The following is a 57,671-nucleotide window of genomic DNA, read 5'->3' on the forward strand; positions in this document are numbered from 1 at the left end:
CTGTTGATTGTTATATTGTTAAAATGTGATCTGACAACAAAATGTCATAAAGCGTTGAAATATATTATTAATACTTTGATTTTTGATTCGTAGATATGGAGATCGAGTTATAAGAAGAGGATAAATGATTATGTGGTAAATATGAATGCTGGAAAGTATCCAATACTAGAGTAACTATAATTATAGAAGAATATTGGAGGTGTTCAATCTTCATTAACACAAGTGAGTATATAATGTTTCACGTGAAACATTATTATTAAAATATAGAGATTAATTATTTATTCTATACTATTATTTGCCAGCCATCAGTTTTCGACTGTTTTTTTGATCTAAGTATTTGTTGACTACCGCTTTTATTTTACTATTCAATTGTATTATTAATATTTAATTATACTATTACTATCCATCTGTTTTACTTTACTTTTTGATTAGACTATTTACTAATTGTTATTTTTTACTGCTAATTGATTATATAAGAATATAACAGTTGCTGAAAACAACAATGATATAAGGAAATAAAAGAATAAAGTTATAGATATTATAAGAAAGCAATTAGAATTAATGTCAAATATAATACCTATTAATAATTATATATTTAATGATATACACAAATATTTAGAAATGTATATGTTAATATATCCGGTAATAAAGTAAATGTATTGTAAATAAAAACTTTTACACTGGAACTTCAAAGATGGAATTCAGTAACAGATAAAAATATAACTAAAAATCAAATGTTTCACGTGAAACATTTATAGAAAACATAAAATCTAGTTTTTGCATCAAACATTTTGTAGATAACTCTAGAGAAAAGTGATATACTAAAATCATGCTGAAAGAAAGGTGATTACAGATGGGAAGAATTATAGCAATTGCCAATCAAAAGGGTGGGGTTGGTAAAACTACAACTGCAATTAATCTATCTGCCTGTCTTGCTGAAAAAGGACAGAAGGTTCTCGCTATTGACATGGATCCTCAGGGAAATATGTCCAGCGGACTTGGCTTGGACAAGAATTCTGTTGAAAAGACTATCTATGATATGATAATAGGTGAGGCAGAAGTTGAAGAGGTATTGCAGAGAGAAACTATTGAGAATCTTGATATACTTCCTGCGAATGTAGACTTGTCAGCGGCGGAGATAGAATTAATTGGGGTTGAAGAAAAAGAGTATATTGTAAGAAACTCTATTCAGAAAATTAGAGACAATTATGATTATGTTGTTATAGATTGTCCGCCATCTCTGAGTATGCTTACGATTAATGCTATGACTACGGCTGATTCGGTATTAGTTCCGATACAATGTGAATATTACGCCCTGGAGGGATTAAGTCAGTTGATACATACTGTTGAATTGGTAAAGGAGAGACTGAATCCTACATTAGAGATTGAAGGTGTTGTATTCACTATGTACGATGCGAGAACTAATCTATCATTGCAGGTTGTAGAAAATGTCAAAGATAATTTGCAGCAGAATATCTATAAAACTATTATTCCGAGAAATATTCGTCTTGCCGAGGCACCAAGTTATGGTATGCCGATTAATCAGTATGATGCGAAATCAGCAGGAGCAGATAGTTATATGAGACTTGCAGACGAAGTAATAAGCAGAGGAGAAGAATAGTAAGGAGGATGTCATGGCAGTAAAGAAAAAAGGACTTGGAAAAGGATTAGATAGTCTTATACCTGATAACAGGAATGTAAAACCTGCTGAAACAGAAGCATCATCAAAAAAAGAAGTAGAACCAGAAGTGAAATCGGGTGAACAGATGATGAAGATTAATATGGTAGAGCCTAACAGAGATCAGCCGCGTAAAAAGTTTGAAGAAGATGCCCTGTATGAATTAGCAGATTCTATCAAACAATATGGTGTATTACAGCCATTACTGGTCAGAAAAAGAAAAGACTATTATGAGATCATAGCCGGAGAGAGAAGATGGAGAGCGGCTAAGATAGCCGGAGTAAAAGAAGTTCCGGTTATTGTTAAGGATTATACTGAGCAAGAAATAGTAGAAATCGGGTTGATTGAAAATATTCAGAGAGAAAATCTGAATCCGATTGAAGAAGCTATGGCTTATAAGAGACTCCTACAGGAATTCAATTTAAAGCAAGATGAAGTTGCTGAAAGAGTATCTAAGAGCAGGACAGCCGTTACTAACTCTATGCGTCTTCTGAAATTGGATGAGAGAGTTCAGCAGATGATTATAGATGATATGATATCAACTGGTCATGCAAGAGCATTGTTAGCGATAGATGACAAAGAACAGCAGTATATATTGGCTAATAAGATATTTGATGATAAGATGAGTGTCCGTGAGATTGAGAAACTCATCAAAGAGATTAAGACTCCAAAGAAGCCAAAAGAAAAGAAAATCATAGAGAATGCATTTATCTATAATGATCTTGAAGAGAAGATGAAAGAAGTAATGGGAACAAAAGTAAAGATTGCTTCAAAAGGAAAGGGAAAAGGGAAGATAGAGATAGAATACTATTCGGATAAAGAATTAGAACATATGTTCGAAATGATAATGAGTATAAGAAGGGAAGATTAATATATGGAAAGCAAGATACTAACAGCACTTGGAATCGATCCGGCATTCATACTTATATTCTTATTGGTTCTGATTGTCGTACTCTTTGTGTTATATGTGAATGTTACTCTGAAGTATAATAGACTAAAAAGCAGTTATGCTACGTTTATGAAGGGAAAAGATGGAAAGACTCTAGAAGAGAGCATGAAAGAAAGGTTTGCAGAAGTCGAGTCAATCCTTAAAATCACCAAACAGAACCGTATCGATATCAAAGAAATCAATAAGAAGATGGAAAGTGATTACCGAAAGGTTGGAATTGTAAAGTATGATGCTTTCAATGAGATGGGTGGCAAATTAAGTTTCGCTCTGGCGATGCTGGATGGAAATAACAGTGGCTGGGTACTTAATGCAATGCACAGCAGAGAAGGCTGTTACACTTATGTGAAGGAAATCGTAAAAGGTGAGAGTTATGTCGAATTAGCTGAAGAGGAAGCAGAAGCACTTGATAAAGCAATCTTCGAGGCTTATGAGATGGATATGAAAGATATTAAGAAATAATATACCAAATATGAGGAGGATACTGATATGTTAGATATTAAATTCGTAAGAATGAATCCAGATGTAGTAAAGGAGAATATTAAGAAAAAATTCCAGGATGAGAAATTACCTCTGGTAGATGAAGTATTAGAATTAGATCAGAAGAATAGAGATATTAAACAGGAAGTAGAAGCGCTCCGCGCGGACCGCAATAAGATTTCAAAGCAGATCGGCGCTTGCATGGCACAGGGTAAGAAAGAAGAAGCGGAAGAATTAAAGAAAAAAGTTCAGGAGAATGCTGACAGAGTAGAGACATTATCTGCAGAAGAAAAAGAAGTAGAAGCAAAGATTAAGAAAATTATGATGACTATTCCGAATATCATCGATCCATCTGTACCGATTGGAAAAGATGACAGTGAGAATGTTGAGATTCAGAAATACGGTGAGCCGGTTGTTCCTGAGTTCGAAATTCCATATCATACAGAGATTATGGAGAGTTTCAACGGAATCGACCTTGAGAGTGCAGGAAGAGTTGCAGGTAATGGCTTCTATTATCTGATGGGGGATATTGCAAGACTTCATTCTGCGGTATTATCCTATGCGCGTGATTTCATGATCGGTCGTGGATTCACATACTGTATCCCTCCATTCATGATCAGAAGCAATGTCGTAACAGGAGTTATGAGTTTTGCAGAAATGGATGCCATGATGTATAAGATTGAGGGCGAAGATCTGTATCTGATCGGAACCAGTGAGCATTCTATGATTGGTAAATTCATTGATACAATGCTGACAGAGGATCAGTTGCCACAGACATTAACCAGTTATTCTCCGTGCTTCCGTAAGGAAAAAGGAGCTCACGGAATCGAAGAACGTGGTGTATACAGAATCCATCAGTTCGAAAAACAGGAAATGATCGTTGTATGCAAGCCGGAAGAAAGCATGAAATGGTATGACAATCTGTGGCAGAATACGGTAGACCTTTTCCGTTCTATGGATATCCCTGTACGTACTTTGGAATGTTGTTCTGGCGATCTGGCAGACCTGAAAGTAAAATCTTGTGACGTAGAAGCATGGTCTCCAAGACAGAAGAAATACTTTGAAGTTGGAAGCTGCTCTAACCTTGGCGATGCACAGGCAAGAAGACTTGGCATCCGTGTAAAAGGAGCAGATGGAAAATATTTCGCTCATACGCTGAACAATACGGTAGCAGCACCTCCGAGAATGTTAATCGCATTCCTGGAGAATAATCTGCAGGCAGACGGAACAGTTAAGATTCCGGAAGTATTGCAGCCATACATGGGCGGAGCAAAAGAACTTACACCTAAGAAATAAGTATTATTATAGTTATAAGGACAATAATATGCATCAATACCTGAAAGCCATTGGATTTGGCGACATTAGCAGCAAAAGAGAACTGAACGAGATCCTGACACAGGTAGAAGATTCCTTTACCCAGCACGATCTGATTTTCCAGGATGATGAGATGGATTTCTGCGAATACCAGAAAGAATTCGGGGCTGGGCTGGGAATTGCATTGTGTGGAGATATGGATATCGATGAGTCCTTCGAAAGACAATATTACTATCCCTATTTCATTGGAACCGGAATTACTTCTTATGCGGATGTCTATATCGAAAGAAGAATGGATAAAGAATCTTATGTAGGGGTCTGTGAAGAGATGAAGGTTGGAATTAATCTGATCTTCCACTTGCAGAATGTTGTTGAATATCTCAAGGAAAGACAGATGACAAAGCATTCTATCAAGTATTCGTCTGTGACTCTCTCCGGACTCTGTAATGGCGGGACGATACTTCTTCCGGTACTTAAGGATAAAGAGCAGGAAAGAAAGCAGCAGGAAGAAGTGCACAATCGTATGATGCTTATGAGTGCTGCCAGAACCGGAGATCCGGTTGCAATTGAAAGCCTGACTATGGATGATATCGATACATATTCGAAGGTATCTAGACGATTGATCACGGAAGATGTCTTTAGTATCGTAGATACTTATATTATGCCGTATGGAATAGAGTGTGATCATTATTCCATTATGGGAGAGATACTGGAATTGCAGCGGATCGTGAATGAATATACTTTGGAAGAAGTGTATGTGATGAAACTGGAAGTGAACGGTCTGTCATTCGATATCTGTGTGCCTGTAAAGGGAGTTATGGGTGATCCGGCGGTTGGAAGACGATTCAAGGGAAATATGTGGATGCAGGGCAGGATTAATTTTTAGAATAGGCTTTGACAAGTGGTATATATATGAAGTATAATAGGAAGGCACTGGGGTGCATTGGTCTGGTGCCTTCTGAATGATGGAAGTATTGAATATGGTGAGTTCCCTTAGTTAAATGGATATAACAAGCGCCTCCTAAGCGCTAGATGGTTCGAGTCTAAATTAGGAATACAAGTTCATATTTTTTGCATAAGTCCCAGTAGCTCAGTTGGATAGAGCACACGCCTCCTAAGCGTGGGGTCGGAGGTTCAAGTCCTCTCTGGGACGCCAGAAAGCACCGCTGCAAGCCCTTTTTTCGGGGGTTTGCAGCGTTTTTTGTTCTCATTTCTCCCGACAGCCGGTTCTCCGGCGCCGGGAGATTTTTATGCGCTGCAAAATGTATATTTGCTAAAAGGAATCGAACGGTTTTCACAAATTTGCTAAGAAAAAATGGGAGTTTGCTAATTTGAGTTTTCCGTCTTTTCCGAACTACTTGCTGGCTGGTTGTGCCTGTTGCGCGATCAGTGCAGCCAGGGCGCTTGCCAGCTCCGGCGACTTTTGAAACTATTCTACCAGACCTGCAAGATCGATGGGCGCCGGTTCCGGCTCCTTTGGTTCCTCTGGAGGGCGCATCCTGCGCAAATCGGGATTAGAGTAAAAGGCACTCTCAAACTTCTGGGCGTTGACCTTTCTGTCCTCGTCCAGAATGTGAGCGTAGATGCTGGTAATCATATCAATCTCCGCATGGCCCGTGTCACCCTGGGTGGCCTTCAGATCGCCGTGGTTCAATTTCAACTTGTAGGTGGTGCTGGAATGACGGAGGGAATGGAAAACTACTCTGGGCAATCCTGCTTCTTCACGGAGTTTGGAAAACTCTTTCAGAGTGATACGGTCCTCACAGGGGCGGCCATTGGGCAGCGCCACAACAAGATTGAAGTCCTGATATTCGTCCCCCAGAAAGCCTCTCAGTTCGTCCTGGGCCTTCTTCCACTCCCGCAGAATGTGGGCAAGCATTTTCGGCAGCCACACCTTGCGGATACTGGAATCAGTCTTTGGCTTTTTCAGGATCAGTGATACGCCATCCTCATTTCCGCTTCATTCAACTTCATTTATCTGCTCCTTTCTGAAATTTATCTTTTTCAATTGTCAAACAATGTCGATATTTTGATTTTATCGAGTATAATCGGTAAATCAAAAGAAACTGACTTGAAAATCAAATATACTTGTGATATCATATTGACAGTCTCAGAAAGGAGGCTGGTCAATATGATTAAACGAGAAACCTACATGAGCCGTATCCGGCCATTTATCGGAAACGATCTGGTCAAGGTCTTAACCGGAATCCGCCGCAGCGGGAAATCCGTCATGCTGGACCTGATCAAAGAAGAACTGCGCGCCTCCGGTGTAGACAGCACGCAGTTCATTTCCATCAATTTTGAAAACATGAGCAACGCTCATCTTTGTACGGCGGCCCAACTGCATGATGAGATCATTCACAGAGCCTCGGAGATCCATGGTAAGGTTTATCTCTTTTTCGATGAAATCCAGGAGGTGGACGCCTGGGAGAAGTGTATCAACTCCTTCCGCGTGGAACTGGATTGCGATATTTACATCACCGGCTCAAATGCCAAGCTGCTTTCCGGCGAGCTGGCGACCTATTTGGCCGGGCGGTATGTGGAGTTCGTGATTTATCCTTTCTCCTTTGCGGAGTTCATCGAGCTGTACCGAACTGTGTTCCCGGACACCAGTGTGGAAAAATGCTTCACAAAATATCTGACTATCGGCGGGATGCCCTATCTGTCTAACCTCTGGTATGACGAAGCGGCCAGCCGCCAGTATTTGCAGGACCTTTACAACTCCGTGGAGCTGAAAGACATTGTAAAGCGCAATCGAATCCGGGATGTGGACATGCTGGAGCGGATCATTGCCTATATCACCTCCAACATTGGCACCACTTTTTCCTCCACCGCCATTTCCAAGTACCTGAAAAGTGAAGGCCGCTCTGTCTCTCCGGATACGGTGCTGAACTATATCAAAGCCTGTACTGATGCTTTCCTGTTCTATCAAGTGAAGCGTCAGGACTTACAGGGTAAGAAAATCCTCACCGTCAATGAGAAATACTATGTGGCCGATCACGGGGTACGGGAAGCTGTTTTTGGCGGGAACATGCGGGATATCAACCTTGTGCTGGAAAACATTGTCTATATGGAGCTGCTGCGCCGGGGCTATACCGTCACCGTTGGCAAAGCAGGCGAGAAGGAGATCGACTTTGTCTGCGAGAAGCAGCGGGAAAAGCTCTATGTCCAGGTCTGCTATCTGCTGGCCTCCGAAGAAACGTCCAGGCGGGAATTTGGCGCCTATGATGGCGTCCGTGATAACTTCCCGAAGTACGTCGTCTCTCTGGATGAGTTTGACATGAGCCGAGACGGGATCAAGCACCGCAATATCCGGGATTTCCTGCTGTCGGAAGAATGGAACTGAATGAGAACATGAAAAAACGCCACAGGTTTTATGCCTGTGGCGTTGCCATCATATTTACAATTCCATATTTTCCAGCCATTCGTCGAAAGACTTCTTTGAAATGCGAATGGAATAGCCGATACGAACAGTTTTGAACTTTTCTTTCTTCACAAGTTTATATGCAGAAGTCCGTCCTATGCCAAGGATGGCCGCAATTTGTTCAACTGTATATGTCCGCGCTTCGGGCAGTGAACGCTTCGCTTGTTTTTCCATAGTGACCTTACGGCATCAAGTTCGAGTATTTTATGATAGTTTGCGAATGAAATGTCATTGGAAGTCACATATGAGCCGCGTGCGAAACGGTACGCCATACTCCTAAGCGCTAGTTGTGAGTTCGATTCTCGCAGGGGACGGTTGCAAACAAAGCGGTAATGATTAGCAGAAAATGCTATGTCATGAACCGCTTTTTTGTTTTCAATGAGATGAAAAAAGCAGGTCGGGAATGAATTTTCAACTAATTTGAAGTGATTTTCGTTAGCTGGCGGCTAATCAAAAATACTGTTTTTCAAACAGGGAAAAATAGAATATTTCATTAGCTACAGCTAATGGTAATCGAGATGCTCGTTTGGATCAGATTCAATAAAAAAGAATCTAATCTGAACGGGCATTTTTGTTTGGATTACAGGAAAAGGAGGAGTTCAATGGCAGAAAAAGAAGCAGCCAATCAGTTTGATGATGAAAAGGTAATTGAAATTGAGATTGAAAGGCTCAGATCTTTTAAAGATCATCCATTCAAGGTTGAAGATGATAAGGATATGCATCTTCTGAAAGACAGCATAAAGAAATATGGCGTTTTAAATCCGCTGATTGTCAGACCTGTACCAGATGGTGTATACGAAATCATTTCAGGTCACAGAAGAAAATATGCGGCACAGCAACTTGGATATCGAAAAGTGCCTGTGATCATTCGGGTTATGAACGATGAAGAAGCCATTATAAAAATGGTGGATTCCAATCTTCAAAGGGAACGGATCAGTTACAGTGAGAAAACTTTTGCTTACAAAATGAAAAATGATGCTATGAAAAGGACTGCCGGAAGACCGCGTAGCCAAATCGACCACAATTTAAAAGTAAAAAGAATAGTGGAAATCATAGCAGAAGAAACGGGTGAAAGTCCAAAGCAGGTACAAAGATATATTACTCTCACGAATCTGATTCCGGAACTTTTACAACAGCTGGATGATGAGCTTATTTCATTCAATCCGGCAGTTGAACTGGCAGCATTAAAGGAAAATGAACAAAAACATTTAATCGAAGCCATGGATTATGCTCAATCAGTGCCATCTCTTTCTCAGGCACAAAGAATAAAGAAATTGAGTAAAGATGGAAAACTGACTCTGGAGAAGATGCAAGATATCCTAAGTGAAATAAAAAAAGGGGAAATATCCAGAGTCACATTTACAAATGAACAGCTTCACAGATACTTTCCAAACAACTATACACCGGAAATGATGAAGCGTGAAATCGTAGCAATCTTAAAAATATGGATGGAACAATACTGGGATAAATAAGAAACGGAGGAATGAAGAATGTGTAAAGTAATCGCTGTTACAAATCAGAAAGGCGGTGTCGGAAAGACCACGACAACCGTAAATTTAGGAATTGGTCTCGCAAAAGAAAAAAGTGCCGATGATTGATGCGAATCCGCAGGGGAGCCTGACTGCCAGTCTCGGATATGTGGAACCGGATGATCTTGGTAATACTCTGGCAACCATCATGCTGGCAGTGATCAATGAGGAAGAGATACAGACGAATGATGGGATTCTTCATCATGAAGAGAATAAGGATCTGTTACCAGCAAACATTGAACTATCAGCTCTGGAAGTAACACTGGGAGATGGAGAAAAGTATATAGATTTATTAATCTTCTATGCTCCGATTCGGGGAGAGGAAGGTTAAAGAAAAGAGGAAACTATGCAGACAAGGCAGGAGGCAATACAATATTGCCATTCATTTCAAGATGTATATGAAGATTATCCTTTTCATGATGATAATTGGTGTGTTATGTGTCATAAAGAGAATAAGAAGACATCTATTATCCTGGATGGCTCTGTTCCAGATCAAGATATCCGGCGTATGATTGGGGAAAGTTATGATCTGACGAAAGGGAAGAAAAAATGAGGATTATAAAGGTCTGTTCTTTGCGAACGGGATTTCTTATTTTATAATAAATTAATCTGAATTACCAGTTTTTAGTGTGTATACCATACACAAAGGTATCTAAAGGTAAAAAATAAGATATATAGCCATAAAAAGGGTAAAAAAGGTTTTAAATAGTAAAATATGTGGTATAATAGTCATAGAAAGTTTTAGGAGGTGGAAGTATGCAGCTGAAAGCAGAAAATGTATTTAAACCAGGTGCATTTCCGGAATATACATATGTATCTCGTAATTATGAAAATACAGGAATTTCATACGAATTAAGATTAAAACAAGCTTTAAGAACAGCAGGATGCTTAACTTCGATAATAGGTCCTTCTAAAATGGGAAAGACTATATTATGTGAACAAGTTATAGGCCTAGATAATATTGTTGAAATATCGGGGGCAGATTTTAATGAGAATGTAGATTTTTGGGCAACTATAGCAGCAAAGGTTGGATTACCATATATGGGTGAAATAACTACAGAAAGGTCTGCTACGGAAGGAAATAACAAAGAGAGCGATAGTAAAAGCGAAAAATATGTTCTGTCTAAAGATAAAGTAATACAGTATTACATTGAAAACGAAAAGGTTTTAGTTATAGATGATTTCCACTATGCATCACCGGAAATGCAAATGAAAATGGCACAACAGTTGAAAGATGCAATAAGACGAGAATTAAAAGTAGTTGTAGTTTCCTTACCACATAGAGCGGATGATGCTATTAGACAGAATGCAGATTTATCAGGCAGGTTGAGCTTGATTAATATAGAAACATGGAAGGAAGAGGATCTGAAAAAGATTGCATTAAAAGGCTTTGATAAATTGAATATTAAAATAGAGAATTCTATTGCGGAGAAATTGGCTGTTGAGTGTCTTACATCGCCGCAATTGATGCAATATATATGCCTGAGTATTTGTACACTATTAGAAGATGAAGAAAAACAGGAAATAAATGATGATATATTGCAAAGGGCTTACAAATTCACCACGATGAACTTTAATTATGCTGATGTAGTAAGTGTGATGTCAAAGGGACCAAATCCACGAGGCCAGCAAAGGAAACATTATCAAACTATTGATGGCAAGGAACTGGATTTATATGGTCTGATTGTTGAATCTTTAGCAAAAAATCCTCCATTGATGGAAATAGATTTTGATACTTTCTATAATAGAATCATTCAGCTTATTAAAACTACCGATACAAAATTAGACAAACAAACCGTTAAAAATCATTTGAATAGTTTGCAAGGAATTTTAGAAGGAAAAGAAGAAATTTATCGTGCAATCGAATGGAAGGATGGAACTATTTATGTCCTTGATCCATTATTTTTATTTTATCTAAGATGGGGGAGAATGAATGGATAACATATTGGGTGCTTTTATAGAAAAAATTAGTTGTGTTGCCACAGAAAAAGAGTATAACGAAGTTGTCCAGGAATTGAATCAGACACTATACACGGAAGGATATTCAGAAGAAATTTGCCAGGAAGTTAAGTGTAAACAAAAATATATAAAAAATAGGTTCTCGGATGAAGCGAACAAGGAAAAAATGCTTACAGCAAAAGAAAATCTATTAGATTATCTCTACATGATTTCAAGAAAAGAAAAAAAGAATGTTAATATCGAGTATTTAGAAAAATATCTGAAAAATTTTTATATGTTTTTAGAGGCATTAACAGAAAGAGAACCCGATAAACGCGCAACATTGACGAAAGATAAATTACAGCAAATCAAAATTGGAAACGAATATGATTTGCAGCATCTTTTGTATGCTGTTTTAAAGCCGGTATATCCGGATATTCGCAAAGAAGTAGCTGAAGATTCAGGAGTTGGAATGATTAGAAGTGATTTAAAAATTCCGGGTCTAAATTTGGTTTTGGAAACAAAATGTACGGGAGAAAAAACGAGATTGAAAAAACTAACCGAAGAAATTGAGGCAGATATTGTTCATTATTCGGAGGACTATATTTTATTCTACGTATATGATAAAGAAAAAATCATAAAAGATAAGCAAAATTATGAAAGTCAATTTAATCGTGTGTTTGATGGAAAAAATATAAAGATTATTATTCAACAACCGATAAGTATTTAAAACATGAAATTTTATAGAAATAGCTCGTTCGGTTGGAACGAGTTTTTTCTATTTCGCCAGAAAATTACTCTGTATATCCATCGGCATATGATAAGCCTGCCCGCGTTTCATCAGGCTGTACAGTTTGAAGTTCATTAACTCTGGACTGGCATTTAGGCTGCTACAGAATCCAAAGTAATTTAGGTCTTCATTTTTGACATTTTAGCCACATCGTCATCTCCAAGGAGAAGATCGGTGGAAAACAGATTGGCTTTGTATTCTGCCCAGTCTTTCATATTGTAAAGTACATCATCCTTCATTGAAGCCATTTTCAACTTTGACCGATGTTAGGACGATGTGTCCCAGTTCGTGTGCGGCAACGATACGCTGCTCTTCTTCTGAAAGGAAACTGCTGATCATGACATAAATCGTCTGGCAGTTCATGAAGCAGTAGCCTTTTAATTTCTTGTAATTTGATGTTTCCCCGACTACAACGTTCATGCAGTTGAGAAGTTCAAAAGGGTCTCTGGTCTTAAATCGACTGACCAGCTCCTCCACTTTTGTGTAAATATAGCTGTTTCCCAAATATATCACCTCAAAAGATAAGTTGCCTCAAATACGGCAATGTATTATGGATATACAGACCGTGTGCCGGGAATCTGGCATATAGCAGTGGATAACAAATCGGCAAGGAATAAATTCAAGATGGATTTTCCAATTATAAAGCCACACTTCATTGATGCAAACAGATTGGATATTGGTGTAAGTGAAGGAAATATTGACGGAATTACCGTAAAGATATATGACCGGGAACGTGTGGTCTGTGATTGTCTTAGACATATTAATACTATGGATGGAGAAGTGTTTAACACAGTGATTCAAAGATATGTGAAGGACAAAGATAAAGATGCTGCTAAACTGATGGAGTATGCTGTGAAACTTGGTGTGGAAAAAAAGGCAAGAAGGGTGGTTGGAGTATGGCTGTAAAAGAGATAAAGGATATGGGCGCATCAGTGCTTGCCAGATTAAAAAAGCAAGCAAAGGAAACAGGAATCAATTATCAGACTTGTCTCCAGCTTTTTGCACAAGAGGAGTTTCTTCGTAAACTTGAAATGTCACAGTATGCGGAAAATCTTGTTTTGGGACTGCATCGATATTTCCGAAAAAGCGATTGAGGAGAACCGGGCGTATCTATTCATAAATAAGGAATCTCAGCGTGTGAGCAAGGCGGCCTTAAAGGAACTGGATGCAGAACTGCTTGCAAAGGTTCTTTCAAATCCAGAAATGGCAGCACTTCTTACGTCACTGGCGAAGAGGATGAAATAATGAAAAATAGTGAAAAAATAGTGTAATTTTAGTGGAAAAATAATTCATGAATCGATATAATATATATTGATGAAATGGAGGTGGACAATTTGATAAAGGTTACACTAACGAATGAAATTTTAAAAAGGATATCGGAGATTGATGAAAATCGTTTTTCTCTTAGCACGATAGAATTGCCGCCTGTTACAAAGAATAGACTTAGAAAAAACTCTAAGAAAAAAAGTTCATATGCTTCTAATAAGATTGAGGGAAATCCTTTGACTGAAAAACAGGCGAATGAAGCCATTGACAGTGATCCTCACAAACATTTTTTGAAGCCAGAACAGGAAGTTCGCAATTACTTTCTGGCCTTAAATCTTCTGGAAGAGAAGTTGAAAAAGAAAGAACTCTTTTCAAAAAAGATGATTCTTGAAGTGCAGGCAATTGTTGAAAAAGGTGCCGGGGAAGAAAAGATAGGATTAAGAGGTCCTATGCCGCCAGGAATGTTATTTGCAGTATATGATTCCGAAACGGGAGCACCAGAATATATTCCACCAGAGTATATAGATATTCCGGAGTTACTGGATGAACTTGTTGAATATGTAAATACCACAGATGATCATCCGTTAATCATTGCTGCCGTAGTCCATTATCAACTGGTTACCATTCATCCTTTTGAAGATGGAAATGGAAGAACTGCCAGACTAATGTCAGGCTATATTCTTGATTATTATGGATACGGTTTTAATGGAATTGGTTCTCTGGAAGAATATTTTGCCTATGATCCAGATGAGTATTATGCATCGTTGCAAATGGGATTACCTGCATTGTATTATTCAGGAAGGGAAAATCCTCCGCATCCGGAAATCTGGATCAATTATTTTTTGAAAATGATGGGATTGTATTCTAAAAAAGTATATGAGTTATCGAAAGCGTCAGAGAAAGATGAATTAGAAGGAAGCCTGTCTTATCTAAATACAAAAGAAAAAGAATTTTTAGTGTTTCTGTTAAAAAAACGATTATACGAGTTTACACCAATTGAAGTAAGTAAGTTGATTGGTGTAACAAACAAGACGGTTATTAATAGATGTGCGAAGCTTGCAAATAATGGTTTTTTGATTCCTATCATTGTCAAAACAAGAGTTCGTTCCTATCGGTTAAGCGATTTTTCAAGAACAAATGAAAAAAGGATTTTGAAAAAATTGTCGTAGTCGAAACCCCATAGACAAATCGACAATAACGTTGCATAGTAATAATAGAATCTGGTCAATTGAATATTGTTTATCATTCCTGCTTGTAAGTGGATGGTAGCCGGAATATGATATCTGTTAATAACAACAGAGCTTTCCCCGGATGTTAGCAGTTGCAAAGAATCTGCTAATTTTCAGGGCTTATCTGGACTTAACAGAAAGGATATTCAGATTACAAGAATTTGATTCGAAAGTGAAAAAAGTCCTTGATAATAAAGGGCAAAACATATCAGTTCTTGACAGGGATTAACAGAACCACAGAGCTCTCCTAAGAAGGAGCCGCGGCTGAACCCTGAGGGAAAACAGAAAAAAGAACTTGGAGTTCGAATCGATTCTGGAAGAGACAAAATTAACAACGAAGCTTTCCCCATTCAGGCGGATGCTCTACTGTTAATAAAATGAATAATCTGATGATATCCAGCTAGTCAAAATTAGCTGAAAATCATAAAACGGTTACCGAACCAAAGTGCTGAAAACCCAGTGTTTAAGCCAAAAATCGGTAATGTCCTCTTAGTTTAACGGATAAAACAAGCGCCTCCTAAGCGCTAGCTGTGGGTTCGATTCCCGCAGGGGACGGTTGCAAACAAAGCGGTAATGATTAGCAGAAAATGCTATGTCATGAACCGCTTTTTTGTTTTCAATGAGATGAAAAAAAGCAGGACGGGAATGAATTTCCAGCTAATTTGAAGTGATTTTCGTTAGCTGACAGCTAATCCAAAATACTGTTTTGCAAACAGGAAAAAATACGATTCCTGCTAACATCGGGGTTCGGTCTTATTAAAACCTCAGATTGGGGATGTAAAACAGTGTAAAAAGGAGTAAAATCCTTTATGGAATAAACACTCTGCTAATTTTGGTTAGCTGAAACAATAGATTATTTCATTAGCTACAGCTAAGTCAAAGAAACCTCCACTGGAGCTTCCTTTGACATGCTAAGGCATGGCAAGCGAGATGCTCGTTTGGATCAGATTCAATAAAAAAGAATCTAATCTGAACGGGCTTTTTAGTACCATAAAAGTGTAGTAGTTAGAGAGTAATTAACTCTGACATCTGCACTTATTTTATTATAATAGGGAAAGCAGTTGGTATGGCATGGGCTTTTTTGGATTTTTAACATCCGTCAATAAAACCGTCAACCAACCCCTTATTATAAATATTCGCTTAGGCAGGTTGATACTCTATGAGAGCTTTCGTGTAACGAACTAAACTGAATCGTAATAAGTGTGAATGGTTTTACTGATTGCTAATAAAAATGTACCAAGGTAGTAGGAGGTTATTATGATCAGTGTAGGAATTGATGTGGCAAAAGGGAAAAGTACGGTATGCATACTGAAACCTTATGGGGAAATTGTCAGCAAGCCGTTCGACATCTCCCATGTAGAAAAGGATTTGGGGGAACTCGCGGCTATGCTTCTAAGGTTTGACGATGAAGTAAAGGTTGTTATGGAGGCAACTGGCATCTATCATCTTCCAGTCCTTACCTATTTACAGGAAAAAGGACTGTTTGTAGCTGTTATTAATCCATACTTGATGAAGGTATACCGTAGCGGAGATCTTAGAAAAGCAAAGACAGACAAAATCGATTCCAGGATTATTGCTAATTATGGCATTGAACACTGGTTTACAATGGCAGAGTTCAAAGCATCGGATGATGTGTATGGGGAACTGAAGATGCTGGGACAGCAATACAGACACTATATGAAACTGCATATCATGTCTCTGCATGAATTGACGCATTTGCTGGATTATACAATGCCTGGAATCAAGGGTATGCTTGCAAGTTGGAATGAAGGAAACCGAAAGGATAAACTGAGTGATTTTGTTGAAAGGTTTTGGCACTATGATACTATCACATGTCTTAGTGAAACAGAATTTATAAAGCAGTACATGTCCTGGGCAAAAGAAAAGAAATACCATCAGAGCCAGGACAAGGCGCAAGCCATATATGCCCTGGCCCGTGAAGGCATTCCTACCTTATCTTCAGAAACCCCATCCGTCAAAATGCTGGTAACTGAAGCGGTCCGAGTGCTCAAAGAAGTTGATGCAACTCTAAGCATAATCTTATCACGAATGCAGGAATTAGCAAAGAGCCTGCCGGAATATTCCATTGTGAGGGGGATGGGAGGCGTGGGAGAAGTTCTGGCACCAAAGCTAATTGCAGAAATTGGTGATGTTAGAAGGTTCCATAGCGGAAAGGCTTTAATAGCATATGCGGGAATTGATATTCCGCCTTATGAATCAGGGCAATTTGTTGGTTCTAATCGAAAGATAACTAAACGTGGATTGGCGGCTCTGCGTAAAGTCGGCTATGAAACCATGAGATGTATAAAAACGCACCCAAGACCAGATGATCCAGTTTACCAGTATATAGTCAAAAAAGAAGCTGAAGGCAAGGCAAAAAAAGCTGCTAAAATAGCAGGGCTGAATAAGTTTCTCAGAATATATTACGCACGAGTTAAAGAAATCTATACGGATATAAAATAAATATCAAAATGAAAGACTGCAAAAAGGCTGCCTAAATGACAGTCTATTTGTTGTACCTAATTTTATGAAAGAAAAATATTTTAAAAACCTGCAAAAAACTATTGACTTTTCTTAGCAGGTTTTGTTGCCAAGCATGCGATAAAAACAGTCCAGTGGACTGTTTTGCAAACAGGGAAAAATATGATTCCTGCTAACATCGGGGTTCGGTCTTGTTATAACTTTGGATTGGGGATGTAAAACAACGTAAAAATGGTGGATTCCAATTTTCAAAGGGAACGGATCAGGAAAGAAGCAGAAATTAAAAGATATAGTATATTGTGAATGCCGATTGTAATGAAAGGCAATGAAATCCCCATTATAAGAATTGATGCGAGAAATAACAATCACAAGTCTGATGACGGGGGAAAATAGCCCTGCACAAAAGGATAGTTTGAAGAATGGAAATAAGTTTTTTCTTGAATTTATTCAAACTACACTTTTGTGTGGGGTGTACTAATTTGGAATATGATAGACTGTTGTAAATGAGAATACTAAAGGAATGGAGGATGGATATGAGGGTTCCGTTAATAAGAACATTGGATGCAAATGAAAATGCATCAGGATATAAGTTATTTCCTTCAACAGATGGTTTGGCAAAAATAAAAATGGAGGAAGATGATGGAACAGAAATTAAAGAGTTTTCGGTTGACCGAGTAGAATGTCGTAGTTTTGGTGCAAAGTCTGAAATAGATTTCTGCATGGATGGTGTTGGAACAAAAAGCTGGACAGTGTCGGTGACAAAAAAGAGAATCATTGTATGGAACGCGGCATCTAAAGGATTGTTTGGAAAACCAAAAGAAAAGAGTGGAAAAGCTACAGGCGGACATCTTTTGTTTGAATCACTTGGATGGCTTAGTACATTTTGCGGACCACAAGGGAAAAAAATTCTTTTGTGTGTTTGTCTGCGGAAGGATCAGTGTAAAAGTGCGTTGGCGATTAGTGGAGATGAAGCAAGTATGAAGAAATTACTTATAGCACTTCACGGAATGGCAGATACATGGATAACAGAACATAATATGAAACTGAGACAGGAAGGAGCAGATGAAAAACAGAACAAGGCATTGGAGGCGTGGGAAAATTTTGTTGACAACGCCTGGAGCAATGCTACAGAAGAAGAGTCAGTAATGCTACCGGTAAAAAGTATGAAATTTGTGGCAAATAGTCAAATGGATGAGAGGAGATAAAAATAATGGCACGTATTAAAACAGATTCAACGGAGTTAGTTACAGATAAAAGTTTACAGCAGATTGCAAATGGAATTAGAGAGGCTGCATCAGTATTGAATGCACAGGTAGATGAACTGAATGATGATCCACTTGGAAAGTTTGGAGACAAGTGTGATATTGAGGTTGTATTATCAGGAAACGTTGGATTGTTCTCCGGATTAAAACATTTTAGACCGGGCGGGGCAAATAATATTTGGGGAGTTCAGGTGTTTGTTTCAGATTTAGGAGATAAACGTCATATCGAATTGATTGCTTTAGGAGAAGGTGTGTTTGCCGGCGGGTTATTTAGTAATGGTGCCGGTATCTTGAATTTGGGAGTAAGTAAGGATAAACGTGACAAAATCATTTCTTATCTGATTTAAAAATTGGAGAGAAGGGGAAAAAGAAATGCTGGATTTTTATCATGAAATTGCTGGTCTGGAATCCGAAATGACATTAAATGAATTAAAGCAGGAGCTTTTGAAACAGGAAAAAGTGTGGACGAAGCGTCAGGTAAATACGCCGGAAAAAGCTACAAAAATGCTTTCTATTATATTTGATGCAAAAAAAGCTTTTGAAACAGAATCGTCACGAAAGAAATATGATCGTGAACTGGAATTGAGTAAGAAGGAAAAGACAATTGACCCAGATGAGCAGCGAAAAGCAAGACTGAAAGAATGGACAGATAAGGCGAGAACTTTTTATGAAGATCATCAGTTTGAGCTTGCAGGTAATGCTTATGAAAAAGCAAGGGTATCGGAAAGTCCGGATGGAGAAAATGCAGATTTTTATAACCTGGGATATAATATTTTTTGTGAATTAGGGAATTTTTATAAAGCACTGGAGTGTACAGATAAAGAAGTGATTGCGGAGCCGGATAATTGTCGCTCTTATTTTGATAGGGAATATGTGCTGAGGCAGATGGCAATTCAGGAAGCACAGAACAGCCGGGTGGTTGGCAGTGCAAATCCGTATTATGACAAAGCACTAAATGCGAACCAGAAGTTATGTGATATGGCTCAGAAATATGGCATGACGGAACTTTATGCAAATGCCCTTGGACAAAGGGCAAGCATTCTCTATTCGTGTGGAGAGTATACGGAAGATAATTGTGAAGAAGTTCAGGAATATGCAAACAAATCTATTAGTTTGGGAGCGACAAATGGCGTTGCAAATGAAGTATTGGAGGCAATGAAGCCGGAACTGGAAGAATATAAAGAACGTAACAACTACATAAGGCAGTTAGAAGAGCAGACGGCAAATTATAAAAAGCGTCAACAGGAAGTAAGAGGATCTTCTAAAATGGGAGTGCTTGTTTTTGTTGTATCTGTGGTACTGGCATATTTGACCAGCGGTGTTGTATTTCCAATCTCTACGCTGATAGCAGCAGCCGGAATTGCCTATGGATGTTATAAATCTGCACAGGGAAGAAGTTCACTTGTATTGGTTTGTAGTGTAATTTGGTTATTCGCTTACAGCATAATGCGATCTACAAAACTTTATACGGTACTGGGATATGGAGCGGCTAGCGCGGCTGTAGTTCAGAAAAAATTTATATGTAATATTGTGTTCCTGATTGTGATTGCTGTGGCGGCCAATATTGTTGGAAAAATGAAAAAAAAATAATCTGTAAAGCCGACAGTAATTTTGATGTCGGCTTTTTTTGAAAGGGAGAAACTGTGGAAAATTTGTTGGAGATATGTGAGAAATTGTATATAGGAAATCCGCCGACAGTAATGGCTGATTTTATAGGGAAAGGAAATATTTGGATCAGCAATACATATGAGGATGGAGTGACGGATCTGGCAAAGATTGTCCTATATAAGGCAATTATGGAGACAGCGCCAGGACAGTTATCTATTATAGGGTATGATAGTGACTTGTCCGGAATATTTGCGCCGTTTTCCTCACTTTCTTCTGGCGGACAAAAAATCATGGAATTTATTCAGGATGAAGATGAATTAAAAGAACGATTTTTCTATCTGCGGCAACAGATTCAGTCGGTACAAAATGCAGTTCAGGGAAGAGCTGAGTCCCTTACTGAATTCAGAAGAATGGCAAATCGCCCGATAGAAGGCTATACGTTGGTTGTATTGGCGATGGACATGGGAACGATTGACTCGAAAATTTTGTCTTCGATGGCTACTCTTATGAGAAGCGGACCGGAATGGGGGTGTTCATTTCTTATAATTTCGACAACTTATCTCTGTATTCAGGGAGCAGATGGAAAAGAAACAGAATTTCATGTTGAATCCATTGCACCGAATATTTCAATTCTAGAAAACAATCAGGAACGAGTGAGGCTGTTGAATACGGATCAGTCTGCCATACCAGAAGTTTTAAAAGCAGAAACGATTATTCGAGATTGTGATTTGTTTATGGATAGGGTCAGAAATGTGGCGCTTCCTACTATAAAGTTTGAAGAATTACATGATTTTCATTCTGTGTGGAACAAAAGTTCAGTAGATGGACTACAGTTTTCGATAGGAAAATGGGGCATTAATGATGTACATATTATCATAGGAGATGAGATTAATCAAAGGCATAATGCGATTATAACAGGTGCAGTCGGGCAGGGAAAATCAAATCTGATTTCTGTGATTATACATAGTTTATGTCTTCAGTATTCACCACGGGAATTGCGCTTGTATCTTTTGGATTTTAAAGAAGGAGTTACGTTTAAGTCATTCTCCAATATCGGAAAGGAGGAGTATCTGCCACATGCAGAAGCACTTGGTCTGGAAAGCGATGTGAATTTTGGGTTGGCAGTTCTGCATGCTCTTTATCAGGAATATCAACGAAGAATGAAGATTCTAAAAGAAAAAGAGTATAAAAGTATTCGTGAACTCCGAAAGAAGGAACCGCAGACGAAAATGCCAAGAATCGTAGTTATTATTGATGAATTTCAGATGATGTTTGGCGATGATATTCAAACAGGAGAAAAGATTGTAGAAATATTAGAAAAATCGGTAAGACTTTTCCGGGCAGCGGGGATTCATTTTATTTTGGCATCGCAGACACTTGGCGGAAATCTTGTTTTGGCACAGAAAAGGGATGCAATTTTCGGACAGGTTCCAATTAGGATCGCATTAAAAAACACCTTATCCGAGTCTATGCAGACGTTGGCTGTAAACAATCCCGCAGCAGCATTTCTGCGTCCGAGAGAAGCCATTGTGAACTTGGATTATGGAGAAGTTTCACAGAATAAAAAATGTGTAGTGGCATTTGCTGATGAATCGGTTTTGACTCCGCTGCGATATCAGTGGTGGGAAAAAGCCAAAGGAGAATATCGAGCGCCTTACGTATTTGAAGGAGAAAAGAGAATTATGATTTCTGATAGCATTTCGAATGTGATAAAGAAAAAATGTGAGAATTCGACTCCTTCGGCATTTTTCGGTGAACGAATTTCTATCAGAGGAGAAGCAATCGGAATTCCGATGCTCATGGAACCAGGAAGAAATATTGCAGTAATTGGAGCTCCGGACGGAGAATGTAATCAGGCAGTCGGTATGATGGAGAGCATGGCAATTTCATTGGCGGTTCAACATACAAAGGGAGATGCAAGATTTTTGTTCTGCAATTTTACAAATACAAAAATTATTTTCTCAAAACAATATCCACATTTTTCAAAATTGATGGAGCAATGTGGATATTATCTGGAAGATATTCCGTGTAGACAGTTTGAAGAGACACTACGAAATTTGATGGAGGAAAAAACGGAAAATGAGACTGTTTATATGTTTGGAATAGGAATGGATAAATGGGGTTATGAACCAGATCCATATGGACAGGGAACAGTTTTAAAAGAGTTTGTAGAGAAGGGACCATCTGAAGGACTTCATTTTTTTGGATGGTGGGTGAAAGCATCTTCTTATACAGCACAGGTTGCTGGATTTGGAAACTCGGATGCATTTAATACCAAGATTTTTCTAAGGGTAGATGAGAGAGCGGTACAGTCTTTGACTTCACCTTTTGTACGATGGAAATCTCAGAACAACCGAGGGCTTTTATCAGATTCTGTTGAACTGGAGGAAGAGCTGGTATTTATTCCTTACGCACCTGTTACATCAGATGATGTGCTGAAAATAAAGGCGTACTTATATGAAGCAAATTAGAAAATAAAAAGAATTACGGGAGGTAACTATGTCACAAATTCAGCAGCTTGCTGCAGCAATAAACGTATCTGTTAGACAGATAGACGAACAGATAGCGAAGCTTGGAAACTATCAATCTAAATTGGAGGAAATGGCTCAGCGTGTGGATTCTGCATTGGGAAATGAAGATTCTGGAGGACGGGAGATGTTGAATCAGATTTCCATGACAAAACAACAATTGGATGAAACGATAAATCAGCTTCGGGTCGCAGGGGAAAAACTCCGTCAGATTCGTTTGGTTTAACTGAAACATGTATAGTAAGGAGAAGATAAAAAAATGTCAGTAGAAGAAATTATAAAGGAAGTAGTAACTATTAAAAATGTATCAAACGAGCTTTCGGGTATGACGGCTTCAAGTGCACAGACACTGCTTCAGAATAATAACCAGGTCATGGCTTTGGTTAAGGGGAGCAGAACCGGACAAGATGCTGTTTCAGCAGTTTCTGTAGCAGCGAGATCCCTCCAAAATGCAGCAGCTGTCATTAAGATACTGGGAACAAAGTGTGACAATTGTATTGCTGATTTGTCAAAATAACAGTGAAACAGATGGAAAGAAACAATAAAAATAAAATCAGGTTGAAAAATAGTCTACATTATGAGCTGGAAAGTAATATTTCTAATCTCAGCCGAGAAATAACAGAAATTCAGAATACAATTGTACTACTTGATGAGTTGATTGCAGGAGAGAGTTCTTTTGAAAGAGGACATATCACAGATAATTGTATCCACGCATCAGAATGTCTGGAAAGAGCAATACGGATGCTGCGGAAAGGTCAGGAATATGTTCGTCAATTGGATACAGGAGATGATGAAAGATGAACAGTATAGAACAGATTGTTCGCCAACTGACAGGAATAGATTCAAGATCAGACGGACATATTAGCAGGATGGAAAGAGAGAGAAGTTATATTCTGGAAAATATGGATAAGATTCAGAGTGTATTCGGAAATCAGCCGGCAGGACAGGAACTTGTGAAACAGTTATATGGAGTAATTAATGAGGTGGTCATGGCTGACAGTGCGATGAATGAATTGAAATCAGAGATTCGCCGGCTGTGCTGCAGATTTCAAAGATAGGAGTAATTATGTTGGAGAAAGTATATGGAATTGACTTAGGTACTACGAACTCCGCAATTGCAATTTTTGAGCGGGGAGAAGCGAAGATATTGAAGAATATGGATGATGACGAGGTGACACCTTCTGTTGTAGTATTTACAGGTGTGTCATCAGATGGAAAGGATGAATTCCTCGTAGGTGAACAGGCAAAGAATATGGCAGCAGCATGCCCGGAGCAGGTGGTTCAGTTTGTGAAGAGGAATATGGGGAACCATGGTGAGATATATAATTTTACAGCACCAAGTGGTAAAGATTATACGCCAGAGATGATTTCTTCGTTGATTTTAAGAAAAATATGTAAAGATGCGGAGCAGTATGATGGAGAGAATCTGGTGAAAGATGTAGTGATTACGGTTCCGGCGTATTTTGATGATGCGAAACGAATTGCTACAAAGCAAGCAGGTGAAATCGCAGGTCTTCATGTGTTGAGAGTGATAAATGAACCTACGGCAGCAGCAATAGCATTTGGGCTGGATCATTCCTATCAGGGAAGAATTCTGGTATATGATCTTGGCGGCGGAACATTTGACGTAACAGTGATGGATGTAAAAGACGGATTTTTTGATGTGATTGCGACAGGCGGAGATCCGCAGCTAGGAGGCATTAATTTTGACCAGAAATTAGTAGAATTGATTCGTGAACAGCTGGAAGAAAAAGGATGCACTGTGGATGACGAAGATGATGCAATTATGGCTGACATACGCGAAAAAGCAGAAAAAACAAAAATCCAGCTTTCAGGAGTAGAACATTCCAGACCGTTTTTTACTATTCAGGGAAAGACCTATCGTTTGGATATTTCCAGAGAGAGTTTTGAAGCAGCATCCAAACCGTTGATAGAACGTACCCAATTCATATTAGATGATGTAATGTGCGAAAAAGGAGTTATCTGGGAAGAAATTGACCAAGTACTTATGGTAGGAGGTTCGACAAAAATGCCCATGGTAAAAAGGTGGTTGGAACAGATATCTGGTAAAGAAGTGGCGTATAAAGTAGATCCGGATACGGCAGTTGCCAAAGGAGCGGCAATATTTGCAAGCACGCTAAAGGAAGAAAGTGGCTCTAAATCATCGGTGATTCCGATGGGGCTGAAGAGCGGAGAAGATAAGGAAGAAGGAATCGCAAAACTGGTAATTTCGGATGTTACATCCCAGTCGTTGGGAGCGGTATCATGGGATACCGTGTTAAAAAAAGAGGTAAATACGGTCATTATTCCGAACAATACAAAGATTCCGGCAAAATGCTCGCAGGAATTTATGACATTGGAAGATAACCAGACTTCACTTAAATTACAGGTGACAGAAGGGAATGATTCCGAATTGGAATATGTGAAAATTATCGGTGAAAGTCTTTTGCGGATCCCACCATATCCAGCGGGCTCTGGTGTAAAAGTTATTTACGCTTATGACCCGGATCAGACTGTTTTTATTGAAGTTATTGATATGGTTACCAATAAAAGTCTGGGTACTTTTGAAGTCGAGAGAACATCGAATCTTTCAAATGAAGAAATGGTTCACGCAACGGACATTGTCTGTAAAACAAATGTGGAATAGAAAATGGAAGGTGGATATATGTCTGAACAAGAATATGAAAAAATCCTATGTGAAATGAAAGAAGAATTAGTGGGAATGAAGGATTTGTTTGTACGCAGGCTTTATGAGGATAAGCAAAAAACAGAATTAATCCGGATTTTAACGGAGCAGATTCATTTTACGGTGTTGGAACCATTTATTTCAGATCTGATTTTGGTGTTAGATCGTCTGGAAAGTTCAGAAGATGAATTTTCCTGTTCTGTGCATGATGAGATATATGATATTCTCCACCGAAGAGGAGTAGAAGAAATAGATACGAGAAAAGAATTTGATCCTTCTGTAATTAAAATTGTGCGTGTGGAAGAAAAAAATGGAGTCGATAAAATGGAGATTGAAAAGGTTATTCGTAAAGGATATCGAACTGTGGGAAAAGTATTACGGTCTGCAGAAGTGGCAGTTTTAGTTCCAGCACGGGAAATAGACAGTTCTAAACAGGAGAAACTGTAATTTGCATAAGTTGTAGCATGATGATGGAATACTAGCATTTCAATCTATTTCCCAAAGGAGAGTCATCATTATAAATAAAAATGCTATAATGAACGGAGAACTTTTTATATCTGGAGGGAGTTTATGAATGAACAGAACTGTAGAATTTTAAATTTAATAGGTGCCACTATATTATTGTTAGCGGTTTCTGCATATCGTCAGCTTAGTATAAGATATTTACAGGGAGATTTTGTACGACCATATATTGTTTATGCAGTATATATATTTCTTCTTTTGAACTGGCAGTATTTTATCAGCACAAAGATTACACAGAAGATGATGAGTTTCCATCTTACTGCACAAAATATTGTCTGTATCTTTTATATCACTGTTCGCTTTGTACAGGATGCATTTCTCTATGTAGACGTTCAGCTAATGCGTTTTACTGGATACTTCATTCATATATTAGTGGTACTGGGGCCTTTGTTTGGCTTGTATGGTGCATTTTATCTTGGCAAATCTGAGGATTATCGTATTAACAGGAAATGGTATATGTTGTTGATTCCTGCTTTTGGTTTGATTGCGATGGCTCTGACAAACGAATACCACCATTTTTTATTTTATGTAGTACCGGAAGAACCGCAGCCGAACCTATATTTTCATCCATACATCGGAACATATCTTACATATTTATGGGGATTGGGGATAGTTTGTTATCAAGTGTATGTAATCTATAAACGTAACGAAGCAATTAAAACGGACCCGCTCTATAAAAAGCTGATTCCGTTTTATGAACCAATATTACTTCTTGTGTTTAGTATTCCGTATGCAGCGACTGCTTACGTAATACGGTTTGAAATCGTCGAATTATCAGCCGGACTTATTTTTATAGCAGTCTTATGTTGGAATTTATACATATTCATTGGGCTTATACCGGTGAATACTTGTTATGGTAAGGTGTTTCGAAAATCAACAGTGGCAATGCAGATTCTTTCGTCGGATGGTACGCCGATTGTTATTTCTGAAAATGCATCCAATATTACACCGCAAGTGTTGGAAATTTTAAAACGGAAGAAACGCATCCTTACCAGTGAGGATATAGAAATGAATATTCATAATATTTCAAATGGCTACATGATTTGGCAGAATGATTTGTCTGAAATAAATCAGGTTTTTCGTAAGTTACAGAATTTAAATATAGAACTAGAACAAAAACAAGATCTGTTGGCTCAGGAAATTCGCATTAAATCTAATGAAGCAAACATTCAGGTTAGAAATGATATCTATGATCAGCTTACCACTGAATTGTCCAAACAGCTTTGCTTATTAGAAAAATTGTTGCCAGAGGAAGAACACCCGGGAAAATGGGATAAAATTAGTTTGATAGGGACATATATTAAGCGGTTTTGCAATTTGCAGCTTACTTATCAGGAGAATCAGATGATTCCAAACAATGACTTACGAATTAGTTTGGAAGACATGGCAAAATGTATGAGAAATATCGGCCTAGATGTAAGACTTATCTTTTGTCCGACAAAGCAATTGGAGCCGCAATGTATTTTGTACGCTATGAAGAGGTTAGAAGAAATATTAGAAGAATCTGATTTTCGATTATCGGCAATTTCTATCTGTGTAAGTGACGACGTTTATTTTGAGAAGAAGGAGTAATGCTGTGATTATGAAAAAGCAAACGGTTAAAATGATTAAGCAGGCAATTGATTCTTATCCCGGAGGAATTTGTTTTGCAACATTAGACGGACGGGTGATTCTCGTGAATGAGAAAATGAATGAACTTGTGAACGAACTCCTCGGTCATACGATTTTGAATGCAAAAGTCACATGGGAGAAATTGGAACAGTGCACAGATTCGCCTACAAGTAAGAGATTAAATAAGCCGTGGTTCACACAATCTTTGGATGAAACGACAGACAATGATCATCGCCGTATATTTTTTCAATTTGCAGACAAAAGTGTTTGGCGTTTTGAATGGCAGCTTATTGATAAAAATACTGTTCAGATAGAAGCGGCAGAGATTACCAGGCTTTACCAATTAAGTGAAGAACTGCATGAAAATAATGTACGTCTGCATGAAATGCAGGAACGTCAAAAATCTTTATTAGATAATATAGTACAGATTAATCAGAACAAAGAAATTTTAGCGATTAAAATGCGTATTCATGACGAGTTTGGAAATTGCCTGCTTGCGACCCAAAAAGCAATTAGTGAACAAAATTTGCCTGAAAACGTAGAAGAGCTTAGAGAAAACTGGAGTAACACAATCCGCAATTTTTCGAATATTCCTATGATATGGTCTGTTCCAGACGCGGCGCTTCAATCTGAACTCTTACAAGTTGCTGAACTTATAGGATGTAAGGTGAATTTTATTGGAGACCAGCCTGCTGAACGATTGGCACTTAGGCTGGTTTATGCATCTGTGCGTGAAGCTTTGACAAATGCAGTACGTCATGCAGATGCTACGGAACTTACGGTGCAGATAGATAAATCCGTATCTGGTTATCATATAGAAATATCTAGTAATGGAGCTGCTGTGAATTCTGAAATCAAAGAGGGAAATGGTCTTAGTGGATTAAGGAGACGTTTAGAGCAAGAAGGAGCTATACTTAAAATTCTATACAATCCGGGAGTTACACTTGTTGTAGATGTTCCAACAGATGTTATCAAACCACAGAAAGGAGAAAATAAATGATTCAAGTCTTAATTGTGGAAGATTCTCAGATATTCCGTAAAGTTATAGAGAATCAGATTGCTCGGTCAGAACAATATGCACTATATGCTTCCATAGAAAATGCTGCGAATGCGGAGATTGCATGTTTGCGAGGTAAAGTTGATCTTATTCTTATGGATGTATGTACTGCCGATGATGAATCGGGTTTGAAAGCGGCAGCGAAAATCAAGCAATATAATTCAAAAATCAAAATTATTATTATGACATCTATGCCGGAGCACTCTTTCATTCAAAAAGCAAAAAAATATGGTTGCGACGGATTTTGGTATAAAGAATATGAGGATAATTCTCTCATAGAAATTTGTGATCGCGTTCTAAATGGTGAAAAAGTATATCCTGAAAATACGCCAATCATACGAATCGGCTGTGCAGACAATCGTGAATTTACAAATCGTGAATTTCAGATTATTAGAGAACTTACCAAGGGCAGAAAATATGAAGACATAGCGGTAGAACTTGATATTTCTCTAAATACAGTTAAGTATCATATTAAAAATATTTTACTGAAAACAGGTTTTCAAAATACTTTGCAGGTAGTCGCCGAAGTTGTGGAAAGGCGTCTGATTCTTCCTAAGTATTAAAAGGTGAGATACATCGTGTAGATGAAAAACAGATTCCTTGTAACAGGATTAATTGTTTCTGTATGTATTCAGATTATACGCCGCTTACTTTAGATGAGTGGATTGAATTTGACAGAAAACGAAGAGCCGGGAATACGAGGTAGATATTATATCAAAAGATCATTTTATTGTCCCTCGAGATGTCCCTCAGATGTCACCTAAGATGGATCAAATACTCAGATTGTAAATCTGATCCGGAAGAATAGTAAAATGAGTATGGCTATAATGGATATTGGAAATCCATTGAATAAAACCGTAATCTTTTTATCCTGGAGTGATTTTTTTTTTTAGATATGATATACTGAATTATCAGATGTAAGAAGATATGTAAAGAATATTTGAAAAGGTATTAAGAAGAATGGAGAGACGGAATGCTTACAATAATTTATGGCGATACTTCGAACAGCATTTATAATACAAGCGTTTATTTTAAAAACACATATGAACCTGAATGGCTTGAAACAGATCTTGCTAAAAAAATGATTATGGATGTTGATCATTCCGAAGTTTTGAGTGGGGAATGTATTAACAGTCCGGTTCTTGGACAAATTCCACCGGAACGTTTATCGGGTGGAGTGAAAACATTATTATTGATGTTAAACGAACCGGACAAAATATTTAATGCGTCTACCTGTGGAGATAATTGCGCAAAATGGATACTGGAGATTGGTAAACAGCAGGATCTTACAATCAATTTACGCCATATGATGAGTTTTGGAAAAGATACTAAATTTGATATCCAGATAAAAAATGGGGGAGAATTCGTTCATACTATGCGGGAATTAATTCCATTTGCAAGTAAATACTTGAATGAGATGCAATAGGGGTAGCGGATATGAAAGGTTCACATAGAGTAATTATAGAAGCGAAAAGAGTAAAATATGATTTTACCCTGACAAGAAATATCACGATTTTAACAGGAGATAGTGCTTCTGGGAAAACGGTGTTAATTGATTACATTCGTGATTATAGAAGGTATGGTTCTGAAAGTGGCGTAATGGTTTCCTGTGACCGTGAATGCCGAACACTCGATAATGAAGACTGGGAAATGCAGCTAAAAAGAATAACAAACAGTATTATTTTTATTGATGAAGGAAATAGATTTGTCACTTCAAAAGAGTTTGCAAAGCTTGCGCTTGAGTCAGACAATTATTTTGTTCTTGCAACGCGGGAAAAAATGCCTATGCTCCCATATAGTGTACAGGAAATCTACGGATTCCGCGAATCTGGGAAATATCATGAAGCAAAGCAGAAATATAATGAAATGTATCACCTTTATGGTGAGATTTCAGCGCAGAGTTCTATAGAGCCTGAATTAGTAATTACCGAGGACTCAAATTCCGGATATGATTTTTTCGCAAAATTGTCCGAACAGAAAAATGTCAATTGTATTTCTGCAAATGGGAAATCTAATATCATCAAATGCTTGCAGGACAGTGAAAAAACGCAAGGTACACGTTTGATTATAGTGGATGGAGCAGCATTTGGTTCTGAAATGAAAGAGGTATATGAATATTTGAACACAGTTGGTAATGTTGTGCTTTATGCACCAAAATCATTTGAATGGTTATTGCTTTCGTCCAATACTATTCCAAATGCAAATGTTACAGAGATTCTGCAGGAACCGGAGAATTACATAGACAGCAAAAAATATGCAAGTTGGGAAAGATTCTTTACAGCTTTGCTAATAGACATGACCAAAGGTGATCCGGTCTGGTCATATTCTAAGAAAAAAATATCGAGTGTTTATGTATCTTCAAAAGTGATAACTGCTGTGAAAAAAATGATGAAATTAGTTATATGGGATTAGTGTAAAATTGCACAATCCTGTAGTCGACCCCCATAGACAAATCGACAATAACGTTGTATAGTAATAATAGAAATCTGGTCAATTGAATATGTTTATCATTCCTGCTTGTAAGGGGATGGTAGCCGGAACATGATATCTGTTAGTAACAACAGAGCTTTCCCCGGATGTTAGCAGTTGCAAAGAATCTGCTAATTTTCAGGGCTTATCTGGACTTAACAGAAAGGATATTCAGATTACCAGAATTTGATTTGAAAGTGAAAAAAGTCCTTGATAATAAAGGGCTAAACATATCAGTTCTTGACAGGGATTAACAGAACCACAGAGCTCTCCTAAGCGCTAGTTGTGAGTTCGATTCTCGCAGGTAACGTTGGAAAAAGCGGTTGTGACTAGTAGAGAATGCTAGGTCATGAACCGCTTTTTGTTTTCAATGAGATGAAACAAAGCAGGTGAAGCATCCGGCTGATTTCAAAGGACATGCAGAGGAAATCATTGAGAAAAGCAATATAGTTCTAAATATGTGCTTTATCATATAATTGTTGGATTTCAGCAGGAAATTTGTTGGGCATCATTTCGTTGATTTTATCCTCATTTCCATCAGCCATTGCTTTTTCGTAATACCAGCATTTGAACTTTAGCATGGCAAGAGTTTTTTCAAGAGCATTTATTTCTTCTTCTACAGCTTTTTTGCGTAATTCAAAAAGTTCTTTTCTGTTTGCATAGGTTGAACTTCCTTCCGATACCCATTTGAAAAACTGCTTTATTTCTTTGATTTCCAGTCCGGACTTTTTCAGGCATTCTATGACTCGGATTGCTTCAAGTTCCGCATCACTGAATTGTCTGATATTGCCCTTACGCTCCAGATTAGGAAAAAGACCTTCTTTGTCATAGTATCTTAAGGTTGAAATGGGAAGATGAAACATATCTGCGACTTGTCCTATTGTATACATGCATTTATCCTTTCAAAAAATTAAAAATTGATATTGACCTAAAGTTAGGTTTAGGTACTACAATACAATTATTATAAAGTATAGTGCTTTTGATTACAAGAAAATAATTGAGATTATGAAAGGATTTATCATGATGAAAACAGAAGAACTTCAGTTGGTATCAGAATGGGATAAGACATTTCCAAAGAGTGAAAAAGTAGACCATAAAAAAGTGACATTTATCAATAGATATGGCATTACTCTTGCAGCAGATATGTATATACCAAAGAATGTAAAAAACAAACTGCCTGCGATTGCGGTCAGCGGACCATTTGGAGCGGTAAAGGAGCAGTGTTCCGGTCTCTATGCACAGACCATGGCAGAACGGGGATATCTTACCATTGCCTTTGATCCATCCTATACAGGTGAAAGTGGTGGAATTCCCAGATATATGGCTTCACCGGATATCAATACGGAGGATTTTATGGCAGCAGTGGATTTCCTTTCCGTGCAGGATTGTGTGGATACTGAGAAAATCGGTATCATCGGTATTTGTGGATGGGGCGGGATGGCCCTGAATGCAGCTGCCCTCGATACAAGAGTGAAAGCCACTGTGGTGTCTACCATGTATGACATGAGCAGGGTAAATGCAAATGGCTATTTTGATTCTGAAAACAGCGAGGAATCCAGATTTAAGAAAAAGCAGGCTTTGAATGTTCTTAGAACCAAAGAGTATAAAATGGGCGAGTATTCCAGGGGAGGCGGATGTATGCCGTTGCCGGTTCCTGAAGATGTGCCATTTTTCGTAAAGGATTACAGTGAGTATTATAAGGGCAGATGTTATCATGCAAGAAGTCTTAATTCCAATGAAGGCTGGAATAGTATCGGATGCCAGTCTTTCATGAATCAGCCAATTTTAAGATACAGCAATGAAATAAGAAGCGCTGTGCTTATCATGCATGGTGAAAAGGCACACAGTTTTTATTTTGGAAAGGATGCTTATGATGCCATGATTCAGGATAGTCAATACACAGAAAATAAGGAACTGTTAGTGATTCCCGGTGCGGTCCATACAGATCTTTATGATAATCTGGATGTGATTCCTTTTCATAAAATGGACGACTTTTTCAAACAGAATATGTAACGGAGGGGTAAAAACATGAAGAAGAAATTAGTGGCATTTTTTAGTGCAAGTGGAGTGACAAAAAAGGCAGCGGAAAGAATAGCAGAAATAGCAAATGCTGATTTATTTGAAATAAGACCAATGGTACGTTATACAGAGGCCGATCTCAATTGGATGGATAAGACATCCAGAAGTTCAGTTGAGATGAATAATCCAATGTCAAGACCTGAAATAGCAGTCAAGGTGGACGATATATCACAATATGACACAGTGATCATAGGATTTCCTAAAATGGAGCAAGGTTTTAACTGTGTATAGCGTCTACCAAGTAACAATACAACTGAATATAGCCACACAATATACAAAGCATAGGAAAAAATGTGTATGCAGTAAGTGGGAAATATATAATGACTGGCAAGGAGAAATGGGACTCCCTATGCCAGTTTTTTGTTGAGGAGAACGTATTACATAGAGGTTTGGTTGTTGCTAAGACAAAACTTCTGGTAAATGAACATTGATTATAGTATAATATTGAGAAACACATTGATAGTTATTAAAGCTGTAGTAAATGGATAGAGGTAATAGAAATGAAATATAATATAATACAGGATTAGCACAATGACCAGCAATTTTTGTAAGTTCAACTTGCTATGATTTAAAGCAAATCAGGCAAAATATAAGGGACTTTATTGAAGATGATCTGGGTTATGAAGCTATACTATCAGAACATATTAAATGTTTTGCCAATTTGGAAAAAGAATAGTACAGCTGATTTTTCTGAGATAGTTGATTCGCCTAGAATATTTGATTTTGTTGATACTTTAAGAAACAAGGATAGTAATTGGATTCATGAATTCAATAGCGGTAAAGACATCATTAATTGTCTAAAAAAGCAATGGGCTTATTTGGTTAATGATTGTCTGTGCTTAAGACAGCACTTTCATAGGGAAGGGATATCACCTAAAGTATTACAATATTCAGGTCGTGTATTTGAAATAGCTGTTGAAAAGCCAGATTTTTGGGAATATCTTTTATTTGCAGCGGCGTTAAAAGATAATTTAGGTAGATTAGACGACTTAAGATATGATATGAAATATGGAATTTCATTTAGAAATGCAGTTCTGTATGATGAACCAAAGGAAATTATTGATTTTGTTCAAATCAAATGTAGTGAGTTTGTAAATAGAACAAGCTGGCGTGATGAGTATTTGAAATGGATCTGCGGTTTCGCAAATGCTCAGGGTGGCAAGATATATATTGGAACTGATGACAACGGCACCGTCATTGGTGTACAAGACAGTAAAAAGTTGTTGGAAAATATTCCAAATAAAGTTCGGGATATTCTTGGTATCATTGTGGATGTTAATTTGCTTACACAAGAGGACAAGGATTATATTGAAATCTGTGTCAATCCGAGCAGTTATCCGGTCAATTACAAAGGAGAATATCATTATCGGAGTGGCAGTACAAAGCAGCTTTTAAGAGGAGCAGCTTTGACAGAGTTTCTATTGTCTAAAACAGGATATAAATGGGATGCAGTTCCGGTGGATGGTGTTACGGTTGACGATCTGGACAAAGAGAGTTTCGACATTTTCCGGCGTGAGGCTCTGCGAAGCGGTCGTATGACAGAAGAAGATCTGAATATGAGTAATGAACAGCTTTTGGACAGTCTTGGTCTTTTTGAGCAAGGCAGGCTGAAACGTGCGGCAATTCTTCTGTTTCATCGCAACCCGGAAAAATGGGTCACAGGTGCATATATCAAAATCGGATATTTTGGAGAAGGCTCCGACCTGCGTTATCAGGACGAAATTCATGGTTCATTATTTATACAGGCAGACAGGGTTATAGAATTGATTTACTTGAAGTACATGAAAGCGATGATATCTTATGACAATGTTACCAGAATTGAAACATATCCGCTTCCGAAAGCGGCTGTCAGGGAGGCGGTATATAATGCGATTATTCATTCTAATTATGCAGCATTAGTTCCGATACAGATACGGATTCATGAAGATGCAGTGTATATCAGTAATGACTGCGTATTTCCGGTAGGCTGGACAGTAGAAACATTGATGGAGCGCCATCGTTCGCAACCCTATAATCCCAATATTGCCAATGGATTTTTCCGGGCAGGATATGTGGAAACATGGGGACGTGGGATAGAAAAGATATGTGAAGCTTGCAAAAAGCATGGAGTTCCTTTGCCGGAATATAAAATTCATTTAGAAGATATTATGGTAAAATTTACACCTTTATTGAGCTCTAAAGTGTCAAAAGAACAAAATGGCACTTTAAGTGGCACTTTAGATGGCACTTTGGAAGAAAAGATATTATTGACGATAAAGAAAAATCCTCATGCAACGCAACAACAAATTGCGCTGGAGATTGATTGTTCTGAACGAAAAGTAAAACGCCTTATGAAAGCAATGCAGGAAGAGGGCATTATTGAACGTATCGGTGGTCGGAAATTAGGACAATGGATTGAAAAATAAAGGTTACTTTGACAAGACATATGAAGAGAAAGATTCCGCTTAAACAGAAAGTCTATCTGCCGGAATATTTTAAAGGTAATGTGGCTCAATCATTTCAAAAAGAGTCTGACCAGAGAATATTGTACTGGGATTTTGATAAAGATCTTGATGAAAAGATAAAGATACAGATAGAAATACTTCTGAATGAAATCGTAAGAACAATAAAAAACAGAGAAGATAGACGAAACAGGTACTTGCTTCCGTTAAAGTGCCTGTTTTGCCGGAAAGTATTATTTCTGGAGTCTACGGAAATTGATTGGGAAGCCAATGTTTGGTTTGTTGAGCGGTTGAATATTTTGCCTGAGAGATATAGCCGCAGTAATACGATTGATAGTTTTTCCTTTTTGGCTATTGAGTGTGCTGAAAATCGGCAAGGCTTGCAGAAATACTTAAAATATCTTTTGACGGCTACTTCTTTGAATTTGGGAACCATTCGTATTCATCATACTTATATTAGGGATTTCCTGAAATTTTTAGAAGAATCTCAGAAAAACATGATGGATATTGATTCGGCTACCATAAAACAATATTTTAATCGATTGGCTATGCAAAATATTAAAGCCCAAAGTTATAACAACAAACTACAGGTTATTTCGGCATTTCTACGCTACCTGCAATCTGGTGGTATACTGCTCCGACAATCATTAAAACTTTTTTGTAATCTTATGATTTTTCTGGCAAAAAGATTGCAATATTTGCTACATCCGGAGGAAGTGGACTTGGAAAAACAGTCAGTGATTTAAAACCGTGTGTAGCAGAAAGTGCAAGTTTTGTAGCAGAAAAGTTAATGAATCGCATTACAGATACAGAAATTCAAAACTATGTTGACAGGTGGAAATTTTTAATGTAACTTTTGAACCAGGATGTAGAAATAACTGGCATATCCATCACGCAAAGCAAGGAGGCGGTCAGATTCTTGTATGCGTTGCAGGAAGAGGTTATTATCAGGAAGAGGGCAAGGATGCAATTGAAATGAAGTCGGGAGATTGCATTAATATCCCTATTAATGTTAAGCATTGGCACGGTGCAGCACCAGAAAGTTGGTTTAGCCACCTTGCAATTGAAGTACCTGGAGTAGAAGGAACGAATGAATGGTTAGAACCTGTGAATGATGATGTATATGGTAAATTGAAATAAAACAGCATAATGATTGCATTGCAGCATAGAAGAACTTCAATGATAGTAAGGATAAAATACGTTTTTCCTCCTCCAGTGCCGCCGGCAATCAGCATATGGGGGTAGCCGTCCTTTAACTCTTTTGACATCAACTCACAGTACAAGCCTGTTTCCAGCCTCTTTTCCAAGTGTAAAAGTTGCTCTTGATATTTCCCCAACGTGATTTCTATACGGATATATAAAGGTCCATGTCCCATACGGTAATACAGTTTAGGAAAGTAAGTGATTTTCTCTTTTTTGGTAGTGGATGGAAAGTCTTTAATATATGATATCTGTTAGTAACAACAGAACTCTCCTAAGCGCTAGTTGTGAGTTTGATTCTCGCAGGGAACGTGCTTCGTGCTAACATCAGGGTTCGTCGAAAGTTAGTAAGCGTACTATCAAAAATAAAAAGGTAAAATAGAATATATGGTATATCAGATAAAATATAAGAATACATTTTCACAAACGAACACAACTCCGCAGCACAGAGCAGCGATACCGATCATATTGACTCCTTTCCATGCCGCGATGACCCCTACGATTAGTGCCGCAATTCCTGCAAGCGGTATCTGAGGGGCAGTGATAATGGCCGGGAAGGTCATGACAGCAAGCGTTACATACGGCACATAGTAGAGAAATGACCGTATGAAAGGATTCTTGATCTTCCGGCGGATCAAAGTCAAAGGAAGCACACGGATCAGTGTGGATACAATTCCAGCTGTCAGTATATAGAAATAGATATTATGCGTCATATTCAGGAACCTCCTCGTCAGAGAGTGTGTTGGTATCGTCGTCTTTGTCTTGGATTGGAAAAAGCGCGGCCGCAATCCCTGCTATGAGTACCGTCAGAAGACTGATCTTCATGCTGTCTGATACGTGATCAAAAAGTGGAATTTCAGACACAATAAAACTGATCACGAAACTTGCAGAGACTACGCCGCCGATTACCTTATTGTTTTTTGCGGCAGGGATGATAATTGCTACGAACATGCCGTATAATGCAACGCTCAGAGCGCTGACCGCAGAGACAGGCAGGATATTCCCCGCTGTAATTCCAAGGGCTGTGCCAAGCGCCCATCCTGGGATGGAGATGCTCATAGCGCCATAAGTATAATAGGGATCCAGAGAACCGGCTCTTGCGATGCTGATTCCGAAGATTTCGTCCGTGATTCCGAATCCGACCCAGAAGCGGTGGAAAAGGGAAGCGTTTGGAGCAAATCGCTGGCTCAATGAACAACTCATCAATAGATATCTTATATTAGTAATTAAAATGACAAAAGCCATTTCAAGATAAGAAGCATTTGCCATTATAACAGTAAATTCGGCATATTCCCCTGCGGAAGCGTGGTTTACCACGCTGGATATGAAGCCTTGAACGGGAGTCAGTCCAGCCTTTCTTGCTACAATTCCCAAAGAAAAAGCTACCGCAAAGTAGCCAAGTGCAATTGGCAAGCCATCGTGTAGTCCATTTACAAAACCATTTTTATGTCGATTCATCTTTTTCACCTCGTTATTAGTATAGTCTGTCAAGGAAAGAGATTCAAGTATCTGAGAAGTGATATTGAAGTTGAATTTTAAGTAATATTGAAGTATCATGGGATAAGATTGATTACTATGTTGCCTATAATGATGGAAAAAGAATAGAAACGGAGACGGTGAGAAATAAATGCCATTAAAAATTGTGCGTAATGATATCACAAAAATGTACGCTGACGCCATAGTAAATACTGCAAATGCCCATCCTACAGTAGGAACAGGCTGTGACCATGCTATTTATCATGCTGCAGGGTATGACGAATTATTAAAATACAGAAGTGAAAAGATAGGATACGTTCCGGAAGGGGATGCATTCATTACTCCGGGATTTCGATTGAACTGTGATTATATTATTCATGCGGTAAGTCCGTTATTTGTTGATGGCAGCAGTGATGAAGAGACAAAACTGCGTTCCTGTTATAAAAAGAGTCTGCAGATTGCGTTGGAGCATCATGTAAAAACCATAGCATTTCCGTTGATTTCCACCGGTGGATTCGGATACCCCAAAGAGGAAGGATTCCGAATTGCAGTGGATGAAATCAATGTTTTTATTATGAAACACGAGATGCTGGTATATCTGGTTGTATTTGACAGCACAGCAACTCGTCTCGGTAACAATCTTTATCCTGATTTGGAATCTTATATTGACCGGAATTATGTGGAGGAGAAGCGAAGGGAAGAATATTTTCAAATGTCTTATCCATCCAAAGTTCCTGAGCCTATTTCTGATCGGAAAAGTTTAAGGAGAAAAGGTACCAAGCGTGCAAATCGCCGCAGACTCATTGAAACTACGGAAAGAGATATCCAATCAGAAATGATACCTGCGCCGGGAATTCAGATGGATCAGGCAAAAGATCAGGCGGATTTTGATTTCTATGGGAAACACGAAAGTGCCCTGGAAGAGAGAATGAAACATATTTCCGATACATTCTCAGAGTATCTGATCTATCTGATCGACTCCCGGGGTATGACTTATCCGGATGTATACAAAAGAGCCATCGTCGATAAGAAAGTATTTTCCAAAATCAAGAATAACCCGGATGCGCATCCAAAGAAGATTACGGCTATGTGCCTCTGCGTAGGAGCGAAGTTAAACATGGATCAGACAAGGGATCTGCTTGCGAGAGCAGGTTATGCATTATCACCATGTGACAAAACGGATATTATTTTCTCATATTTTATTGAAAATCAGATCTATGACATGATTGAACTGGACATTCAGTTGGAAGAACATGGGCTTCCATGCTTAATTTCATAAGTGATTAAGGTCGTCTGCCGGGCGACCTTATTTTTTTGACGATGTTGTATGATTGAATCAGAAATAAAAAAGAAAACGGAGGGCATACAACATGAGAAAAGGATTAACAGAATTAGTATTTATTTTAGACAGAAGTGGAAGCATGAGCGGATTAGAAGCAGATACGATCGGAGGTTTTAACTCTCTGGTAGGCAAACAGAAAAAGGAAGATGGAGAAGCGTTAATCTCAGCAGTTTTATTCGATGATCAGACAGAAGTTCTATATGACAGAGTTTCATTGAATCGTATCGAGCCAATGAATGATAAACAGTATTATGTTCGTGGTTGTACGGCTCTTTTAGATGCACTGGGCGGAGCGATTCATCATATTGGAAATGTACATAAATACGCCAGGGAAGAGGATCGCCCGGAGAAAACCATTTTCATTATTACGACAGATGGTATGGAAAATGCGAGTCGTAGATATACTTATGAGAAAGTGAAAAACTTGGTAGAGCGTCAGAGGAATAAGTATGGATGGGAATTTTTATTCCTTGGTGCCAATATGGATGCGATCTCTGTGGCGGGAAGATTCGGTGTTCAGGCGAACCGGGCAGTTAATTATGAGTGTGACAGCGAAGGAACGCAGCTTAACTATGAGGTGTTATCCAAAGCAGTTTCAAGAGTGAGAGCATGTGCTGCTCCTACAGCAGCTATGGCATTTGATGAATGTGAGGACTGGGCTGATGAAATAAATGCAGATTATCAGAGAAGACATAGAAGACATAGATAAAAACCGAGTTATTTACCATATGTAAATAAGGTGATATAATAATGTTGCTGAGAAACTGGTAATCTATCAAGGATTAGGGATTAGCGTGCGGAAAGGAAGAGAGTTATGAAAGTATATGGAACACAGATATGCATTGATTGCAGAAATTACAAAGCAATTCAGGAAAGTCGTGGTTTTGAGGCGGAATATATTGAGATTACGGAAGATACTGGAAAATTAAGAGAATTTCTTAATATGAGAGATCATGATCCGGTTTTTGAACCAGTAAAAGAATGCGGAGGAATTGGGATTCCGCTGTTTGTAATGGAGGATGGAAGAAAGACGTTGGATATTAATGAAGCGTTTTTATGGATTGGGGAAGGTCCGGTAAGGGAAGAAGAGATTGTGGAGAAAAGGGAGTTGTTATAAATACTTGGTCGAGGTTTTCTTCGCAATATTATTTAGAAGAGTTAAGAAATTGAAAAAAGCGAATTTAGGGCATAGTCTTGTTAGAATCGAAATGTATGACGAATTTGTTATCTGAAATTTACGTGCAAAATCCGTGCGAAATTTGTCGAGAAGATCAAGGCTGTGCCTTATTGATTTGCCAGATACCCTATGCTATACTTCCTTCAAAGCATATTTTCTATATGCAGAATTTGATTTATATTTCTGCATCTCAAAGCCATACCGGCTGTCAGAATATCAATATTTATTCCGGAAAATCCATGCTTGAACAATCAATTGAAGCAGGTATTTGATTTTATCCGTTGCTCGGAAGATATGGAGCAATTAAAAGAATTGGTAGAAAAGGATCCGGCATATCAGAGTATGGAGGAAGACGCATTTAATGTGGTTGTGCAATATACGGCAGCACAGGAACTCGTACATGTGAAAGAATATTATCAGGAAGGGGAGAAGGTGGATATGTGTAAGGCGCTTACGGATTTGATCGCACAAGGAAAGGCAGAGGGATTAGAAGAAGGAAAGTTGGAAGGCTTAAAGGAAGGGAAGTTAGAGGGCCGGGTGGAAGAATTAATTGTAACTTGTAAGGAGTTTGGTGTATCCTATGAGGATACGCAAGCACGAATCAGGGATAGGCTTGCAATGTCTGAGGAGAATGTAAAAGCATATATGGACAGATATTGGGATCAATGACAAAATCATAAAAGATTATGACTTTGTCATTGATAGAATGCACTATTTATTTTCCAAGATGCCAGATATCATCATTATACTCTGCAATCGTACGGTCAGATGAGAAGAATCCAGCCTTGCTGATGTTAATCAATGCCCGCCGTGTCCAATCTGCAGGATTCATCGCATAGTCAGCGACAGCCTGGTTCTTGCGGACAATATAAGCGTTAAAGTCAGGCAATGTCTGGAACCAGTCTTTGTGGATCAGTTCATTCTTCAGACGGCTAAGATGTTCCTCCTGACCATGAGCAAGCATAGACTCACTTGTAAGGAAATCAATCGCCCTGCGGATATTCGCATCAATCTCGTACCATTCGTGAGCGTAGTAATCCCCTCTTTCGTATCTGCGGATTACCTGTGCACTGCTCTGACCGAAGATATAGATATTATCGTTACCTACTGCTTCGGCAATCTCTACGTTCGCACCATCCATAGTACCTAGCGTAAGAGCACCGTTCAGCATGAATTTCATATTGCCTGTACCGGAGGCTTCTTTTGAAGCGAGGCTGATCTGTTCTGAGAGATCACAGGCAGGAATCATCTTCTCTGCTGCGGTAACGTTATAATTCTCAATAAATACAATCTGCATCCACTTAGATACTTCCGGGTCATCAGCAATGACTTCTGACAGAGTAAGGAGTGCATGGATGATATCCTTGGCTATGGTATAGGCTGGCGCTGCTTTAGCTCCGAAGATGGCAGTGATCGGTGCCGTTGGTGTATGTCCTGATTTGATTTCAAAATACTGATGAATCAGGTATAAGAGATTCAACTGCTGGCGTTTGTACTCATGCAGACGTTTAGACTGTATGGTGAACATGCTGTCTGGATTGACGGTAATGTTCTGCGTATGTTTTAGCCAGTCAGCCAGCGCGATTTTGTTCTCATGCTTAATATCAGAAAGTTTTTTTAACACTTTTTTGTCATTGATATAAGCGGACAGTTTTTCAAGTTCTGAAGCGTCCTTCTTGAAACCAGGACCGATGAGATCTTCGATGAATCGTGTCAGGTTCGGATTGCATTTCAAAAGCCATCTACGGAATGTGATACCGTTGGTTTTGTTGTTGAATTTCTCTGGGTACAACTGATAGAAGTTGTGCAATTCACTATCCTTCAGAATCTCGGTGTGAAGGGCTGCAACACCGTTCGTACTGTGTGTAAAGTGGATGTCCATATGTGCCATATGGACCACTTGGTTATCATCAATAATAGCAGTAGATGAATCATCTGTGTTGGAACGGACGAGGGCATCCAGTTTCTCGATGACAGGCATTAATTGAGGCACTACCTGATCGAGATAATGTTTTGGCCATTTCTCCAATGCTTCTGCTAAGATGGTATGATTCGTGTATGCACAGACTTTCGTGACAATCTTAGCAGCCTCATCAAAATCAATGCCTTCTTTGCACAGAAGACGGATGAGTTCCGGGATCACCATTGATGGATGGGTATCGTTGATCTGGATAGCGGCATAATCATACAGATCGTGAAGGTCGCTTCCACGTTCTATACATTCTTCAAGAATCATCTGTGCGCCTGCGCTGACCATCAGATACTGCTGATAGATTCGTAAGAGGCGTCCGTTGTCATCGCTGTCATCCGGATAGAGGAACAGAGTCAGGTTCTTCTCAATGTCCGTTTTGTCAAAGGAAATGCCTTCTCCGATGACAGATGGATCAATGGTATCCAGATCAAAAAGATTCAGATAATTTGTGCGTCCTTTGTAGCCAGTGACTGCGATCTGATAAAGTCTTGCAGTATAGTCATTTCCGGCAAGGGATACGGTATAAGTCTTATCCGTCTTCTTCGCCCAGTCATGACCGCCAAGCCAGAAATCTGGTGTCTCGCTCTGTAGATGGTTGGTAAAGTTCTGATGGAACAGTCCGCAGTGATATCTTAGACCGATACCGTCTCCGGGGAGATTCAAGGTTGCAAGGGAATCCAGGAAGCAGGCAGCCAGTCTTCCCAGACCTCCGTTGCCAAGGCTTGGTTCTGGTTCCGTCTCTTCCAATTCAGCCATAGATTTTCCATGGGACTCAAGAGTCTCCTTTACAAGGTCATAGAGTCCGAGATTGATCAGGTTGTTGCTTAATAATTTGCCAATTAGGAATTCGGCAGAAATATAATAAAGTTTGCGTCCTTTGACAGGAGCAGCCTGTTTTTTGCTTTCGTCATCAACAATGGTAAGCAGTGCGGTGTATAATTCTTCGTAAGAGCACTGTTCAATCTCTTTTTTGCAGATGTTCGTTAATTCAGTTTCCAGAGTTTTGACATTTTTGGTTTTCATCGTATAAAATCTCCTTTCGCTTGAAACATAATAAAATGTAAACTGGTTATGAATCTTTATACTTAATTTTTAACATATTGATAAAAATAATGCTTGTATAATACCATTATGTTATTGTACAATCCTATCATTATATATTCAGGAATGGATGGTGAAATGTCATGAAGGATAATGAAAATATTGAAAAATTGCGGGGAATCCGGGATTCTGCATATCATGAGACAAAGAGACATACTGATATAATGTTTGCATTTAATATATATCCATGTACGATTCCGAAGGATTTTACTTTTGTGCCGCTGCATTGGCAGGACAGTATGGAGGTTATCTACGTCAAGCGTGGGAGAGGAAGGGTGCAGGTAGATTTCATGACTTATGAGGCAGAAGAGGGGGATATCTTCCTGATATTGCCGGGGCATCTGCATGGGCTTAGAAGTGTAGTAAGAGAGAGCATGGAGTATGAGAATATTATCTTTGATATGAGTTTTCTTGGGAGTGACAGTGTGGATCTTTGCAGTCAGAGATATCTGCAGCCGATGATACGGGGCAAGGTACAGATACCGGCTCATATTGGGAAGGAGGATGTACTATATAGTAAGATTGCCGCATGTCTGGACGCTTCGGATCATCTGTGTGCGGTGCGCTCCAGGGGATATGAATTGGCAGTAAAGGGTCAGATGCTGCTATTGGTATCTGCCTTGTTTCAAGAGGCGCCTGACAGGGAAGAATATAATATAGATGATAGAAATGTGCAGAAACTGAAGGTGGTCATATCCAGGATTGAAAAGGATTATAATAAAAAGTTAACAGTTGATGATATGGCGGCCGAGTGTGGGTATAGTGCAAGCCATTTTATGCGCTGGTTTCGGAAGGTTACAGGAACCGCATTTCTGGGATATCTGATCGAGTATCGTTTGGGGAAGGCAGCGCAGGCATTGCGGAACGGGGATGATACGGTACTGGAGATTGCAGAACAGACGGGGTTCGATAATCTGTCGAATTTTAACCGGTTGTTTAAGAAGAGGTTTGAGATGACACCCAGTCAATTTCGGAAAAATAATGGATAAAATGTCACAAAAAGGTTTTCATAACAAAAGTTTTTGTAATTGGCTTATGGGAATGGAAGATTGAATGAATTATTCAATCTTCGAGTTCTTCCTGCGATATTCCAAAGGAGTAACGCCATAAGATCTTTCAAAGAGGCGGTAAAAATAACTCCGATTAGATAATCCAAGTGAATATATCATATCAGAGATATTCATGTCTGTATGTATCAGAAGTCTCTTAGATTCCTCCAGTAATATGGTCTGTCCATATTCTGATAAGGTCTTGCCTGTATACATTTTTACAATGCGGTTAATATACTCTCCGGTGTAATGAAGTCTCTGAGATAATTCTTCCCGTGTACAGCGTCCGTGGCGTTCCTCCATGATATGAGCAATCTCTGCGAATACCTGGTCGTGGTGTTCAGCCTTAGCCAGAGACTTCTCTTCATAATATAATTCAGGAGAGGTAAGCAGCTGGAAAAAGCGCAGAAAGGCTCCTTTAATATATAACGAGCAGCCTGCTTTTTTCTCCATGATCTCGAAGAAAATCTCGTTAAAAAGAGGGGGCATCTTATCAAGAACTTCCTGGCTGGAGACCATAGGGCTGTAATTAAGGTAGACCTTATCGAATAAACGGGTATCTGCCTGATTGTCATGGATTAACCGGAAGATTTCGTTGGTTTTATAAGGTGCATGATGAGTAGAGAACATATTCAGTTCTGCCTGGTAATTATTCAGGATACTTTCCAGAAATTCATTCTGAAACATAAAAAATACGACTGAAAAATTACCTTTTGGAAGTTCATGATGGTGGATGTTGCGGTTCATGATGCAGCATTGTCCTTCTGTATAGACAACAATCTGGTGCTCAATCTGCATGGTCACTTCTCCTGACAATACAAACATAATCTCAACAAAGGAATGTTTGTGCTGGGCGCGATTCAGGCTCAGGATTCGTTCTTCTTCATTTAAGATAACGGAGTCATGGTGATTCAAAGAGATCTCATAAAACTGGCAAAAAGATCTCGATTCATTACAACTTTCCAGCATGATCAGAAAAGGCACTGTCAGAGAAAAATGCTGGAGGGTAAGACTTTCGGCATTCTTGATTGCCAATCCGCTCAGTTGATTTGCAAGGTCCGTAAGGGATCTTGTTTTTTTTGTATCATTTTGTATCGTATCCATATTCTACACCTTTATAATTATGTCTTTTATCAGAAGTTCCGATTTGGTTACAAAATTCATCGGTTTGTTCGATGGGAGACATAGCCTTGTTTGAAGAAATAACTATAATTAAATATATAAAATACGCGCGTGAAAGTAAAGACTGAGAATGAATAATTTTAGGAGGATTAATTTTATGAGAGAAAAACAAAAATTTCAATGGAAACATTTAAATATCGGTGTATGCTACTATCCGGAGCACTGGGATCGGAGTTTGTGGAGAGAGGATCTTAAGAGAATGAAAGAGAATGGCATTCACACGGTGCGTATCGCAGAGTTCGCATGGGGAATCTTCGAGCCGGAAGAAGGGGTGTATTCTTACGAATTGTTTGATGATTTCCTGAAAGTGGCAGAAGAAGAGGATATGAAAGTGATCTTTGGAACGCCTACGGCGATTCCTCCGGTATGGCTTACGGAGAAATATCCGGAAGTTCTGAACTGCCGGAAAGATGGTGTCCTGTTCCGCCATGGCATGAGACGTCATTTTAACTATAATTCGCCAAAGTTACATGAATTGGTAACGGATGCACTGGAGCATATCGCTGCACACTATGCAAAGCATCCTTGTATCGTTGGATGGCAGATAGATAATGAGATAAACTGTGAGATCAATGAGTTCTATTCCGAAAGTGATACCATAGCATTCCGCAAGTTCCTTCAGGAAAAATATAAGAATCTGGATCAGTTAAACCATGCATGGGGAACTGTGTTCTGGGATCAGACTTATACAGACTGGAATCAGGTATATGTACCTCGTACTACGATCAATGACTGGACGAATCCTCATCAGATGTTAGACTATACAAGATTCGTATCAGAAAGCGCGATTGGATTCTGCCGCCTGCAGAGTGAGATTTTAAGAAAATATGTAAAACCAGGAGATTTTATTACAACGAATGGTATGTTCCGTAATCTGGATAACCATAAGATGGAAGATGAATGTCTGGATGTCTACACGTATGACTGCTACCCGAATTTTGCATATTCTATGAGAGAAGATCCGAAGCACAATACGACGCTCAATGACCGCAGATGGAGTAAGAACCTGACAGAAGTCAGATCAATCTGTCCACATTTCGGTATTATGGAGATGCAGTCCGGAGCGAATGGATGGAATACCCAGGTAGATACACCGGCACCAAAGCCGGGACAGATATCCTTATGGGCAATGATGAGTATTATGCATGGGGCTGATTATATCAGTTTCTTCCGCTGGCGGACGGCCTTGTTCGGAACAGAGATGTATTGGCATGGTATCTTAGATTATGATAACTGTGATAATCGCAAATTAAAAGAGATTCAGGCATTATCTAAGAGAGTTCAGGCGATTGATGATGTAGCAGGAGCCGATTATGTAGCACCATTCGGATTAATCAGAGATTATGACAATATATTTGATGCACAGCAGGATATCTGGCATGGACGTGTGGCAGATACCAGTGAGATGGAGATCTTCGTTGCATCTCAGGTGAACCATGTTCCTATGGATGTAGTCTATATGAGAGATTGTACAGATGTGGAAGATCTGAAGAAGTACCCGGTATTGATCTATCCACATCCGGAGATCGTGACAGAGAAGGCAGCGGCAATCTTAGAGGAATATGTTCGCCAGGGCGGTAAATTAGTTCTGGGTGCACGTACCGGGCAGAAAGATGTGAATGGCCATTGTGTTATGAAGAGAATGCCTGGGCTTATGGCTTCACTTACCCAGAGTGCGGTGAAAGAATTCACACTGGTAGGTCCGGCAGATGATGCTGTAAGTGCAGACTGGAATGGTGTGAAGATTGATACGGGAGTATTCAATGATATTCTAGAGGTAACCGGTCCGGATGCAAAGGTTCTGGCTACGTATGAGAATAATTTCTATGCAGGAGAAGCAGCGCTTGTTGAGACAAAAGCAGGAGAAGGTACGGTACTTCATTTCGGAGGCGTGTTCTCAAGAGAGAATATGAAAGCATTCTTTGAGTATCTGGGAATTATGGAACCATTTGCACAGATTGTTAAGGTGCCGGGGGAATGTGAGATTGCCGTTAGAAGAAAAGATGACACAGATTATCTGTTTGTCCTGAATTTCTCAGACAAGGAGCAGACAATCTCTTTGGAGAAAGCAGTCACAGATATGGATACAAAAGAAGCAGTAGAAGGAAAAGTAGTTCTGCCTGCATATGGAACAAAAGTATATCAGGTGTAAGGAGGAAAAGGATATGGCTATATCGGAGTTTGCTAAAAATTATCATGAAAAAATGTTCCCTGGATATGTATCAGGATTCTTAAGAACGGACCCGGAGTTTATTGAATTATTTGACAATTTTGCGTTTGATGAGGTGGTGAATCAAGACAACTTGGATGACCGCACTCGTTTTATGGCAATCCTGGCATCCTTGATTGGATGCCAGGGAATCGATGAATTCCGGGCGATGATTCCGGCGGCAATGAATTTTGGAGTTATGCCGGTAGAAATCAAAGAAATCGTCTATCAGGCGGCTGCATATCTGGGGATTGGAAGAGTATTTCCATTCCTTAAGATTACGAATGAAGTATTCGAAGCCAAAGGAATCGAACTGCCGCTTGAGCCACAGTCAACGACTACGATAGAGAACCGGCGTGAAGCGGGTACACAGGCACAGGTAGACATCATGGGAGAGTCTATGCGCGATTTCTGGAAATCAGGTCCGGAGGAAAGCCGTCATATCAACTACTGGTTGACAGATAATTGTTTCGGAGATTATTATACAAGAAAAGGGCTGGATTATAAGCAGCGGGAGATGATCACATTCTGCTTCCTGTCGGCACAGGGCGGCTGTGAGCCACAACTGACCAGCCATGCAGCAGCGAATATGCAGATTGGAAATGATAAGGAATTCCTGATTAAGGTTATCTCACAGTGTATTCCATTCATCGGATATCCGAGAAGTCTGAATGCGTTGAGGTGTGTGAATCAGGCAGCAGAGAATCTGCAATAAGGAAGTATAAAAAGCAAGGTGGTGAAATGGCGATGATGCGGCAAATCAAGTATTTTCAGGCAGTTGTCCGGTGTAAAAGTTTCTCGGAGGCAGCGGAGGAATGTTTTATCTCTCAGTCTGCCATCAGTCAACAGATTCAGGCATTGGAAAAGGAACTGGGCGTTCAGCTGCTGCATCGTGAAAACCGCCGTTTCTCCCTTACGCCTGCTGGAGAGCACTTCTATAAGAAGAGTCTGATATTAACGGCAGATTTTGAAAGAATGTGCCAGGAGACTGTACGGATCGCGAACAAAGATAATGCTGAACTTCGTATCGGTTATCTCAGAGGCTATGCAGGTCAGGAACTTCGGATGGCTGTTGCGGGATTTTCAGAGAAATATCCGGATGTGTCCGTAGATATCATTCATGGGAATCACGAGGAATTATATGATGCTTTAAGAAGTGGAAGAGTTGATCTGGTTCTTAACGATCAGCGGCGTGCTTTTTCGGATGAATATGTTAATTGCATTCTGACAACCAGGGAATGTTACATTGAGATTGCTGCAAGAAGCCCTCTTGCGTATCTGGAGGGTGTTGAGACGGAGGATCTGAAGAATATCCCTTGCATATTGGTGGCTTCGCCCGAACAGCGTAAGAATGAAAGAAACTATTATCAGGAGATTGTTGGGATAAAGGGAGATTTCTTATTTGCAGAGAATCTGGAGGAAGCAAGGCTTCTGGTGATTGGCGGAAAAGGATTTATGCCGATCGAAGGAGATGAAAATGAGCCGGGATTTACAGCGACCCTTCGTAGAATCCGTCTTATGCGTAGGGGTAAGCCTATCAAGCGGAATTACTGCGCATTCTGGAAGACCGATAATTCGGGGTATTATGTTGAAGAATTTGCAGATATGCTGAAGTCGGAATTCCAGGCAGCAAATGAAAGGCAATACGAGATATAGATTATAAAGCGAAGATAGATTATAAAGAAAAGTTACACAATGTAAGAAGTATGAAAAGGCTGTATCTGCCAATAAAATCACTGGCAGATATGGTCTTTTTTCATATAAGTTTTTCTTATAAAAACCATCTTAAATACGAATTGTTCCATAAGGTACAAATGCTTAAAATATGAAGTGTAAAGAACGGAATGTAAAAACAATAATCAAAGATAGGAGAGGTATTATGAAGGTATTAGCAATCAGTGCAAGCCCTCGTAAGGGTGGTAATTCAGACGTCCTGTGTGACCAGTTCTTAAAAGGAGCGGCAGATAGCGGGAATGAGGTGGAGAAGATCAATCTGGCAGGAAAGAACATCAGCCCCTGTGTTTCCTGTTATGGATGTACAAAATCGGGCAAATGTGTAAAGAAGGATGATATGGAGCAGATACTGCAGAAGCTTATATGTGCAGATGTGATTGTGCTGGCAACTCCGGTGTACTTCTATTCTATGGATGCACAGATGAAGATTATGATCGATCGCTGCCTGCCTCGGTATCGGGAGATTGAGAATAAGGACTTCTACTATATTATTACAGCAGCCGATCCGGAGCATTCTGCTGCAGATGAGACGATTGCAGGTCTTCGGGGATATCTGCGCTGCCTGCCGGGAGCCAAGGAAAAAGGAATCATATATGGAACGGGAACATGGGATAAGGGAGATGTCTATCGGCATCCGTCTTTTGAAAAAGCCTATGAGAGTGGAAGAACGATAACAGGAGGTATGAGATGAGAAGTTATTTTGAGAATGTAAAGAAGAATTTTGGATTCGGTTGTATGAGGCTTCCTATGCAGGATGGGGAGATAGACAATGACGAGATGTGCCGGATGGTAGATTACTTTTTGGAAAATGATTTTAATTATTTTGATACGGCACACGGATATCTGGGCGGCAAAAGTGAAACTGCCCTGCGGGACTGCCTGGTAAGCCGTTATCCGAGGGATGTATACATCCTGACGAATAAATTATCTACCCACTTTTTCAATAAACAGGAGCAGATCAGACCGTTGTTTGAAAGCCAGCTTGAAGCCTGTGGTGTTGAGTATTTTGATTTTTATCTAATGCACGCCCAGAGTACGGAGATCTATGCGAAGTTCAAGAGATGCCAGGCTTATGAAACGGCTCTGGAATTAAAAGCAGAGGGGAAATTCAAACACTTTGGTATCTCATTTCACGATAAGGCATCTGTATTGGAGCAGATTCTGACAGAGTATCCGCAGATTGAGGTTGTGCAGATCCAGTTTAATTATGTGGATTATGAGGATGCCTCTGTAGAAAGCCGGAAGTGTTACGAGGTGTGTAAGAAATTTGGTAAGCCAGTTATCGTTATGGAACCGGTAAAAGGAGGAAGTCTGGTGAATCTTCCCCAGAAGGCGCAGGAGATTCTGGATGAACTGCATGGAGGCAGCAATGCAAGTTATGCCATCCGCTTTGCAGCAGGATTCGACGGTATTATGATGGTGCTGTCCGGTATGGGGAATATGGAGATGATGCGCGATAATATTGGTTTCATGAAAGATTTTACCCCTCTTTCTGATACAGAGCATGAGGCTATCAAAAAAGTGCGGGAGATATTCCGTGGGCAGGGCTTGATTCCATGCACTGCCTGTCGGTACTGTACGGATGGATGTCCGAAGCAGATTGCGATTCCTGACCTGTTCGCCTGTCTGAATGCAAAGAAGCAATTCCAGAATTGGAACACGGATTATTATTATAATAATGTGCATACAAAGGAAGGCAGCCGGGCATCTGACTGTATCAAATGTGGGAAGTGTGAACATATTTGTCCACAGCATCTGCCAATCCGAGAACTTCTGGTTGAAGTGGCGAAAGAATTCGATAAGTAAATAGTTTGATAAGTAAAAGTATTTAAAGTAGATTAAGAATATGAATAATTTTATTTATGATATTCCGGTAAGAGTATATTTTGGTGAGAATCAGTTATGCCATCTTGGCGAAGAGTTGTTGAAATATGGGAAACGGGTATTGCTGACATATGGAGGTGGTTCTATTAAGAAGAGCGGTCTCTATGATGCTGTAGTAGAAGAAATCAAGAATGCAGGAATGGAATTATATGAGTTGTCCGGAATTGCGCCTAACCCGCGTATTGATTCCGTACGTGACGGAGCGCAGATGTGTAAGGAACATCAGATTGATGTGCTTCTGGCTGTAGGTGGTGGTTCTACCTTAGATGCAACGAAATGGATGGCAGCAGGTGCCTGTGTCGAGCACGATCCATGGGAATTCTTCAGCAAATGGGCTCCGGTGGAGAAGGCTTTGCCTGTAGTTACAATCCTGACCCTTGCTGCGACTGGTTCAGAGATGGATTCAGGCGGAGTTATCAGTAATCCTGAGACACAGGAGAAGATCGGACGTCTGGCAGATCCTCTGCTTCCTAAGGCTTCATTCCTTGATCCGACGCTGACTTACAGTGTCAGTCCTTATCAGACTGCTTGTGGCGCTGCGGATATGATGAGCCATATTATGGAAGTGTATTTCAATATGGATCCAGACCTGTATATGCTGGATTGTTTTATGGAGGGTATGATGAGAACCATCATCAAATATGCACCTGTTGCAATGCAGAAACCGGATGATTATGAGGCTCGTGCGAATCTGATGTGGACTTCCTCCTGGGCAATCAATGGTTTTGTGAATGGGGGAAAACGTCAGGAGTGGAGCTGCCATCCTATGGAACATGAATTGTCCGCTATCTATGATATTACTCATGGTCTTGGCCTGGCAATCTTGACACCTCGCTGGATGGAATATTGTCTGGATGAAACGACGGTGTCAAAATATGTTCAGTTTGGCGTGAATGTATTCGGTATTGATGCGAATCAGGAGCCGATGGACATTGCAAAACAGAGCATTGAGAAACTTTCTGATTTCTTTTTCAACATTTTAGGTTTGGATGATACATTTACGAAAGTTGGAATTGAAGAAAAGGACTTTCCAGTCATGGCAAAGAAAGCCTGCGGAGGCAATGTGATCTCTGGATTCAAGCCACTGGCACAGGAGGATATTGAAAGAATATTTGCAATGTGTGTATAGTAGTTGACGAATGTGAAATAAAGTAAAGAAAGGCAGAATAGATCTGGTAAAATATAAAGTATCATTCCACATGTGGATGCAGATAAGGGAAGAGATATTAGAGGAAAGTCCGTGCGAAATTTGTCGAGAATATCAAGGCTGTGCCTTGTTGATTTGTCGGATACCCTATGATATACTTCCCTTAAAGCATATTTTCTATATACAGAACCTGATTAAGAGGTCTGCATCTCTAAGCCGTTCCGGCTGTCAGAGTATCAATATTCATTTCGGGAAATTCGTGCTTGGAAAATCAACTGCTCGGAAGATATGGAGCAATTAAAAGAATTGGTAGAAAAGGATCCGGCATATCAGAGTATGGAGGAGGATGCATTTAATGTAATTGTACAGTATACGGCAGCGCAGGAACTGGTACATGTGAAAGAATATTATCAAGAAGGGGAGAAGGTAGATATGTGTAAGGCACTTACGGAGTTGATAGCACAAGGGAAGTTAGAAGGCAGGGCAGAAGAATTAATTGTAATCTGTAAGGAATTTGGCGTTTCATATGAGGATACGCAAGCGAGAATCAGGGATAGGCTTTCGATATCTGAGGAGGATGCAAAAGTATATATGGGCAGATATTGGGAATGATTATGGATATGTAGGAGTGAAAATCTATGAAAGAACAAGTACTTAAGGATAAGAAGATTGCAGTGGTAGGTATTGGTGGTGTCGGCGGCTACCTGGCAGGTATGCTGATTCGTGAGTATCCCCACGTGACACTGGCAGCCCGTGGTGAGAGAGGTAGAATGATTCGGGAGAAGGGCTTGGTCCTTCACAGCGATTATCAAGGAGAGATTGTAGCAAAGCCGGAAAAAGTAGTGGAGAGAACGGAAGAACTTGGACCACAGGATGTTATATTTCTTTGTGTGAAGAACTATTCCTTGGAGCAGGCATGTAAGGAACTTGAGAATGCAGTGACCGAGGAGACGGTGGTTATTCCAGTCATGAATGGCGCTGACCCGGGAGAACGTACAAGAAGATTTCTTAAAAAAGGAACGGTGATTGATTCTCTGATCTATATTGTAGCATTTGCTAATCAGGATTTTTCGATTACACAGCAGGGAGACTTTGCGAATTTAAGAATCGGTATCATGGATGCGAGCGAGGAAGAGAAGAATAAGGTGCTTGAAGTGTCGGGACTTTTGAAAGGCGCTGACATTGACCATAAGGTTTCGGAAGATATTGAAAGAGATATCTGGAGGAAGTATATCCTTAATTGTGCATATAATGTATTAACGGCATTCTATGACAATAATATCGGGCAGCTTCGAAGTGATCCGAAAAAGGATAAAGAATATGAGCGATTGGTCTATGAGGCATATGAAGTAGCGGTAAAGAAGGGCGTGCATATTGCAAGAGAAGATGCAGATGCAATCGTGCGGCGTTTTCGAGAAGAACTGGAGGATAACGCTACCAGTTCTTTGCAGAGAGATGTGAATGCGGGGCGTCCTACGGAACTTGAGACTTTTAGCGGGTATCTGGTAAGAGAAGCAGAGAGACTTGGAGTAGATGTGCCGGTGTCTAAGAGGATGTATGAAGGATTAAGAGAGAAGATAGGATAGAGCAGTAGTTACAGAGCAGAAAGAAATGCATAGGTATTACCACGAAGTTGTTTTATCAAGATAATAGTGTTGGAGAATCAGTTCCAGCACTATTTTTGTGTATATATTTACAAAATATAAAACTAAGAACTATTAAATATTATTGCTGGTTTGCAGTATAATACCCTTAAAATAAGGACTAAAACAATAATACAAACCCTTATTTTAGGGGTATCATATGAGGAGATTATAAAATGAAGACATATGCAATTGTGCCATCCATAAAAGGTGAAGATATCAGAGTCTGCAGAAAAAAAACAGGATTGACGCAAGCCGAATTCGCCAGGCTGGTGAATGTATCAAAAAAGACGATAGAGCGTTGGGAAAGCGGTACATCTCCCGTTAGTGGTCCTATCGTAATGCTTGTAAAAATATTAAATGAATATCCACAGATACCCGAGGATTATAGCATACCCGAGAAAGAATATCCTATGCGTCTCTGGTATATGTATCGCAACGAAATATGTACAGTTATCGATGTAGAAGAACCGACTAGAAAATTAAAAGTGTATAATTACACGAATTATCCGTTGATGCGTGCATTCGGCAAGATTGAAAAGCCAACTTTTGAACAGTATGAGCAATTTCTGGAATCAAGATGTTTTCCAAGGACAAGGGATAAGATGAAATTGATTCTGAGGGATCAGTACTTAAGGATAAGAAGATAAGATGAAATTTAATGACAGATATAACTTGCAGTGAAGTACCAGGCGGTGCTATAATTGCGGTATGGGGTATTAGCGCAGTTGGGAGCGCGCAACATTCGCATTGTTGAGGCCACGGGTTCGAATCCCGTATACTCCAGATAAAAAGCGTCGTAAACACGACGCTTTTTGTAATTCATGTTGAATAGACTTGAAGTTTTAATTATTTTTAAGTCTATTTTTGGTTTCCCAGACTATCATGATGAGGCACTTCATCCGAGTTTGAATTTCCGACATCGGTTGTCTTTGGAAGGTCGATCTCAGGGATGTTGTCATCATCGTAGCCATCATTGGAGTAAGGATTTACTGGTGGCAGATTAGTTTTACCTTTTTTCATATCTATGCACTCCTCGCTTTCGCAGGTAGTATGTGTGGGACTGATAGAAAGTATACAGAAGATCAGAAAGAAGAATAGCCGCTGCCAGATTGGCATGCGGCTATTCTTCTAATGTTTCCATTATATTAAGTTGTATCTTTATTATAGAATATAGCATGTCCGTAAGCAAGAAATACTCATCATCAGTGTTCGACATCCTTAGACAATTTGTTCTGATCAATAGTCCCCTTTTACTTGGTACTTGTAACAAAAATGTCTGGGTGGACTTTGGGGTGGTTGCGCCATTTTCGGGGAAAGAGTATATTGAATATAAAGATAGATTTGAAGTATGAGGAGGAAAAACATGGCTTACGGAAATAACATCACAGAGATTCTCTACGGTGGAGACTACAACCCAGAGCAATGGCCGGAGGAAATCTGGCAGGAAGATATGCGTATGCTGAAAAAAGCACATATCAACATGGTGACACTGAATGTTTTCAGTTGGGCGGCATTACAGCCGGATGAGAATACCTATTGTTTTGATAAATTGGATCGGATCATGGAGTTCGTGCGGGAAAATGGATTGAAGGTGTGTATGGCCACGTCTACAGGCGCGCATCCGGCATGGATGGCAAAGCGGCATCCAGACATCTTAAGGACAGACGCGGATGGTAAGAAGAGAAAGTTCGGAAGCCGTCATAATTCCTGTCCGAACAGCCCTACATACCGTTTATACGCGGCAAGACTGGCAAGTGAACTGGCTAAGAGATATAAGGATTATGACAATATTGTGGCATGGCATATTTCCAATGAGTTTGGCGGAGAGTGTCATTGCGAGAATTGTGAGAAGGCTTTCCGGGAATGGCTTAAGGAGAAATACGGAACCATCGAGGAAATGAATCGGTGTTTCTATACGGATTTCTGGGGGCATACATTCTATGACTGGGACGAGGTTGTGCTGCCGAATCTGTTGAGTGAGCATATGGAGTGGGATGGTCAGGAAAAGACGATGTTCCAGGGAATCTCTCTTGATTATCGCAGATTCATGTCTGACAGTATGATGGAGTGCTTCAAGTTGGAATATGATGCGATTAAAAAGGAGATGCCGGATGTTCCGATCACTACGAATCTGATGGGTTTCTTTAAACTTCTGGATTATCAGAAATGGGCGAAATATATGGACTTTATTTCCTGGGACAGTTATCCGCAGCCAACAGATGGTCCGGCGGTTACTGCATTGAATCATGATCTGATGAGAGGAATCAAAGAACAGCAGTCCTTCGTGCTGATGGAACAGACTCCGAGTGTCACAAACTGGCATCCGTATAATCGGCTGAAAAGACCGGGCGAGATGCGCCTGTTAAGCCTCCAGGCAGCAGCCCACGGAGCGGATGCGATCCAGTTCTTCCAGATCAGACGTGGAATCGGCGCATGTGAGAAATACCACGGCGCTGTGATCGATCATGCCGGACGGGATGATACCAGAGTATTTCGTGAGGTGACAGCACTGGGGGAGGAATTACAGACTTTGGGAGATGCTTTCCTTGAAGGGCGCACGCCGTCAGAGACAGCAATCGTATTCGACTGGGATAACTGGTGGGCAGTAGAATATTCCGCAGGACCGAGTGTGCGGATGAAATATCTGGATGCAATCAGAGATTATTATGCGGCAGCATTTGAGCAGAATATTCCGGTGGATATTGTCGGTGTGGAGGATGATATCAGTTCTTATAAAGTAGTGATCGCGCCGCTTCTCTATATGACTAAGACAGGCTATGCAGACAAGATAAGAGCATTTGTAGAGCAAGGCGGAACCTTCATTACCACGTATTTCAGCGGAATCGTAGAAGAACATGATCTGGTACTTCCGGGAGGCTATCCGGGAGAGTTGAAAGATATCCTGGGAATCTGGGTTGAGGAGAATGACGCTTTGCCGGAGGGCGAAGAGAATGCATTTATATATGAAGGCAATCAATATCCGGCAGATGTATTGTGCGATCTGATGCATCTGGAAGGTGGCGCCAAAAGCATTAGCGTCTATGAGAAAGATTTCTACCAGGGAACTCCGGTTCTGACGAAGAATCATTATGGACAGGGAACTGCTTATTATGTCGGAACCAGGTCCAATGCTGAATTCTATAGGCATTTCCTAAAGAACATATTCCAGGAAGCAGGAGTGGAGCCTGTTATGGTGACGCCAGAGGGAGTAGAA

The 57,671-nt window shown here is 39.5% G+C and carries 59 protein-coding genes, 3 tRNA genes and 6 pseudogenes (1 of these 68 running past the window's edge); 58 read left to right on the forward strand and 10 right to left on the reverse strand.

Annotated features, from left to right (window positions below; translation table 11 throughout):
• The first annotated feature begins 853 nt into the window (after positions 1-853).
• From ACQRBN_RS03965 to ACQRBN_RS03990, 6 genes are all read left to right on the forward strand, one after another.
• Positions 854-1,621 (forward strand): ParA family protein, encoded by a 768-nt coding sequence (locus tag ACQRBN_RS03965; RefSeq protein ID WP_427737685.1) that lies wholly within the window; start codon positions 854-856, stop codon positions 1,619-1,621.
• Between the two features lie 13 nt (positions 1,622-1,634).
• Positions 1,635-2,549 (forward strand): ParB/RepB/Spo0J family partition protein, encoded by a 915-nt coding sequence (locus ACQRBN_RS03970; protein WP_427737686.1) that lies wholly within the window; start codon positions 1,635-1,637, stop codon positions 2,547-2,549.
• 3 nt (positions 2,550-2,552) lie between these two features.
• Entirely contained in the window at positions 2,553-3,086 is a 534-nt protein-coding gene (locus ACQRBN_RS03975; RefSeq protein ID WP_427737687.1) for a DUF4446 family protein, read from the forward strand.
• Positions 3,087-3,113: 27 nt separating this feature from the next.
• Complete coding sequence (gene serS, locus ACQRBN_RS03980; protein WP_427737688.1) at positions 3,114-4,400, forward strand: serine--tRNA ligase; 1,287 nt, start codon at positions 3,114-3,116, stop codon at positions 4,398-4,400.
• Between the two features lie 28 nt (positions 4,401-4,428).
• A complete protein-coding gene (locus ACQRBN_RS03985; protein WP_427737689.1) occupies positions 4,429-5,304 on the forward strand; it encodes a DUF3881 family protein in 876 nt (291 codons plus the stop codon).
• A gap of 193 nt (positions 5,305-5,497) precedes the next feature.
• Positions 5,498-5,574 (forward strand) — tRNA-Arg (locus tag ACQRBN_RS03990).
• Between the two features lie 273 nt (positions 5,575-5,847).
• Here ACQRBN_RS03990 and ACQRBN_RS03995 read toward each other — a convergent pair.
• Positions 5,848-6,354 carry a tyrosine-type recombinase/integrase gene (locus ACQRBN_RS03995; protein ID WP_427737797.1) on the reverse strand — a complete coding sequence of 169 codons (507 nt, stop codon included), beginning with the start codon at positions 6,352-6,354 and terminating at the stop codon, positions 5,848-5,850.
• Positions 6,355-6,549: 195 nt separating this feature from the next.
• On the opposite strand from ACQRBN_RS03995, the gene ACQRBN_RS04000 reads away from it, so the two are divergent.
• The gene (locus ACQRBN_RS04000) at positions 6,550-7,764 is read left to right on the forward strand and encodes an ATP-binding protein (protein WP_427737690.1); all 1,215 of its coding nucleotides are present in this window, start codon (positions 6,550-6,552) and stop codon (positions 7,762-7,764) included.
• Positions 7,765-7,818: 54 nt separating this feature from the next.
• Here the strand turns inward: ACQRBN_RS04000 and ACQRBN_RS04005 are convergent, their stop codons facing one another.
• On the reverse strand, positions 7,819-8,016 hold the full coding sequence (locus ACQRBN_RS04005; RefSeq protein ID WP_427737691.1) for a helix-turn-helix domain-containing protein: 198 nt from the start codon (positions 8,014-8,016) through the stop codon (positions 7,819-7,821).
• 428 nt (positions 8,017-8,444) lie between these two features.
• Between ACQRBN_RS04005 and ACQRBN_RS04010 the strand changes: the two genes are divergently transcribed.
• The 5 genes and pseudogenes from ACQRBN_RS04010 (at position 8,445) to ACQRBN_RS04030 (ending at position 12,039) form a co-directional block, all read left to right on the forward strand.
• On the forward strand, positions 8,445-9,314 hold the full coding sequence (locus tag ACQRBN_RS04010; protein ID WP_427737693.1) for a ParB/RepB/Spo0J family partition protein: 870 nt from the start codon (positions 8,445-8,447) through the stop codon (positions 9,312-9,314).
• Between the two features lie 18 nt (positions 9,315-9,332).
• Positions 9,333-9,642 (forward strand): annotated as a pseudogene (locus tag ACQRBN_RS04015) (ParA family protein); the annotation flags it as partial.
• A gap of 75 nt (positions 9,643-9,717) precedes the next feature.
• Positions 9,718-9,924: a hypothetical protein gene (locus tag ACQRBN_RS04020; protein WP_427737694.1), complete on the forward strand. Its 207-nt coding sequence runs from the start codon at positions 9,718-9,720 to the stop codon at positions 9,922-9,924.
• A 203-nt stretch (positions 9,925-10,127) separates the two neighbouring features.
• Positions 10,128-11,312, forward strand: coding sequence for an AAA family ATPase (locus ACQRBN_RS04025; RefSeq protein ID WP_427737695.1), 1,185 nt, complete (start codon positions 10,128-10,130; stop codon positions 11,310-11,312).
• Positions 11,305-12,039, forward strand: a complete 735-nt coding sequence (locus ACQRBN_RS04030) for a hypothetical protein (RefSeq protein WP_427737696.1) — start codon at positions 11,305-11,307, stop codon at positions 12,037-12,039. Before ACQRBN_RS04025 ends, ACQRBN_RS04030 begins: the two co-directional genes overlap by 8 nt.
• A gap of 288 nt (positions 12,040-12,327) precedes the next feature.
• On the opposite strand, the gene ACQRBN_RS04035 is transcribed toward ACQRBN_RS04030, so the two are convergent.
• Positions 12,328-12,603 carry an ImmA/IrrE family metallo-endopeptidase gene (locus tag ACQRBN_RS04035; protein WP_427737697.1) on the reverse strand — a complete coding sequence of 92 codons (276 nt, stop codon included), beginning with the start codon at positions 12,601-12,603 and terminating at the stop codon, positions 12,328-12,330.
• A gap of 120 nt (positions 12,604-12,723) precedes the next feature.
• On the opposite strand from ACQRBN_RS04035, the gene ACQRBN_RS04040 reads away from it, so the two are divergent.
• The 23 genes and pseudogenes from ACQRBN_RS04040 (at position 12,724) to ACQRBN_RS04150 (ending at position 31,072) form a co-directional block, all read left to right on the forward strand.
• Positions 12,724-13,005 carry a type IV toxin-antitoxin system AbiEi family antitoxin domain-containing protein gene (locus ACQRBN_RS04040; protein ID WP_427737698.1) on the forward strand — a complete coding sequence of 94 codons (282 nt, stop codon included), beginning with the start codon at positions 12,724-12,726 and terminating at the stop codon, positions 13,003-13,005.
• Positions 12,996-13,193, forward strand: a complete 198-nt coding sequence (locus ACQRBN_RS04045) for a hypothetical protein (RefSeq protein ID WP_427737801.1) — start codon at positions 12,996-12,998, stop codon at positions 13,191-13,193. The genes ACQRBN_RS04040 and ACQRBN_RS04045 overlap by 10 nt, the downstream gene beginning before the upstream one ends.
• Positions 13,153-13,344 (forward strand): annotated as a pseudogene (locus ACQRBN_RS04050) (hypothetical protein); the annotation flags it as partial. The gene ACQRBN_RS04045 and the pseudogene ACQRBN_RS04050, both read left to right, overlap by 41 nt.
• Positions 13,345-13,424: 80 nt before the next feature.
• On the forward strand, positions 13,425-14,534 hold the full coding sequence (locus ACQRBN_RS04055) for a Fic family protein (RefSeq protein ID WP_427737699.1): 1,110 nt from the start codon (positions 13,425-13,427) through the stop codon (positions 14,532-14,534).
• Positions 14,535-15,077: 543 nt separating this feature from the next.
• Positions 15,078-15,149, forward strand: a tRNA-Arg gene (locus ACQRBN_RS04060).
• Between the two features lie 702 nt (positions 15,150-15,851).
• Positions 15,852-17,057 carry an IS110 family transposase gene (locus tag ACQRBN_RS04065; protein ID WP_297872940.1) on the forward strand — a complete coding sequence of 402 codons (1,206 nt, stop codon included), beginning with the start codon at positions 15,852-15,854 and terminating at the stop codon, positions 17,055-17,057.
• A gap of 545 nt (positions 17,058-17,602) precedes the next feature.
• Positions 17,603-18,280 carry a hypothetical protein gene (locus ACQRBN_RS04070; protein ID WP_427737700.1) on the forward strand — a complete coding sequence of 226 codons (678 nt, stop codon included), beginning with the start codon at positions 17,603-17,605 and terminating at the stop codon, positions 18,278-18,280.
• Between the two features lie 5 nt (positions 18,281-18,285).
• On the forward strand, positions 18,286-18,684 hold the full coding sequence (locus ACQRBN_RS04075) for a hypothetical protein (RefSeq protein WP_297872942.1): 399 nt from the start codon (positions 18,286-18,288) through the stop codon (positions 18,682-18,684).
• 25 nt (positions 18,685-18,709) lie between these two features.
• On the forward strand, positions 18,710-19,927 hold the full coding sequence (locus ACQRBN_RS04080; RefSeq protein WP_297872943.1) for a hypothetical protein: 1,218 nt from the start codon (positions 18,710-18,712) through the stop codon (positions 19,925-19,927).
• A 53-nt stretch (positions 19,928-19,980) separates the two neighbouring features.
• Positions 19,981-22,416: an FtsK/SpoIIIE domain-containing protein gene (locus tag ACQRBN_RS04085; protein ID WP_297935361.1), complete on the forward strand. Its 2,436-nt coding sequence runs from the start codon at positions 19,981-19,983 to the stop codon at positions 22,414-22,416.
• Between the two features lie 28 nt (positions 22,417-22,444).
• Entirely contained in the window at positions 22,445-22,699 is a 255-nt protein-coding gene (locus tag ACQRBN_RS04090; RefSeq protein WP_297872945.1) for a hypothetical protein, read from the forward strand.
• A gap of 33 nt (positions 22,700-22,732) precedes the next feature.
• On the forward strand, positions 22,733-22,990 hold the full coding sequence (locus ACQRBN_RS04095; protein ID WP_297872946.1) for a hypothetical protein: 258 nt from the start codon (positions 22,733-22,735) through the stop codon (positions 22,988-22,990).
• Between the two features lie 11 nt (positions 22,991-23,001).
• Positions 23,002-23,274 (forward strand): hypothetical protein, encoded by a 273-nt coding sequence (locus tag ACQRBN_RS04100; protein WP_297935358.1) that lies wholly within the window; start codon positions 23,002-23,004, stop codon positions 23,272-23,274.
• Positions 23,271-23,531 carry a hypothetical protein gene (locus ACQRBN_RS04105; protein WP_297872948.1) on the forward strand — a complete coding sequence of 87 codons (261 nt, stop codon included), beginning with the start codon at positions 23,271-23,273 and terminating at the stop codon, positions 23,529-23,531. The genes ACQRBN_RS04100 and ACQRBN_RS04105 overlap by 4 nt, the downstream gene beginning before the upstream one ends.
• Positions 23,532-23,539: 8 nt before the next feature.
• Positions 23,540-25,120 (forward strand): Hsp70 family protein, encoded by a 1,581-nt coding sequence (locus ACQRBN_RS04110; protein WP_297872949.1) that lies wholly within the window; start codon positions 23,540-23,542, stop codon positions 25,118-25,120.
• An 18-nt stretch (positions 25,121-25,138) separates the two neighbouring features.
• Complete coding sequence (gene grpE, locus ACQRBN_RS04115) at positions 25,139-25,606, forward strand: nucleotide exchange factor GrpE (RefSeq protein ID WP_297872950.1); 468 nt, start codon at positions 25,139-25,141, stop codon at positions 25,604-25,606.
• 123 nt (positions 25,607-25,729) lie between these two features.
• Positions 25,730-27,253, forward strand: coding sequence for a hypothetical protein (locus ACQRBN_RS04120; RefSeq protein ID WP_297872951.1), 1,524 nt, complete (start codon positions 25,730-25,732; stop codon positions 27,251-27,253).
• Positions 27,254-27,257: 4 nt separating this feature from the next.
• Positions 27,258-28,292, forward strand: coding sequence for a sensor histidine kinase (locus ACQRBN_RS04125; RefSeq protein WP_297935355.1), 1,035 nt, complete (start codon positions 27,258-27,260; stop codon positions 28,290-28,292).
• The gene (locus ACQRBN_RS04130; protein ID WP_427737701.1) at positions 28,289-28,912 is read left to right on the forward strand and encodes a response regulator transcription factor; all 624 of its coding nucleotides are present in this window, start codon (positions 28,289-28,291) and stop codon (positions 28,910-28,912) included. Before ACQRBN_RS04125 ends, ACQRBN_RS04130 begins: the two co-directional genes overlap by 4 nt.
• 32 nt (positions 28,913-28,944) lie before the next feature.
• Positions 28,945-29,055: pseudogene (locus tag ACQRBN_RS04135) on the forward strand (phosphoesterase); the annotation flags it as partial.
• 267 nt (positions 29,056-29,322) lie between these two features.
• Positions 29,323-29,775, forward strand: coding sequence for a DUF4869 domain-containing protein (locus ACQRBN_RS04140; protein ID WP_297872954.1), 453 nt, complete (start codon positions 29,323-29,325; stop codon positions 29,773-29,775).
• Between the two features lie 11 nt (positions 29,776-29,786).
• A complete protein-coding gene (locus ACQRBN_RS04145; RefSeq protein ID WP_427737702.1) occupies positions 29,787-30,761 on the forward strand; it encodes a hypothetical protein in 975 nt (324 codons plus the stop codon).
• Positions 30,762-30,925: 164 nt separating this feature from the next.
• Positions 30,926-31,072, forward strand: a complete 147-nt coding sequence (locus ACQRBN_RS04150; protein WP_297935352.1) for a hypothetical protein — start codon at positions 30,926-30,928, stop codon at positions 31,070-31,072.
• Between the two features lie 198 nt (positions 31,073-31,270).
• Here the strand turns inward: ACQRBN_RS04150 and ACQRBN_RS04155 are convergent, their stop codons facing one another.
• Positions 31,271-31,708 (reverse strand): MerR family transcriptional regulator, encoded by a 438-nt coding sequence (locus tag ACQRBN_RS04155; RefSeq protein WP_427737703.1) that lies wholly within the window; start codon positions 31,706-31,708, stop codon positions 31,271-31,273.
• A 130-nt stretch (positions 31,709-31,838) separates the two neighbouring features.
• Between ACQRBN_RS04155 and ACQRBN_RS04160 the strand changes: the two genes are divergently transcribed.
• The 7 genes and pseudogenes from ACQRBN_RS04160 to ACQRBN_RS04190 all read left to right on the forward strand — a co-directional run.
• The gene (locus ACQRBN_RS04160) at positions 31,839-32,831 is read left to right on the forward strand and encodes an alpha/beta hydrolase (protein WP_427737705.1); all 993 of its coding nucleotides are present in this window, start codon (positions 31,839-31,841) and stop codon (positions 32,829-32,831) included.
• A gap of 15 nt (positions 32,832-32,846) precedes the next feature.
• Positions 32,847-33,098, forward strand: a pseudogene (locus ACQRBN_RS04165) (flavodoxin); the annotation flags it as partial.
• 340 nt (positions 33,099-33,438) lie between these two features.
• A complete protein-coding gene (locus tag ACQRBN_RS04170) occupies positions 33,439-33,573 on the forward strand; it encodes a DUF4062 domain-containing protein (protein ID WP_427737798.1) in 135 nt (44 codons plus the stop codon).
• Entirely contained in the window at positions 33,518-35,302 is a 1,785-nt protein-coding gene (locus tag ACQRBN_RS04175) for an ATP-binding protein (protein ID WP_427737706.1), read from the forward strand. The genes ACQRBN_RS04170 and ACQRBN_RS04175 overlap by 56 nt, the downstream gene beginning before the upstream one ends.
• A 20-nt stretch (positions 35,303-35,322) precedes the next feature.
• Positions 35,323-36,084, forward strand: coding sequence for a site-specific integrase (locus ACQRBN_RS04180; RefSeq protein ID WP_427737708.1), 762 nt, complete (start codon positions 35,323-35,325; stop codon positions 36,082-36,084).
• Positions 36,033-36,191, forward strand: a complete 159-nt coding sequence (locus ACQRBN_RS04185) for a flavodoxin (protein WP_427737799.1) — start codon at positions 36,033-36,035, stop codon at positions 36,189-36,191. The genes ACQRBN_RS04180 and ACQRBN_RS04185 overlap by 52 nt, the downstream gene beginning before the upstream one ends.
• Positions 36,170-36,478 (forward strand): annotated as a pseudogene (locus ACQRBN_RS04190) (cupin domain-containing protein); the annotation flags it as partial. The gene ACQRBN_RS04185 and the pseudogene ACQRBN_RS04190, both read left to right, overlap by 22 nt.
• Positions 36,479-36,480: 2 nt before the next feature.
• On the opposite strand, the pseudogene ACQRBN_RS04195 reads toward ACQRBN_RS04190, so the two are convergent.
• The 3 genes and pseudogenes from ACQRBN_RS04195 to ACQRBN_RS04205 all read right to left on the reverse strand — a co-directional run.
• Positions 36,481-36,783: pseudogene (locus ACQRBN_RS04195) on the reverse strand (ATP-binding protein); the annotation flags it as partial.
• Positions 36,784-36,933: 150 nt separating this feature from the next.
• Positions 36,934-37,251: an AzlD domain-containing protein gene (locus ACQRBN_RS04200; protein ID WP_427737709.1), complete on the reverse strand. Its 318-nt coding sequence runs from the start codon at positions 37,249-37,251 to the stop codon at positions 36,934-36,936.
• The gene (locus ACQRBN_RS04205; RefSeq protein WP_427737711.1) at positions 37,241-37,996 is read right to left on the reverse strand and encodes an AzlC family ABC transporter permease; all 756 of its coding nucleotides are present in this window, start codon (positions 37,994-37,996) and stop codon (positions 37,241-37,243) included. Before ACQRBN_RS04205 ends, ACQRBN_RS04200 begins: the two co-directional genes overlap by 11 nt.
• A gap of 169 nt (positions 37,997-38,165) precedes the next feature.
• Between ACQRBN_RS04205 and ACQRBN_RS04210 the strand changes: the two genes are divergently transcribed.
• From ACQRBN_RS04210 to ACQRBN_RS04225, 4 genes are all read left to right on the forward strand, one after another.
• Positions 38,166-39,293 (forward strand): macro domain-containing protein, encoded by a 1,128-nt coding sequence (locus ACQRBN_RS04210; protein WP_427737712.1) that lies wholly within the window; start codon positions 38,166-38,168, stop codon positions 39,291-39,293.
• Between the two features lie 91 nt (positions 39,294-39,384).
• Positions 39,385-40,065, forward strand: coding sequence for a vWA domain-containing protein (locus ACQRBN_RS04215; RefSeq protein WP_427737713.1), 681 nt, complete (start codon positions 39,385-39,387; stop codon positions 40,063-40,065).
• A 105-nt stretch (positions 40,066-40,170) separates the two neighbouring features.
• Positions 40,171-40,473 (forward strand): hypothetical protein, encoded by a 303-nt coding sequence (locus ACQRBN_RS04220; RefSeq protein WP_427737714.1) that lies wholly within the window; start codon positions 40,171-40,173, stop codon positions 40,471-40,473.
• Positions 40,474-40,776: 303 nt separating this feature from the next.
• The gene (locus ACQRBN_RS04225; RefSeq protein ID WP_427737715.1) at positions 40,777-41,202 is read left to right on the forward strand and encodes a hypothetical protein; all 426 of its coding nucleotides are present in this window, start codon (positions 40,777-40,779) and stop codon (positions 41,200-41,202) included.
• A gap of 46 nt (positions 41,203-41,248) precedes the next feature.
• Here ACQRBN_RS04225 and ACQRBN_RS04230 read toward each other — a convergent pair whose 3' ends face one another.
• Positions 41,249-43,528 (reverse strand): glycogen/starch/alpha-glucan phosphorylase, encoded by a 2,280-nt coding sequence (locus tag ACQRBN_RS04230; RefSeq protein WP_427737716.1) that lies wholly within the window; start codon positions 43,526-43,528, stop codon positions 41,249-41,251.
• 161 nt (positions 43,529-43,689) lie between these two features.
• Here ACQRBN_RS04230 and ACQRBN_RS04235 point away from each other — a divergent pair, with 161 nt between their 5' ends.
• Positions 43,690-44,595, forward strand: a complete 906-nt coding sequence (locus ACQRBN_RS04235) for an AraC family transcriptional regulator (RefSeq protein ID WP_427737717.1) — start codon at positions 43,690-43,692, stop codon at positions 44,593-44,595.
• Positions 44,596-44,664: 69 nt separating this feature from the next.
• Here ACQRBN_RS04235 and ACQRBN_RS04240 read toward each other — a convergent pair whose 3' ends face one another.
• Positions 44,665-45,759, reverse strand: a complete 1,095-nt coding sequence (locus tag ACQRBN_RS04240; RefSeq protein WP_427737718.1) for an AraC family transcriptional regulator — start codon at positions 45,757-45,759, stop codon at positions 44,665-44,667.
• Positions 45,760-45,934: 175 nt separating this feature from the next.
• On the opposite strand from ACQRBN_RS04240, the gene ACQRBN_RS04245 reads away from it, so the two are divergent.
• From ACQRBN_RS04245 to ACQRBN_RS04290, 10 genes are all read left to right on the forward strand, one after another.
• The gene (locus ACQRBN_RS04245) at positions 45,935-47,989 is read left to right on the forward strand and encodes a beta-galactosidase (protein ID WP_427737719.1); all 2,055 of its coding nucleotides are present in this window, start codon (positions 45,935-45,937) and stop codon (positions 47,987-47,989) included.
• A gap of 13 nt (positions 47,990-48,002) precedes the next feature.
• Positions 48,003-48,761 carry a carboxymuconolactone decarboxylase family protein gene (locus tag ACQRBN_RS04250; RefSeq protein ID WP_427737720.1) on the forward strand — a complete coding sequence of 253 codons (759 nt, stop codon included), beginning with the start codon at positions 48,003-48,005 and terminating at the stop codon, positions 48,759-48,761.
• A 32-nt stretch (positions 48,762-48,793) separates the two neighbouring features.
• Positions 48,794-49,702 carry a LysR family transcriptional regulator gene (locus ACQRBN_RS04255; protein WP_427737721.1) on the forward strand — a complete coding sequence of 303 codons (909 nt, stop codon included), beginning with the start codon at positions 48,794-48,796 and terminating at the stop codon, positions 49,700-49,702.
• Positions 49,703-49,925: 223 nt separating this feature from the next.
• Positions 49,926-50,471 carry a flavodoxin family protein gene (locus tag ACQRBN_RS04260; protein WP_427737722.1) on the forward strand — a complete coding sequence of 182 codons (546 nt, stop codon included), beginning with the start codon at positions 49,926-49,928 and terminating at the stop codon, positions 50,469-50,471.
• Positions 50,468-51,586, forward strand: coding sequence for an aldo/keto reductase (locus ACQRBN_RS04265; RefSeq protein WP_427737724.1), 1,119 nt, complete (start codon positions 50,468-50,470; stop codon positions 51,584-51,586). Before ACQRBN_RS04260 ends, ACQRBN_RS04265 begins: the two co-directional genes overlap by 4 nt.
• Before the next feature lie 40 nt (positions 51,587-51,626).
• Positions 51,627-52,793 (forward strand): iron-containing alcohol dehydrogenase, encoded by a 1,167-nt coding sequence (locus ACQRBN_RS04270; protein WP_427737725.1) that lies wholly within the window; start codon positions 51,627-51,629, stop codon positions 52,791-52,793.
• A 306-nt stretch (positions 52,794-53,099) separates the two neighbouring features.
• On the forward strand, positions 53,100-53,423 hold the full coding sequence (locus ACQRBN_RS04275) for a hypothetical protein (protein WP_427737726.1): 324 nt from the start codon (positions 53,100-53,102) through the stop codon (positions 53,421-53,423).
• Positions 53,424-53,449: 26 nt separating this feature from the next.
• A complete protein-coding gene (locus ACQRBN_RS04280) occupies positions 53,450-54,397 on the forward strand; it encodes a ketopantoate reductase family protein (protein WP_427737727.1) in 948 nt (315 codons plus the stop codon).
• Between the two features lie 233 nt (positions 54,398-54,630).
• Positions 54,631-55,104 (forward strand): helix-turn-helix domain-containing protein, encoded by a 474-nt coding sequence (locus ACQRBN_RS04285; protein WP_427737728.1) that lies wholly within the window; start codon positions 54,631-54,633, stop codon positions 55,102-55,104.
• 63 nt (positions 55,105-55,167) lie between these two features.
• Positions 55,168-55,240 (forward strand) — tRNA-Ala (locus tag ACQRBN_RS04290).
• A 75-nt stretch (positions 55,241-55,315) separates the two neighbouring features.
• Here the strand turns inward: ACQRBN_RS04290 and ACQRBN_RS04295 are convergent.
• Positions 55,316-55,477, reverse strand: a complete 162-nt coding sequence (locus ACQRBN_RS04295) for a hypothetical protein (protein WP_427737729.1) — start codon at positions 55,475-55,477, stop codon at positions 55,316-55,318.
• Positions 55,478-55,820: 343 nt separating this feature from the next.
• Between ACQRBN_RS04295 and ACQRBN_RS04300 the strand changes: the two genes are divergently transcribed.
• On the forward strand, positions 55,821-57,671 hold the 5' portion of the coding sequence (locus ACQRBN_RS04300; protein WP_427737731.1) for a beta-galactosidase. The gene runs 177 nt beyond the window's last position; 1,851 of the gene's 2,028 nt are visible here — the first part of the coding sequence; its start codon is at positions 55,821-55,823; its stop codon lies off the right edge, out of view.

This window comes from Bariatricus sp. SGI.154 (assembly GCF_050313795.1).
Classification (GTDB): Bacteria; Bacillota; Clostridia; order Lachnospirales; family Lachnospiraceae; genus CAMBRQ01.

Coding starts and splice junctions, on each gene's coding strand:
- ACQRBN_RS03965 (WP_427737685.1), top strand. CDS start 854: ATGGGAAGAATTATAGCAATTGCCAATCAAAAGGGTGGGGTTGGTAAA.
- ACQRBN_RS03970 (WP_427737686.1), top strand. CDS start 1,635: ATGGCAGTAAAGAAAAAAGGACTTGGAAAAGGATTAGATAGTCTTATA.
- ACQRBN_RS03975 (WP_427737687.1), top strand. CDS start 2,553: ATGGAAAGCAAGATACTAACAGCACTTGGAATCGATCCGGCATTCATA.
- serS (WP_427737688.1), top strand. CDS start 3,114: ATGTTAGATATTAAATTCGTAAGAATGAATCCAGATGTAGTAAAGGAG.
- ACQRBN_RS03985 (WP_427737689.1), top strand. CDS start 4,429: ATGCATCAATACCTGAAAGCCATTGGATTTGGCGACATTAGCAGCAAA.
- ACQRBN_RS04000 (WP_427737690.1), top strand. CDS start 6,550: ATGATTAAACGAGAAACCTACATGAGCCGTATCCGGCCATTTATCGGA.
- ACQRBN_RS04005 (WP_427737691.1), bottom strand. CDS start 8,016: ATGGAAAAACAAGCGAAGCGTTCACTGCCCGAAGCGCGGACATATACA.
- ACQRBN_RS04010 (WP_427737693.1), top strand. CDS start 8,445: ATGGCAGAAAAAGAAGCAGCCAATCAGTTTGATGATGAAAAGGTAATT.
- ACQRBN_RS04020 (WP_427737694.1), top strand. CDS start 9,718: ATGCAGACAAGGCAGGAGGCAATACAATATTGCCATTCATTTCAAGAT.
- ACQRBN_RS04025 (WP_427737695.1), top strand. CDS start 10,128: ATGCAGCTGAAAGCAGAAAATGTATTTAAACCAGGTGCATTTCCGGAA.
- ACQRBN_RS04030 (WP_427737696.1), top strand. CDS start 11,305: ATGGATAACATATTGGGTGCTTTTATAGAAAAAATTAGTTGTGTTGCC.
- ACQRBN_RS04040 (WP_427737698.1), top strand. CDS start 12,724: ATGGATTTTCCAATTATAAAGCCACACTTCATTGATGCAAACAGATTG.
- ACQRBN_RS04045 (WP_427737801.1), top strand. CDS start 12,996: ATGGCTGTAAAAGAGATAAAGGATATGGGCGCATCAGTGCTTGCCAGA.
- ACQRBN_RS04065 (WP_297872940.1), top strand. CDS start 15,852: ATGATCAGTGTAGGAATTGATGTGGCAAAAGGGAAAAGTACGGTATGC.
- ACQRBN_RS04070 (WP_427737700.1), top strand. CDS start 17,603: ATGGATATGAGGGTTCCGTTAATAAGAACATTGGATGCAAATGAAAAT.
- ACQRBN_RS04075 (WP_297872942.1), top strand. CDS start 18,286: ATGGCACGTATTAAAACAGATTCAACGGAGTTAGTTACAGATAAAAGT.
- ACQRBN_RS04080 (WP_297872943.1), top strand. CDS start 18,710: ATGCTGGATTTTTATCATGAAATTGCTGGTCTGGAATCCGAAATGACA.
- ACQRBN_RS04090 (WP_297872945.1), top strand. CDS start 22,445: ATGTCACAAATTCAGCAGCTTGCTGCAGCAATAAACGTATCTGTTAGA.
- ACQRBN_RS04095 (WP_297872946.1), top strand. CDS start 22,733: ATGTCAGTAGAAGAAATTATAAAGGAAGTAGTAACTATTAAAAATGTA.
- ACQRBN_RS04100 (WP_297935358.1), top strand. CDS start 23,002: ATGGAAAGAAACAATAAAAATAAAATCAGGTTGAAAAATAGTCTACAT.
- ACQRBN_RS04105 (WP_297872948.1), top strand. CDS start 23,271: ATGAACAGTATAGAACAGATTGTTCGCCAACTGACAGGAATAGATTCA.
- ACQRBN_RS04110 (WP_297872949.1), top strand. CDS start 23,540: ATGTTGGAGAAAGTATATGGAATTGACTTAGGTACTACGAACTCCGCA.
- grpE (WP_297872950.1), top strand. CDS start 25,139: ATGTCTGAACAAGAATATGAAAAAATCCTATGTGAAATGAAAGAAGAA.
- ACQRBN_RS04120 (WP_297872951.1), top strand. CDS start 25,730: ATGAATGAACAGAACTGTAGAATTTTAAATTTAATAGGTGCCACTATA.
- ACQRBN_RS04130 (WP_427737701.1), top strand. CDS start 28,289: ATGATTCAAGTCTTAATTGTGGAAGATTCTCAGATATTCCGTAAAGTT.
- ACQRBN_RS04140 (WP_297872954.1), top strand. CDS start 29,323: ATGCTTACAATAATTTATGGCGATACTTCGAACAGCATTTATAATACA.
- ACQRBN_RS04145 (WP_427737702.1), top strand. CDS start 29,787: ATGAAAGGTTCACATAGAGTAATTATAGAAGCGAAAAGAGTAAAATAT.
- ACQRBN_RS04150 (WP_297935352.1), top strand. CDS start 30,926: ATGTTAGCAGTTGCAAAGAATCTGCTAATTTTCAGGGCTTATCTGGAC.
- ACQRBN_RS04155 (WP_427737703.1), bottom strand. CDS start 31,708: ATGTATACAATAGGACAAGTCGCAGATATGTTTCATCTTCCCATTTCA.
- ACQRBN_RS04160 (WP_427737705.1), top strand. CDS start 31,839: ATGATGAAAACAGAAGAACTTCAGTTGGTATCAGAATGGGATAAGACA.
- ACQRBN_RS04175 (WP_427737706.1), top strand. CDS start 33,518: ATGAAGCTATACTATCAGAACATATTAAATGTTTTGCCAATTTGGAAA.
- ACQRBN_RS04180 (WP_427737708.1), top strand. CDS start 35,323: ATGAAGAGAAAGATTCCGCTTAAACAGAAAGTCTATCTGCCGGAATAT.
- ACQRBN_RS04200 (WP_427737709.1), bottom strand. CDS start 37,251: ATGACGCATAATATCTATTTCTATATACTGACAGCTGGAATTGTATCC.
- ACQRBN_RS04205 (WP_427737711.1), bottom strand. CDS start 37,996: ATGAATCGACATAAAAATGGTTTTGTAAATGGACTACACGATGGCTTG.
- ACQRBN_RS04210 (WP_427737712.1), top strand. CDS start 38,166: ATGCCATTAAAAATTGTGCGTAATGATATCACAAAAATGTACGCTGAC.
- ACQRBN_RS04215 (WP_427737713.1), top strand. CDS start 39,385: ATGAGAAAAGGATTAACAGAATTAGTATTTATTTTAGACAGAAGTGGA.
- ACQRBN_RS04220 (WP_427737714.1), top strand. CDS start 40,171: ATGAAAGTATATGGAACACAGATATGCATTGATTGCAGAAATTACAAA.
- ACQRBN_RS04230 (WP_427737716.1), bottom strand. CDS start 43,528: ATGAAAACCAAAAATGTCAAAACTCTGGAAACTGAATTAACGAACATC.
- ACQRBN_RS04235 (WP_427737717.1), top strand. CDS start 43,690: ATGAAGGATAATGAAAATATTGAAAAATTGCGGGGAATCCGGGATTCT.
- ACQRBN_RS04240 (WP_427737718.1), bottom strand. CDS start 45,759: ATGGATACGATACAAAATGATACAAAAAAAACAAGATCCCTTACGGAC.
- ACQRBN_RS04245 (WP_427737719.1), top strand. CDS start 45,935: ATGAGAGAAAAACAAAAATTTCAATGGAAACATTTAAATATCGGTGTA.
- ACQRBN_RS04250 (WP_427737720.1), top strand. CDS start 48,003: ATGGCTATATCGGAGTTTGCTAAAAATTATCATGAAAAAATGTTCCCT.
- ACQRBN_RS04255 (WP_427737721.1), top strand. CDS start 48,794: ATGATGCGGCAAATCAAGTATTTTCAGGCAGTTGTCCGGTGTAAAAGT.
- ACQRBN_RS04260 (WP_427737722.1), top strand. CDS start 49,926: ATGAAGGTATTAGCAATCAGTGCAAGCCCTCGTAAGGGTGGTAATTCA.
- ACQRBN_RS04265 (WP_427737724.1), top strand. CDS start 50,468: ATGAGAAGTTATTTTGAGAATGTAAAGAAGAATTTTGGATTCGGTTGT.
- ACQRBN_RS04270 (WP_427737725.1), top strand. CDS start 51,627: ATGAATAATTTTATTTATGATATTCCGGTAAGAGTATATTTTGGTGAG.
- ACQRBN_RS04275 (WP_427737726.1), top strand. CDS start 53,100: ATGGAGCAATTAAAAGAATTGGTAGAAAAGGATCCGGCATATCAGAGT.
- ACQRBN_RS04280 (WP_427737727.1), top strand. CDS start 53,450: ATGAAAGAACAAGTACTTAAGGATAAGAAGATTGCAGTGGTAGGTATT.
- ACQRBN_RS04285 (WP_427737728.1), top strand. CDS start 54,631: ATGAAGACATATGCAATTGTGCCATCCATAAAAGGTGAAGATATCAGA.
- ACQRBN_RS04295 (WP_427737729.1), bottom strand. CDS start 55,477: ATGAAAAAAGGTAAAACTAATCTGCCACCAGTAAATCCTTACTCCAAT.